The sequence below is a fragment of the Enterobacter sp. PP-008-ECC_S150 genome, assembly GCF_045257065.1.
Lineage (GTDB): Bacteria > Pseudomonadota > Gammaproteobacteria > Enterobacterales > Enterobacteriaceae > Enterobacter > Enterobacter chengduensis.
In genome coordinates this window covers 431140-487161 of the sequence record NZ_JBJHHG010000001.1, presented here as the reverse complement: position 1 = coordinate 487161, position 56022 = coordinate 431140, and the positions used below count along the sequence as shown (strand labels likewise).

The following is a 56022-nucleotide window of genomic DNA, read 5'->3' as shown; positions in this document are numbered from 1 at the left end:
TGTACCAGCACGACGTCGTCGATTTCGGTCACATCCAGAACCAGGTCGGGACACACGGGGCAGGCCAGCAGCGGACGCAACGCGGTGAGCAATCCTTCGGTCAGGCTATCGTGCCAGAGCGCATCGGGTAGCAGCGTGATCCGGGCAAACGGGGCGCAGCCAAAGCGGGCGTCAGCGATGCTGTCGGATTCGCGCATTTCCGCGATAAGCGCAGTTTGCGGCAAATGCGCACAGCGGGGGCGGGCGATGAAATGGCCTTGCGGCTTCGCGTCGGAAAGCGCGGTAATGAGTTGGTAGGTAATCATCATGACTCCTCAATCGGCGCGCGGATCCGCGCGGCATAGGCCTGCATCCACTCATCGTCTACCGCGTGATAATGCGTTTTCTCGCGCAGACGCTCGGTACGATAAACGGTGAGGGGCTGGCGAGCCGTCGCCACCACAAACGAGAAGGTTTTGATGTTGGTGGCGGCGCCAAATTCGCCCCTGTTATTCATGCACACCACGGAGAGATCCCCCGCGCGGCCGAAGCGCGACATCAGCTTGTCTTCCAGTTCGAATACCACCGAATCCGCGGCCTGCTGCGGCGTCATGCCTTGCGCCATCCGGCGGACGATTTCATAGCTGGTGCAGCCTTTCATCAAATCTTCACCGACGCCCGTGGCGGTGGCGGCACCGGTTTCGCTGTCGCAGTAAAAGCCGGAGCCGATAATGGGGGAATCCCCAATGCGGCCGCGTTTTTTCATAAACAGGCCGCTGGTGGAGGTGGCGACGCTCATTGACCCCTGCTTATCGAGCCCGATAATGCCGACGGTGTCATGCCCGTCGTAGGGGCTTAAGCCTTTATCCAGCGTCTCGCGGCAGCGCTTGCGGTAGTGCTGCACCGCGCGCTCCGTGAGCATGGTTTTGTCGGCAAAGCCCTGGCTTAGCGCCCATTCCCGCGCGCCCTGGCCGACCAGCAGGCTGTTGTAGCGCTGGCGGCTGAGGGCGTGCGCCACGCGCACCGGGTTGGCGATGTCCACCAGATTTCCTACCGCGCCAAACGCCAGCGTGTCGCCGTCCATGTACGCCGCGTCCAGCTCGACATCGCCGTTTTCGGTGGGCAGCCCGCCGTAGCCGACGGATTTATAAAACGGAAAGTCTTCCACGGCGGCGACGGCATCCACCACCGCTGCTGCGGCCGGTTCTCCCGCTGCCAGCGCAGAGGCCGACTCCGTGACGCCCTCAAGCGCCATTCGCCAGGTGGCGATAATTCCCCACATGCTTTACTCCTGTTTTGCAAGGGTGGTATCGGTTTGCGTAACGCTGGTCATTTCCGCCGCGCGGTACTGTTTGTCCACGATACGCATAAAAGGCAAATACAGCATGGCGCCAATCAGCAGATTGATAAGCTGCATCACGCTGCCGCTCAGGTGTCCGGTGACGATAAAGCCGCTGATGACCGGCGGCAGCGTCCAGGGGATAAATACCCCGGTGGTGACGGCGACCGCGCCAATTTTCATCGCCGCATACTGCACGGTAACCAGCACCAGCGGCACCAGGTTGAACGGGATAAGCATGATGGGGTTCATGATCACCGGCAGGCCAAACAGAATCGGTTCGTTGATGTTAAAGACCGATGCCCCCGCGCCGAGGCGCGCCACTTCGCGCATGTTTTTGCTGCGGGCGAAAATGAGCATCGCAATCACCAGCGACAGCGTGGCGCCCGCGCCGCCCATCCAGATCATGTCAAAAAACTGCTCGGTGATAATGTGCGGCGGCGTCGTGCCTGCCTGAATGGCGGCGATGTTGTCGGTCTGGTTCTCCATCCACAGCGGGCGAATGATGCCGTTGATCATCGAGCCGGAGTTAATGCCCACTGACCAAAGAATGGTGATGCTGAATACGGTCATCAGCGCGCCGAAATAAGAGGTGCCATAGTGGCGTACCGGCGTGGCCACGACCTCGTAAATAAACTGATGGATGGTACTGTAGTGGGTGTTTTCAAACACGATGCGAATACCCAGCACTACAATCATCACCACCAGCGCCGGGATGAGCGCGGCGAACGACTCCTGCACCGCAGGCGGCACGCCGTCCGGCATTTTAATGACCAGATTTTTGCGCTTGAGCCAGCAGAATAGCTCGGTCCACAGCAGCGAACCGATCATCGCCACGAACAGCCCCTTGCTGCCAATCCACTCCACCGGAATGACGGTGATACCGCCGTTTTCCGCCACTTTGATAAAGGGCGTCAGGATGAGAAAGGCGACCAGCGCCAGAATGCCGCAGGAGATGCGATCTTCGCCATAGTGTTCCGCCAGGCGGAAGGCGACCAGGAAGCTGATGAACAGCGACATGGTGGAGAACACCGCGTTGAACGGAATTTCAATAATGGCGCTCCAGCTCTCACCAAAGGCCTGAGACATAAACTGCTGATAGGCCTGGTTAGGGAACGACGAAATCACCAGCAGAATCGAGCCGACGATAATAAACGGCATGAAGGATACGTAGGCGCCGCGAATGGCCCCGAGATGGCGCTGCTGGGCCGTTTTGGCCGCCAGCGGCATCAGTTTTGCTTCAAGAAATCCCAGAACATTGTTCATTGTGAACTCCGTACAAGATTGAGGGGTGTTGTTTGTGTTATGTCTGGGGATTATCAGTGAAGCGTGGCGAGCGAAAGGTGAAATCGGTCACAAAGCAATCGCTGTTGTAGTATAAATCTCATAAGATTAGTTCTGAGGATCATGCGATGGAAATTAAACTGCACGCTAATGCCACCACGACGCCGCGCATCCGTCGCTATCTTCAGCAGTCAGATAAAAGCGACAGAGAGCTGGCCGTCGAGCTGGGTATTTCAGTCACTACCGTCAGGCGCTGGCGCAACCGCGAGCAGGTTTCTGATAACCATACGACGCCAAAAGTGATACACAAAGCTATGAGACAGGAGCAGGTTGCGCTGGTCAATGCTCTGCGGGATGTCACAGGCGCACCGCTGGACGACCTGCTGCAGATGGTCAATGACGGACTCGGGATCGCCGTCTCCCGCGCGACCCTGAACCGCTATCTCAGGCCGGCTTCGGTAAAGCACAAGGGCGCGAGGTTGCAGGGTAAAAAGGCGCTCAAGGCAGGTATCGTGCCGCAAACACTTCTGCTGCATCATCAGCCTCTGTCGCTGCATATGGACGACGGTGGGGAGCAGCATCTGCTCTGGGCGCGTGAACCCGTGAGCGGCTGGTGCTACGCCCGGCTGTATGCGGGCATTTTACCGCAGCTGCTCGCCCGCTGGGTACGCGAGGCGATTGAAGCCTGTCCTGCTGATATTCAATCTGTTGAGACTTTTGGCTTAGAAGTAAAGGCTGAGGGGCGTCCTGTCACCGTGAAGGCGCATCCGCAGCCATACCGCACCGTGCAGGTTGCTCTGCCGCTGGGTGAAATCATCCCACGTCTGAACAGTAAACCGGCAGGCGAGCTGTTGATCCAGCTGTGTGAATTTTACAATCAGGGAAAAGCGCAGAAAAAGTTGGGAGAGAGCACGCCGCAGGCCTTTCTGGAAGCGCTGCGGCACAGGCGTTAGAGGATTTCGAGCACGTCTTCCGGCGGGCGTCCAATGCGCGCCTGGCCGTTCGCCACCACAATCGGGCGCTCAATCAGCTTCGGATTTTCAACCATCGCCTGGAGCAGCTCCGCCTCGGTGAGACGGCTGTCATCCAGATTAAGCGACTTATACAGCTCTTCTTTCTGGCGCATCAGATCTCGAGCGCTGCCCATTCCCAGCATATGCAGCAGCTGGCGAAGGGTCTGTGCGTCCGGTGGCGTATCGAGATACAGCACCACCTCCGGCTCAACGCCGTTAGACTTCAGCAGGCTGAGGGTGTCGCGGCTCTTGGAGCAGCGAGGGTTATGGTAAATTTTAACCGCGTCTGTCATGACTTCTCCTTGATTACATCTTCTCGTACGGCTTAAAGCGCAGCTGCAGGCCGCGCAGCTGATCGATACGCGCGTCGTAGCGGGCCTGCTGGAGGCTGCCGAGCTTGACCAGCGAGCTGGCGCTGCTGAGCGCGGAAATCGCCTGGTCGAGGCGGCCCACGAGGGCATAACCTTCGGCACGCGCCGCCAGCTCCTGATCGCGGTTGCCGAGCTGGGCTTCCGCCTGAGCGAGCAAATCCCAGCCGTTTTGATCGTCTTTATTGTTAAAGGTGTAGCGGTTCAGAATGGTCGCCGCTTCGCCAGGCTGGCCGCCCTGTAAGTAAGCGTTCGCCAGGTTAAGCTGCAGTACCGGGTTGGTTCGGACCTCTTTTGCCCCTTTCAGGCGGTTGATCGCGTCTGCGGTTTTCTTCTGCCCCAGATCGATATCCGTCGACAGATCGAGGTACCACGGGTTGTTCGGGTCGGCTGCCAGCAGCGGCTGCAGCGCTTTCCGCGCCTCATCGTATTTGCTGGCTTCCATCGCCTGGAGCGCCTGACCATACTGCGCGGCGTTTTTTTCGCGCACGTTGCCTTTCGCCAGGGTATCCAGCAGGTCGCTGGTGAGCTGGTTACGCCCGGAATTGTACATGCCGAGCGTTCTCACTTTCGCCATGTAGAAATCCTGCGACGACTGGACCACGACCGGACGCATCTGGTTGGCGCGGTTGCGCGCGTCCGACAGGCGGCTTTCCGGCAGCGGGTGGGTCAACAGAATTTCCGGCGGACGGGAAGAGTAACGCGCCTGATCGAGCAGTTTTTCCAGGAAGGTCGGCATAGCCTGCGGGTCAAAGCCCGAGCGCTGCAGCACCTGGATCCCGATGCGGTCCGCTTCCTGTTCGTTTTGCTGGGTGAAGCTGATCATCCCCTGGCGCGTTCCCGCCAGCGTACCGGTCAGGGCTGCCATCCCGGCCTGCGGGCTGGCCATAGCGAGCAGAATAGAGCCCAGCGCGCCCACCCAGGTGAGCGGGGCGTTACGTTTCTGGTCTTCCATGGCGCGCGCCAGGTGGCGCTGGGTGACGTGCGAAATTTCGTGCGCCATCACCGAGGCCAGCTGGCTTTCGTTGTCGGAATAACGGAATAACGCCGAATGCAGCACCACGTTACCGCCAAAGAAGGCGAAGGCGTTGATTTCGTCATTATTGATTAAATAGAAGTGGAAGGGGGTTTTAACCGAATCGGCGTGCGCCACCAGGCGCATCCCCAGCCCGTTTATGTACTGTACCAGCAAGGGGTCGTTAATCAGCGGGGCGCTGCCGCGCAGCTGGCGAACATAGTAATCCCCCATTTGCATCTCTTGTCCAATAGAGAGCGTGCTTCCTGCCGTGGTGCCCATGTCCGGCAATGTATCGGACGAGTCAGCAAAAGCGGGCAACACCTGACCGACCGTCACCGCGGCAATCAGCGTTGCAACCAGGGTTTTTCTCAATTGCCTGAACATAACCACTGTCCTGTATGTTGGATGTGCTAATTTGACCGATGAAGCGTCATATCGTTCATCACTGCTGCCCTGCGAGTGTAGCCGTGTTGCAGCATGAAGAAAATCCCATTCATCATGCTTTTGCGGATTGTGACAGCGATACAAAAAGCGAAAGTCTTTTTTGTGACAGTTAGATACAATTCACCGTCTCACTCCCGCCATTCGATTCAGGGAAGGGTTGTATGCTCGAAATGTTAATGCAGTGGTATCGGCGTCGGTTCAGCGACCCGGAGGCCATTGCGCTGCTGGTCATTCTGGTTGCCGGGTTCGGCATTCTGTTCTTCTTCAGCGGCCTGCTCGCTCCCCTGCTGGTGGCGATTGTGCTGGCGTACCTGCTGGAGTGGCCAACGGCGCGCCTGGAACACATCGGCTGTTCCCGCCGCTGGGCGACCAGCATCGTGCTGGTGCTGTTTGTCGGCATCCTCCTGTTAATGGCCTTTGTGGTGATGCCGGTGGCCTGGCAGCAGGGCATTTACCTGATCCGCGATATGCCCGGCATGCTGAACAAGCTGTCTGATTTCGCCGCCACGCTGCCGCGTCGCTATCCTGCGCTGATGGATGCCGGAATTATTGACGCGATGGCCGAAAATATGCGCGCCCGCATCATGACGATGGGCGATTCGGTGGTGAAGTACTCTCTTGCCTCCCTGGTCGGGCTGCTGACGCTGGCGGTTTACCTTGTGCTCGTGCCGCTGATGGTCTTCTTCCTGGTGAAAGATAAAGACCAGATGCTCAACGCCGTGCGGCGTGTTCTGCCGCGCAACCGCGGGCTGGCGGGGCAGGTGTGGGAAGAGATGAACCAGCAGATCACCAACTACATTCGCGGCAAGGTGCTGGAGATGATTGTGGTCGGCGTGGCGACCTGGATTGGCTTCCTGATCTTTGGCCTGAACTACTCGCTGCTGCTGGCAGTGCTGGTGGGGTTCTCGGTCCTGATTCCGTACATCGGCGCTTTTGTGGTGACCATTCCGGTGGTTGGCGTCGCGCTGTTCCAGTTCGGGCTGGGGACGGAGTTCTGGAGCTGCTTCGCGGTGTACCTGATTATTCAGGGGCTGGACGGTAACCTGCTGGTACCGGTGCTGTTCTCCGAGGCGGTCAACCTGCATCCGCTGGTGATTATCTTATCCGTAGTGATTTTCGGCGGGCTGTGGGGATTCTGGGGCGTGTTCTTTGCCATTCCGCTGGCAACGCTGATTAAAGCGGTGGTGCACGCGTGGCCGGATGTGCCGGCGGTGGAAGAGAAGTAGGTTTTGCCGGGTGGCGCTGCGCTTACCCGGCCTACTTTTCCTTGTAGGTCGGGTAAGGCGGAGCCGCCACCCGACACTCACTTTCAGGCGCTTTGTTTCAGCCAGTTCAACACCACGTCGTGGTGGTTGCTGGTTTTGAAGTCGTCAAACACATGTTCAACTTTACCGTCAGCGTCAATCAGGAAGCTGATGCGGTGAATGCCGTCGTAGGTTTTCCCCATAAACGTCTTCTCGCCCCAGACCCCGAACTGTTCGCACACCTGATGGTCTTCATCAGAAAGCAGCGTGAAGTTCAGCAGCTCTTTTTCAGCAAATCGTGACAGCTTTTCTGGTTTATCCGTGCTGATACCCAGCACTTCCACGCCGACTTTCTTCAACTCGTCCATGTTGTCGCGTAAGCCGCAGGCCTGTACGGTGCAGCCGGGGGTCATGGCTTTCGGGTAGAAATAGACCAGAACACGCTGTCCCTGGAAGTCGGTCAAATTTACTTGCTCGCCGTCTTGATCCGGCAGGCTAAATTTCGGTGCGATGTCACCGGCTTTCAGTGGGTTCATTACTCAACTCCATCCTGTTCGTGCTGCGAATAATTGACGACGCTTATACTGCCCTGCGCGTTTAATTCTGTACAGAGGGCTTTGAACGCTTGCTCGATATTTGACGCATCCTGTGAGGCAGGGCTGTGGGCGGTAATTTGAATAAACAGCACCGGAAGACCCTGGTCATCGCCTGTCTGCGTGCGGGAAACCAGTTCGGCAATATTCATCTGATGGCTGTCAAAAAGCGCCGTGAACCGCTCAATCAAATGTGGAGAATCAGGCACTTCAACCTGCACCCAGACAGTAGAGGGCAGCGCCGGACGCGGACGCGCAGTGGTGCGCTTCATGACGATCAGCAAATCCAGTTCGGCTCCCTTCAGCGGCAGGGTCGATTCAATCAACGTAATGGCGTTCCATGTCCCGGAAAGTAACATAATAAATGTGAACTCTTCGCCAAGCATCGCCAGACGGCTGTCTTCGATATTACAGCCGCAGCTGCTTACGTGGCGGGTGATGGTGTTCACGATACCCGGCCTGTCGGCACCCAGCGCAGTGATAACCAGGTAATGTTGTGATGAGGTTGTCAAACCTGTTCTTCCTTTGCATGGTTAAGTCTTCCTAAGGAAAGCATAAAAAAAACATGCATACAACCGCCTGAGGGCCTCAGGTCGCTTGCTTTTATTACAGTTCCAAACGTACCATTGAGGCTCTTGTTCGCACAGAGGATGGCTCATGTTCACGGGAAGTATTGTCGCGCTTGTAACACCGATGGATGAAAAAGGTAACGTCTGCCGGTCTAGCATGAAGAAGCTGATTGATTACCATGTCGCCAATGGAACCTCGGCGATCGTTTCGGTAGGGACTACCGGTGAATCTGCAACGCTGAGCCACGACGAGCACGGCGATGTAGTGATGCTGACCCTCGAACTGGCTGACGGACGTATTCCGGTTATCGCGGGCACAGGCGCGAATGCCACCGCAGAAGCGATCAGCCTGACCAAACGTTTTAACGACAGCGGCATTGTTGGCTGTCTGACGGTGACCCCTTATTACAACCGTCCTACTCAGGAAGGTTTGTTCCAGCACTTCAAAGCCATCGCTGAACATACTGACTTGCCACAAATTCTGTATAATGTGCCGTCCCGTACCGGTTGCGATATGCTGCCGGAAACCGTTGGTCGTCTCTCGAAAGTAAAAAATATTATCGGTATTAAAGAGGCGACAGGGAACTTAAGCCGCGTTCATCAGATCAAAGAGCTGGTTTCAGACGACTTTATCCTGTTGAGTGGTGATGATGCGACCGCGCTGGACTTTATGCAGCTCGGTGGCCACGGCGTGATCTCCGTAACGGCAAACGTTGCGGCGCGCGACATGGCGGAAATGTGCAAACTGGCCGCAGCCGGTCACTTTGATGAAGCGCGCGTGATTAATCAGCGTCTGATGCCGCTGCACAATAAATTATTTGTCGAACCCAATCCGATCCCAGTGAAATGGGCATGTAAGGAGTTGGGGCTTGTAGCAACCGATACGCTGCGTCTGCCAATGACGCCGATTACCGACCACGGTCGTGATATCGTCAGGGCAGCGCTGAAGCATGCCGGTTTGCTGTAGAGTTTAGGGAGATTTGATGGCTTATTCAGTACAGAAGTCGCGCCTGGCGAAGGTTGCGAGTGTTTCGCTTGTTATGCTGCTCGCTGCCTGTAGTTCAGACTCGCGCTACAAGCGCCAGGTGAGCGGTGATGAATCCTATCTGGATGCGACCCCGCTTGCTGAACTTCACGCTCCGGCGGGGATGATCCTGCCGATTCAGAACGGCGATTATAATATTCCCGTGACCAACGGCAGCGGCCTGGTCGGTAAAGCGCTTGATATTCGTCCACCAGCACAGCCTCTGGCGCTGGTCAACGGGGCGCGTACCCAGTTCACCGGTGATACGGCGTCTCTGATGGTTGAGAGCGCGCGCGGTAGCAATCTGTGGCCGCAGGTTGTCAGCGTCATTCAGTCGAAGAACTACACCATCGATAAACGCGATGACGCCAGCCAGACGTTAACCACCGACTGGATCGAATGGAACCGTCTGGATGAAGATCAGCAGTACCGCGGTCGCTATCAAGTCTCCGTTAAGCCACAGGGTTATCAGCAGGCGGTTAACGTTAAGCTGTTGAACCTTGAGCAGGCGGGTAAACCGGTTGCGGATGCCGCGTCCCTGCAGCGTTACAGCACCGAAATGCTGAACGTCATTGCTGCGGGTCTGGATAAGACCGCGACAGAAGCCGCCAACGCAGCGCAAAGCCGCAACGGTGTGACCTTCGATGTCCAGAGCGGTGCGGATGATACCGGCCTGCCAATGCTGGTGGTGCGTGCGCCGTTTAACCAGACCTGGCAGCGTCTGCCAGCGACGCTGGAAAAAGTGGGCATGAAGGTGACAGACAGCACGCGTTCAACCGGCAGCATGACGGCAACCTATAAGCCGCTCTCCGACAGCGCGTGGCAGGAACTGGGCGCGAAAGATCCTCAGCTTGCCTCCGGTGACTACAAAATTCAGGTTGGCGACCTTGATAACCGCAGTAGCCTGCAGTTTATCGATCCAAAAGGTCACACGCTGACCCAGTCGCAGAACGATGCGCTGGTCGCTGTCTTCCAGGCAGCATTCAGCAAATAAATACGAGGGCTGGTGAATCCAGCCCTTTTTATTTTCGTGCTACGCAAACGTGTGCGTGGCATAATATGCCCAGTTTTGAACACCAATCATCACACCAGGAGTAATGAAGATGCAGAAGCAAGCTGAGTTGTATCGTGGCAAAGCGAAGACCGTATACAGCACGGAAAACCCGGATCTGTTGGTGCTCGAGTTCCGCAATGATACGTCAGCAGGGGATGGCGCACGCATTGAGCAGTTCGATCGTAAAGGCATGGTGAACAACAAGTTCAACCACTTCATTATGACCAAACTGGCCGAAGCGGGTATCCCGACTCAGATGGAAGCGTTGCTGTCCGATACGGAATGTCTGGTGAAAAAACTGGATATGGTTCCGGTTGAGTGCGTTATTCGTAACCGCGCGGCAGGCTCCCTGGTGAAGCGTCTGGGCATTGAAGAAGGCATCGAGCTGAATCCACCGCTGTTCGACCTGTTCCTGAAAAACGATGCCATGCACGATCCGATGGTGAATGACTCCTACTGCGAAACCTTCGGCTGGGTGAACAAAGAGAACCTGGCGCGCATGAAAGAGCTGACCTACAAAGCCAACGACGTGCTGAAAAAGCTGTTTGATGACGCGGGCCTGATCCTCGTCGACTTCAAGCTGGAGTTTGGTCTGTTCAAAGGCGAAGTGGTGCTGGGCGACGAGTTCTCGCCGGACGGCAGCCGCCTGTGGGATAAAGAAACCCTGAATAAAATGGACAAAGACCGCTTCCGTCAGAGCCTGGGCGGCCTGATTGAAGCGTACGAAGCGGTTGCTCACCGTTTAGGCGTTAAGCTCGACTAACTCCCTCACTTGCCAAAGGATGTTCTCATCCTTTGGCGTCTTACCCTTGTTTCCTATGGTAATCTTGCCGTTAACCGCCTACGATCATAGCTATTATAAATGGAATAGTTCGAGGTGGTTATGCGCTGGCAAGGGCGTCGTGAAAGTGACAATGTAGAAGACAGGCGCAGCGATGGCGGCGGCGGGCCTTCAATGGGTGGGCCCGGCTTCCGGTTACCTAGCGGCAAGGGCGGGATCATCCTGCTGATTGTGGTGTTAGTCGCAGGTTACTACGGCGTCGATCTCACCGGGCTAATGACCGGCCAGCCGCTGCAACAGCAGCAGCATTCCCAGCGCTCCATCAGCCCGAATGAAGATGAAGCCGCCAAATTTACCTCTGTTATTCTCGCGACGACTGAAGATACCTGGAGTCAGCTTTTCGAGAAGATGGGGCGTACCTACCAGCAGCCGAAGCTGGTGATGTACCGGGGCGCAACCCGCACCGGATGCGGCACCGGGCAGTCCGTGATGGGGCCGTTCTACTGCCCGGCAGATAGTACCGTCTATATCGATCTCTCTTTTTACGATGACATGAAACGCAAGCTTGGCGCTGACGGTGATTTTGCCCAGGGCTACGTGATTGCGCATGAAGTCGGCCACCACGTGCAGAAGCTGCTGGGCATTGAGCCAAAAGTGCGCCAGCTGCAGCAGAATGCTTCTCAGACTGAAGTGAACCGCCTGTCCGTCAAGATGGAGCTGCAGGCGGACTGCTTCGCGGGCGTCTGGGGTCACAGCATGCAGCAGCAGGGCGTGCTGGAATCCGGCGATCTTGAGGAGGCGCTGAATGCCGCTCAGGCTATCGGTGACGATCGTCTTCAGCAGCAGAGCCAGGGGCGCGTCGTGCCGGACAGCTTCACTCACGGTACCTCGCAGCAGCGCTACAGCTGGTTTAAGCGCGGCTTCGACAGCGGCGACCCGGCCCAGTGTAATACCTTCGGCAAAGCCATGTGATGGTGCCGTTTGAACATCTGATACGCGAGCTTGAGCGTACCGGGCACCGCCGTCTGGTGGTGCTTACGGGCGATGAGTGGTGGACGCTCAGCCAGGCGACAGCCCTGCGGGATGCCTTACCGGGAGACTGGCCGTGGCTGGCGGAAAACCCGTCTAAGGCCCTCAGTGGACTGCTGGGACGCGAATACCTGCACGCCGTTTTTGACGCGCGCGCGGGGTTTGACGTCTCAGCGTTCGCCGCGCTCAGCGGCACGCTGCGTGCCGGAAGCCTTCTGGTGCTGCTGGTTCCGCCTCTCGCCGTCTGGGCCGACAGGCCCGATAGCGATTCGGTGCGCTGGAGCGACAGCGCGGAGCCGATTGCCACCCCGCACTTTGTTCACCACTTCTGCCGGACGCTTGCCGCCGATTCGGATGCGATCCTCTGGCATCAGCATCGCCCTCTGACGCTTCCCGCCGTACCCGATTTACCCGCCTGGCAGCCTGCCAGCGGCGCGCCGGAGCGCGAGCAGGCGGAGATCCTCGACGCGCTTCTGACCATGCCTGCGGGCATCGCAGCCGTAACGGCTGCCCGCGGGCGCGGAAAGTCAGCGCTGGCGGGAATGCTGCTCAGCCGCATTGCGGGCAGTGCAGTGGTGACGGCGCCGGCGAAAGGCGCCACGGACGTCATCGCCCGCTTTGCGGGCGAGCGTTTTCATTTTATGGCACCTGACGCGCTGCTGGCTTCTTCGCTGCAGGCCGACTGGCTAATTGTCGATGAAGCGGCAGCCATCCCCGGCCCGCTGCTGGAGAAGCTGGTAATACGTTTTCCGCGCGTGCTGTTGACCACCACGGTTCAGGGCTATGAGGGCACGGGCAGGGGGTTCCTGCTGAAGTTCTGCGCCCGTTTCAGCGGGTTGCAGCATTATGCCCTGTCGACCCCCATTCGCTGGGCTGCCGGGTGTCCGCTTGAGCGGTTCGTGGCGAATGCTCTGTTATTTGATGATGCGCTTATCGACCGCAAACCGGAAGGCGAGGTGCGTATAAGGCCGCTGGATCCGCGGATCTGGGAGAGTGACCCGGCACGCGTGGCAGGCGTATATGAACTGCTGTGCGCCGCGCACTACCGTACTTCACCGCTCGATTTACGCCGGATGATGGACGCTCCTGGCCAGCACTTTGCCGTTGCGGACGCGGGGGCTGATATCGCGGGCGCGCTTTGGCTGGTGGACGAGGGCGGGTTGTCACCTGAGCTTAGCCGCGCCGTGTGGGCGGGATACCGCCGTCCGCGCGGGAATCTCGTGGCGCAGTCGCTGGCGGCGCACGGCGGCTCGCCTCTCGCAGCAACGCTGAAAGGGCGACGGGTGAGCCGCATTGCGGTCCATCCCCTGCGCCAGCGGGAAGGCATCGGGCAACGGCTTATCCGTAGCGCCAGCGGAGAAGATTATCTCTCGGTGAGCTTTGGTTATACCGACGCGCTGTGGCGCTTCTGGCAGCAGTGCGGGTTTGTGCTGGTGCGGATGGGCAGCCATCGGGAAGCCAGCAGCGGCTGCTACACCGCGATGGCGCTGCTCCCGCTGAGCGAGGCCGGACACCGGCTGTGCGCCCAGGAGCACCAGCGTTTGTGCCGGGATATGCGCGTCCTGTCGGCCTGGAACAATGAAAAGATCCCCGTGACAGACGGCTGGGAAGCTACCCTTAATAATGACGACTGGCTGGAGCTGGCGGGATTTGCTTTTGCGCATCGCGCGTTTTCAACCTCGGTTGCCGCGCTGACGCGGCTGTTGCTCGCCGTGGATCTGCCGCTTCCGGTCCTGCGGGGGAAAATGGCAGGCAAAACGGAAGAGGGCGGGCGAAAAGCGCTGCTGGCGAAGCTGCGCAGTGAAGCCGCGCAAGCGCTTGAAAGCCTTGACTATCCGCGCTGCCAGCAGGTGAAGGACGACATTTTGCAATGGCAATTTTTTCAATGACTTCTTCAGTAAAGTGGCATGGTCATTCCCGCCGGGAGGCGTAGAATCCAGGTCATCTATTAAGGAGACCACCATGAAACACGACCATTTTGTTGTTCAAAGCCCTGACAAACCGGCTAAACAGTTGCTGCTTCTGTTTCATGGCGTTGGCGATAATGCCGTCAATATGGGGCAGATCGGCAGCTGGTTTGCGCCCGTTTTCCCGGAGGCACTGATTGTCAGCATCGGTGGCGTAGAGCCATGCGGCCCGAACGGGCGGCAGTGGTTCTCGGTTCAGGGCGTAACGGAAGAGAACCGTCAGGCGCGCATCGACGCCATCATGCCGACCTTTATCGACGTTGTGCGCTACTGGCAGCAGCAGAGCGGCGTAGGAGCCGACGCGACCGCACTGATTGGCTTCTCGCAGGGCTCTATCATGTCCCTGGAAAGCGTAAAAGCGCAGCCGGGTCTGGCTTCGCGGGTGATCGCGTTTAACGGCCGCTTTGCGACGCTGCCGACGAGCGCGACCACGCAGACTACGATCCACCTGATTCACGGCGGTGAAGACCGGGTGATTGAGCTCTCGCATGCGGTTGACGCGCAGGAAGCGCTGATTCGCGAAGGCGGGGATGTGACGCTGGATATCGTTGACGACCTGGGCCATGCGATCGACGACCGCAGCATGCAGTTCGCGCTCGATCGTTTGCGCTATACCGTGCCGAAACACTACTTTGATGAAGCGCTCAGCGGCGGCAAGCCGGATAACGATGATATTGTAGAGTTTATGTGATTCTTCCCCCTCTCCCAGGGAGAGGGGAAATCGGATCGATTACTTCTTCTGGTCCTTCTTCGGCCAGTCGTCGTCATCGTCCCACTTGTCGTTAAAATCACGGTGCGGGGGAAGATCCGGTTTGTTGGCGAGAAATTTTTTATGGTCAACGCGCTTAAGGTCTTTAATCACGTTCAGCAGTACGCCAACCAGAAAAACCAACACCAGAACCCACCAGTACTTTGAAAGCCAATCCATTCGCTATTCCTCTCAGAGCGTTCGTCAGGCGACGAGTTGCTCCATAATACGTTGATACATGCGGGCCAGCAGTTGCAAATCTGCCGCATTGACACACTCATTTATTTTATGAATGGTTGCGTTCACTGGACCCAGTTCGACAACCTGAGCGCCCATACGGGCGATAAAGCGTCCGTCTGAGGTGCCACCCGTTGTCAGCAGCTGTGGCTTAATTTCATTATAGTGCTCGATGGCGTTCACCACCGCATCCACCAGTTTGCCGCGCTGCGTCAGGAACGGCTGGCCGGAAAGCCACCAGTCCAGGCTATAGCGCAGCTCATATTTTTCCAGCAGGGCGATCACGCGGGCTTTAATCATTTCATCGGTCAGCTCGGTGCTGAAGCGGAAGTTGAACTGGACGAAGAAGTCCCCCGGGATCACGTTGTTGCTGCCGGTTCCGGCCTTGACGTTTGCAATCTGCATGCTGGTCGGCGGGAAGAACTCGTTGCCCTTATCCCACTCAATCGCCACCAGCTCGCTCAGCATCGGCGCGGCGCGATGGACCGGGTTATCGGCCAGATGCGGATAAGCAACGTGCCCCTGCACGCCGTGAATGGTGAGGTTACAGGTCAGCGAACCACGGCGTCCGTTTTTAACCACATCGCCCACCACCTCGGTACTGGACGGCTCGCCGACCAGGCAGTAGTCCAGACGCTCGTTGCGCGCCATCAGCGCTTCAACGACCTTCACGGTACCGTTGTGCGCGCTGGCTTCTTCGTCGGAGGTGATTAAAAACGCGAGACGGTTTGTGTGGTTCGGATGCTGCGCCACGAAGCGCTCTGCCGCCACGACCATTGCCGCCAGAGAGCCTTTCATGTCTGCCGCGCCGCGACCAAACAGCATGCCATCGCGAATGGTCGGCTCAAACGGCGGGTTAATCCAGCGATCCGCGTCGCCGGCGGGAACGACGTCGGTATGCCCGGCAAAGGCCAGCGTTTCGCCCTGACCGCGCCACGCCCAGAAGTTCTGGGTATCGCCAAAATCCATGCGTTCAACGGTAAAACCGATGGCACGCAGGCGTTCAATCATAAGCGCCTGACAACCTGCGTCGTCCGGGCTAAGGGAAGGACGGCGAATAAGCTGCTGAGTCAGCTCAATGACCGGGCATGACATAAACTACACCTCAACGAAAAAAGTCGGAATAAAGGGTTTCACTGAAACCCAGCAGCATAGGCTGCCCAGGCGCGCAGAGCAATGGGCGTTTGATAATTGCCGGCATGTCGAGCATCAGTTTGGCCGCGCTGTCGGCATCTTTGATGCTGGCGCGCAGGGATTCGTCCAGTTTACGCCAGGTGGTGCCGCGGGTGTTCAGCAGCGCTTCCCAGCCCAGCTCGCGAATAGCGCTATGCAGAAATTCTGCATCAAGCCCATCGGCACGGTAATCGTGGAAGCGGTACTCCACGCTGTTGGCTTCCAGCCAGCGGCGGGCTTTTTTGATGGTGTCGCAATTTTTAATGCCGTACATCACAACCATGATGGATCCTTTTGATGTTCTGATAATTAAATGTTCAGTAAATTCGACGATATATCCTTAAATGGAATATAACACATTCAGGAATTGTCTGGATTAACGAGTCTTCTTAATTCGACTCACAACTGTACGCTGAATATTCTTTCATCATTTAAGCATAGAAGTCCATAAACTTTAAAAACCTAATAAACTCAGCAAATAAAATAAAACTCACCCGTCCGCAGGGTTATTTCAAAATATTGCTGGCCGTCACAAAAAATTGAGGTCACTCCGTTCATATTTATCATAAATCCCCGCAGGACGTGGGGTACAATCACAGCAATTGGTTAAATAGTCTTCACAACGATGGTCCGTTTTTGTAGAATGCCCATAATAATAAGAGAGGTTGTTATGATTGAACGTGAACTGGGGAACTGGAAAGATTTTATCGAAGGCATGCTTCGTAAATGACATTCAGTAAGAATTGCAAGAGCACTAAAATAAGTAAAATAACCATAGTGTGACTTAATCACACAATAAAAAGGCGGCCCATAAAGCCGCCTTTTTTTATTTCAACCACTTACTCAGGTCGCTCCTTTAGCGGGAAGCGGCGACGTACCAGCACAAAGAACAGCGGCACGAAGTAAAGGGCGAGGATGGTGGCTGATATCATGCCTCCCATCACGCCCGTGCCGACGGCATGCTGGCTGCTGGAGCCTGCGCCGGTGCTGGTTGCCATCGGCAGTACGCCAAACACAAACGCCAGCGACGTCATCAGGATCGGGCGTAAGCGCTGACGGCAGGCGTGCAGCGTGGCGGCCATCAGCTCGTGTCCTTTAGCATTCATTTCGTTGGCAAACTCAACGATCAGGATGGCGTTCTTCGCCGACAGGCCAATCACGGTGAGCAGGCCCACCTGGAAGTACACATCGTTCTCCAGGCCGCGCATCCAGGTCGCCAGCAGGGCGCCGATAACCCCAAGCGGCACCACCAGCATGACCGAGAACGGGACCGACCAGCTTTCATACAGGGCGGCAAGGCAGAGGAAGACCACCAGCAGAGAGAGTGCGTAAAGCGCGGGGGCCTGCGCCCCGGAGAGACGCTCCTGGTAAGACATGGCCGTCCACTCCAGACCAAAACCGGCGGGCAGCTGCTGCACCAGCTTTTCCATGGTGTCCATGGCGGTACCGGTACTGACGCCCGGCGCGGCCTCCCCGACGATTTCAACCGCCGAGTAGCCGTTATAGCGCTCGAGGCGCGGCGAACCGCTCTCCCAGCGCGAGGTGGCAAACGCGGAGAATGGCACCATGCCGCCAGCGTTATTCCTGACAAACCAGCGGTTAATATCATCCGGCAGCATGCGGAACGGCGCGGCGGACTGGACATACACTTTTTTCACGCGGCCGCGATCCATAAAGTCATTCACATAGCTTGAGCCCCACGCCGTTTGCAGGGTGTCGTTGATATCGTTAATCGAGACGCCCAGCGCCTGCGCCTTGCGCTGATCGATATCCACCTGGAGCTGCGGGCTGTCGTCGAGGCCGTTATGGCGGACGCGGGTCAGGCCTGAATCTTTTCCGGCCAGCTCCAGCAGCTTATCGCGCGCCGCCATCAGCGCCGTGTGGCCCGCGCCGGCGTGATCCTGCAGCTCCATATCGAACCCGGCGGAGCTGCCCAGCCCGCTTATCGCGGGCGGGCTGCTGGCAAAGACGCGCGCTTCTTTAATGTGCGCAAAGGCTTTCGTCGCGCGTTCAATGATGGCAAACGAGGTGCCCGTGCGGGTATCGCGCTCGTCCCAGTCCTTCAGGCGGACGAACATGCGGGCGACGTTCTGCCCGTTTCCGCCCGGGCCGGAGCCGACGGTGGAGAAGACCGACACAACGTTATCTTTCTCTTGAGTGAAGAAGTACTGCTCCACTTTCTGAACCACTTTCAGCGTCTGCTGCTGCGTTGCGCCGCTCGGGAGCTGCACCGAGGTGGTGAACATGCCCCGGTCTTCCATCGGCAGGAACGAGGTGGGCAGGTGCATAAACAGCCAGACCATGCCGCCCAGCAGCACAACGTAAATCATCATCCAGCGCAGGCTGCGGTGCAGCACGCGGCCAACGGCAGATTCATAGCGCGCGGCGTTGCGGTTAAACATCCGGTTAAACCAGCCGAAGAAGCCTTTTTGCCCGTGCTGCTCCCCTTTGTGCAGCGGTTTCAGAATAGTGGCGCACAGCGCGGGGGTGAGGATCAGCGCCACCAGCACGGAAAGCACCATAGCCGAAACGATGGTGATCGAGAACTGGCGGTAAATTGCCCCGGTGGTGCCGCCAAAGAAGGCCATCGGGATAAAGACGGCCGACAGCACCATCGCAATCCCGACCAGCGCTCCCTGAATTTGCCCCATCGATTTGCGCGTCGCCTGGCGCGGAGAGAGCCCTTCCTCGCTCATGATGCGCTCGACGTTTTCGACCACCACGATGGCATCATCCACCAGCAGGCCAATCGCCAGCACCATGGCAAACATTGTCAGGGTATTAATGCTGTACCCGAACGCGTAAAGCACCGCAAAGGTCCCCAGCAGCACGACAGGTACGGCAATGGTCGGGATCAGCGTCGCGCGGAAGTTTTGCAGGAACAGGTACATGACCAGGAAGACCAGGGCGATCGCTTCCAGCAGAGTCTTCACCACGTCCTCAATCGATGCTTTAACGAAGGAGGTGGTTTCATAGGCGACTTTGTACTCCAGCCCGTGCGGGAAATACTGCGACAGCTCATCCAGACGGTCTAACACCAGCTTCGCCGTCGCCATTTCGTTTGCGCCGGAGGCCAGTTTAATCCCCAGACCGGAGGCCTGATTGCCGTTAAAGCGGCTCAGGTAGTCATATTTCTCCGCACCCATTTCCACGGTAGCGACATCGCCCAGACGCACTTCCGAACCGTCCTGATTCACGCGCAGGGTGATGTTGCGGAACTGGTCCGGCGTCTGGAGCAGGGATTGTGAATTAATGGTGGCGTTCAGGGCTTGCTTATCAACGGACGGCGTTCCCCCCAGTTGCCCTACGGCAATCTGGGCGTTCTGGGCTTTAATGGCAGTGGTCACGTCGGATGCCGTCATCTGGTAGCTGTTCAGCTTGTTCGGGTCGAGCCAGATGCGCATAGAGTATTGTGAACCGTAGGCGTCGATATCCCCGACGCCGTTAATGCGGCTGATGGGATCCTGAATGTTACTGGCGACGTAGTCCGCAATGTCCTGTTTATCCATCGAGCCATCCGTCGAGACAAACGCGATGGTCAGTATGTTGGTATCCCCGGTTTTACGCACGGTCACGCCCTGGTTCTGCACCGCCTGAGGGAGCTTGCGCATGGCCGACTGCAGCTGGTTCTGGACCTGCTGCACCGCTTCGTCCGGGTTGGTGCCTGCCGTAAAGCTCAGGGTGACCGTCGCCTGCCCCGTGGCGCTGCTTTGCGAGGACATGTACATCAGGTTATCCAGACCCGTCATGTTCTGCTCGATAACCTGCGTCACGGTATTTTCCAGCGTCTGCGCAGACGCGCCGGGATAGTTTGCGGTGACGCGCACGTTCGGCGGGGCCAGGTCGGGGTATTGCTCAACGGGAAGTGAAGTAATGGCCAGGACGCCTGTCAGACACAACAGGATGGCAAGCACCCAGGCAAAAATGGGGCGATCGATGAAGAAATTCGCCATGAAAAAGTGACCTCGTTTTGCTGCACGTCATTATTGTTAATTGCCCGCCTAACTTTAGCGTTAAGGCCCAGGTCAAACGTGGAGAAATAAAGGAGATAATGTAAATTATCATGCGCTTTTCCCTGCGCGTGCCCCTTTACCGTTATTTACCCGTTAACGGTGCAGGTACCGGGAACGTCACGCTGACCAGAGTGCCGCCGTTTTGCGGTTGGGAAAAGTGTAGCGCTCCCCCCAGCCGCTGTGCGCGTTCGCGCATAATATTGAGCCCGTAGTGCCCCGGCGGCTCGCTGGCCTCGCCAATCCCGATGCCGTTGTCGCGAATGCTGACGCTGTGCGTGCCGTCCGCCGCGGTAACGCAGCTGACGGCGATCTCGCTGGCCTGGGCGTGCTTAATGGCATTCAGCACGGCCTCACGCACGATCTGCAGTAAATGCACCTGCTTTTGCGCATCAAGCGCCAGCGAGGAGAGTCGGCAGTCGAGATGCAGCTTAGCCCGCGTCTGGCTCTGCAGCACGTCGAGGGACTCCTGCAGCGCCGCGGGTAAGTTCGCGTGGTTCAGCGTCAGGCGGAAGGTGGTAAGCAGCTCGCGCAGCTGCTGCCAGGCATTGTTCAGCTCGCGGGAGAAGTCGGCGATGATGGTCTGCGCCGGACTATTTTCCTCCGGCACGGCGCGCCTGAGCAGGGCAAGCTGAATGCGCAGATACGACAGCACCTGCGCCAGCGAATCGTGCAGCTCGCGGGCGATGGTGGCGCGCTCTTCCATTAAGAGCAGCTGCTGGTAATGCTTTTGCGCCTGGTTAAAGTACAGCCCGCGCCCGAGCATGGTCGCCACGCTTCGCATCAGCGGTAGGGGGACGCTATCCGCCTCGCTCTGCCAGCGCAGCTCGCCGTAGAGCGTGTCCTGCATCAGTACCGGCAGGTTTTGCAGCGGGATGTCGTTTGACGCAGTCCCTTCACACACTCGCCAGTCGTCGCTGGTGCGCAGTTCCAGATAACTCATCTGCGTATAGTCATGGACAATCTGCAGTATATGCCGGAAGCAGTGGCTGTCGATCTGGCCGGTATTCAGCGCCTGAGAGCATTTGAACAGCATGTCGAGCTGCTGGTGGGCTTCATGCAAATGGCGCGTCTTTTCCGCGACCGAAGCTTCAAGCGAACGGTAGAGCGTCGCCAGCTCGGCGGACATGTGGTTGAAGGCGCGTGAAAGCTGGCCCAGCTCGTTCGGCAGGGCGCTATCCGGCGCCGGGGTGGCAAAATCTCCTCGCTCAATCCGCTCGCTGGCCGCCACCAGGTTGTTCAGCGGGAGCACCACCTGGCGGCGGATGCGCCGCAGGGTAAACAGCGTCAGCAGCAGGATCCCGAGCGCGCCCGCCAGAGAGAGGAGGGTCACCGTCTGAATTTTATGTTCGGTATAGTGCTGGAGAGCGAGCACAAAGGCATCAATGCGGCCAACAAAATCCTCAATGTGGGTTTGGTACCACGCGCTGTCGCCGCGGGCGATGCGCGCATCCATCTCCAGCCAGGCGACGTGCAGCTGCTGGTAGCGCGCTTTAACATTGTCCGGGACATACCAGCGGTTCAGCTTCTGCAGGGCAGGCGCGCTCAGCGTCTGCTGCCAGCTCTCGCGATGCGCCGCAAGGGAAGGGCTGTTGCGCTGCATCTCGTAGCCCAGACGATAGCTCTGCATACGCAGCGAACCCGCGATATTAATGGCTTCGGCGTCACGCTGGCTGCTGGCAAGCGTCAGCAGCGCGACGGTGCTGGTCAGCACGGATAAGACAATAATCGAAAAGAAAGCCCAGGCAAGGCTTCCGGAAACGGGTCGTTTAACGGTCACAGAACGGCTCTCTGAATAAAATTGATCTGCCACAGGTTCACTGGAAATAATTGCGCGTTGCGGGCATTTGAACATTGCCCGATCGCACCGTGATGCGTAAATACCATACTCTTATAAAGAGAAAGGTTATTGAACCAAAAACAGGTGTGGTTATGAATCGTTTTATTATGGCTAACAGCCAGCAGTGCATAGGGTGTCGCGCCTGCGAAGTGGCCTGCGTGATGGCGCACAACGATGAGCAGCACGTCCTGAGCGAGCGCCATTTTCATCCCCGTATCACGGTCCTGAGATCCGGCGATAAGAGCAGCCCCGTCACGTGTCATCACTGCGAAAATGCCCCTTGCGCGCAAAGCTGCCCGAACGGCGCCATCAGCAAATGCGATGACAGCGTACAGGTGAATCAACAAAAATGCATCGGCTGTAAGGCCTGCGCGGTGGCCTGTCCATTCGGCACGCTGGAAATTATCGTCACCCCGCTCGACAACGGCAGCGTGAAGGCCTCGGCGAATAAATGCGATCTCTGTCTGACGCGGCCACAGGGCCCGGCCTGTATCGAAAATTGCCCGGCAGATGTCCTCTCCCTGGCGACGCCTGCCGCCCTCGATCGCTTGACGAAATCGCGCCGACAGCGCACGGCCTGCCTGGAGGCGCAGCCCTGGCATGCGCAGGCCGTCGAAGATGACGCGCCCCGCAGCAAACGGCAGCAAATGCAGGCGACGGCGCCACGCGGCGAGCCTGACAAACGCGCTGCCGCCGAGCGCGTGGGCCATTTTAACGAAATTTACCTGCCGTTCCGCGACGAGCAGGCCGCCCGCGAGGCATCGCGCTGCCTGAAATGCGGAGAGCACAGCATCTGCGAATGGACCTGCCCGCTGCACAACCACATCCCGCAGTGGATTGATCGCCTCAAGGCGGGGGATATCACCGGCGCGGTCGAGCTTTCGCACCAGACCAACTGTTTACCTGAAATTACCGGCCGCGTCTGTCCGCAGGACCGATTATGCGAGGGCGCCTGCACATTACGTGATGTGGCGGGATCCGTGACCATCGGCAACATCGAGCGCTATATTGCCGATCGGGCGCTGGCGATGGGCTGGCGGCCGGACATGTCCGCCGTTACGCCGACAGAAAAACGCGTCGCGATCGTCGGCGCGGGGCCGGCCGGGCTGGCGTGCGCCGACGTGCTGGCGCGCAGCGGCGTGAGCGTCACGGTCTACGACCGGCATCCGGAGATTGGCGGACTGCTGACCTTTGGCATCCCGGCATTCAAGCTGGATAAATCGCTGCTCGCGCGGCGCAGGGAGATATTTACCGGGATGGGGATCCGCTTCGAGCTGAACTGCGTGGTGGGCAAGGACGTGTCGATGTTGCAGTTAACGCGCGATTACGATGCCCTGTTCATCGGCGTGGGAACCTACCGCTCGATGAAGGCGGGTATCCCGCATGAAGACGCGCCCGGGGTCTATGACGCGCTGCCTTTCCTGGTCGGCAATACGCGGCATGTGATGGGGCTGGCGGCGACCGCCAGCGAACCGTTCATCGACACCCGCGGCTTAAACGTGTTGGTGCTCGGCGGGGGCGATACCGCGATGGACTGCGTCCGCACCGCGTTACGCCACGGCGCGGCGAAGGTGACCTGCGCCTATCGTCGGGACGAGGCCAACATGCCGGGCTCGAAGAAAGAGGTGAAGAATGCCAGAGAGGAGGGCGCGGCGTTTGAATTTAACGTCCAGCCGGTTGAGGTGACGCGGGATCCGAACGGAAAGGCCAACGGTATCCGGATGCTGCGCACCGAGCTCGGCGAGCCGGATGCGCAGGGGCGGCGTAGGCCCGTTCCCGTCGCGGGCAGCGAGTTTGTGATGGCGGCGGATGCGGTCATCATGGCGTTTGGTTTTAACCCGCACGCGATGCCGTGGCTGCAGGCCCAGGGCGTCGAAACGGATGACCGGGGGCGGATCGTTGCCTCGGTCGAGAGCCGCTACCGATACCAGACGACTAACCCTAAAATCTTCGCCGGAGGCGATGCGGTACGCGGGGCGGATCTGGTGGTGACCGCAATGGCGGAAGGGCGTCATGCGGCGCAAGGCATACTCGACTGGCTGGGCGTTAACGCAGCAAAACCCCATTAAACCGGCGGGCGACAAAGCGGGATTCACGGCGTAGTATAGAGCGACTCATTGTGTCGTGGAGCCCGTATGACCCTGAAAATTGACGTTATCAAAGACAAAATTCTTTCTGAAAACTACTTTGTCCTGCGTAACATCACCTACGATCTTACGCGTAATAACGGTGAAGTGATCCGCCACAGGCGCGAGGTCTATGACCGCGGCAACGGGGCAACGATTCTGCTCTATAACCGTGAAAAGCAGAGCGTGGTGCTGATCCGCCAGTTCAGGGTGGCGACATGGGTTAACGGCAACCCTGACGGACGTCTGATTGAAACCTGCGCGGGCCTGCTCGATGACGATGAGCCGGAAGTCTGCATCCGCAAAGAGGCCGTCGAAGAGACGGGCTTCGAAGTGGGCGAGGTCAAAAAGGTTTTCGAGCTGTTTATGTCTCCGGGCGGCGTGACGGAAATTGTGCATTTCTTCATTGCGGAATACAGCGACGCGCAGCGCACTCACCGGGGCGGTGGCGTAGAGGATGAAGATATCGAAGTGCTGGAGCTGCCCTTTACCCGCGCGCTGGAGATGGTGCGTTCAGGTGAAATCAGGGATGGTAAAGCGGTGATATTACTGCAGTATTTACAGACGACCGGGTTAATGAATGCCACTTTCGAACGGAAATAGCCTGTTTTTCGGGGATATCTGATAAATCCGATTGAGCAACCCCGGCGGTAACACGAAGATACTGCCCAGTTACGCGTTTTCGTTCCGGGATTGTGTTATTCATGCGCTACAGCGTCTTTTTGTTTTCCCTGTTTTGGGTGTTCCTCGCGCCGCAGGTGCGGGCTGCACCCGCGCAGCAAGCCTTTTCTGACTGGCAGGTGACCTGCAATAACCAGAACTTTTGCCTTGCCCGCAACACGGGCGAGCACCGTGGTCTGGTCATGACGCTCACCCGCAGCGCCGGGGCGAAAACGGATGCCACGCTGCGAATCGATCTCGGCGGTCTTGATACGCCCTCGGTCAAAGAGCCGGAGATTGCCCCCCGGCTGCTGCTGGATAATGTTCCCCTTAAGCTCGACAAGCAGCGCTGGCAGCTTACGTCCTGGCATCTGAAAACGGACGATGCGGCCACCATCACCGCCTTTCTGAAAAATATCCAGGAAGGGAAGGCTCTGACCCTGAGCGGCGGTAAGCAGGTGATTTCACTGAGCGGGCTTAAGGCCGCGCTGCTGTTTATTGATGCGCAGCAGAAGCGCGTCGGCAGCGAAACCGCGTGGATCAGGAAAGGTGACGATCCGCCGTTAAGCGTACCGCCTGCACCCGCCCTGAAAAAGGTGGCGGTCGTTAACCCTACCCCGACACCGCTTTACCACGCCGAACTGAACGACCTGCTGGACTACGGTACCGGACGGATGAACAGCAGCCAGTGCTCGCTGGATCCTAACCGCCGGGAAGTACGCGTCACCGCGTTAACCGATGAGAAGGCGCTGCTGATTGTGAGCTGCGAGGCGGGGGCCTACAACACGGTCGATCTGGCGTGGCTGGTGTCACGTAAGAAACCGTTCACCGCGCGCAGCGTCAGGCTGCGGCTGCCGTTTACGCCGTCAAGCGGCGACAGCGAAATGGAATTGATGAATGCCAGCTTCGATGAGAAGACGCGCGAGCTGACAACGCTCGCGCTGGGGCGTGGTATCGGCGATTGCGGGATCCAGACGCGCTGGCGTTTTGATGGCCAGCGGTTCCGCCTGGTGCGCTACGCCGAGGAGCCGAGCTGCGACAGCTGGAACGGGCCAGATGCCTGGCCTACGCTGTGGATCACGCGGTAGTTTTTGCCGGGTGGCGGCTTTGCCTTACCCGGCCTACGATTCATAGGTTTTGTAGGCCGGGTAAGCGACAGCGCCACCCGGCAAGCAGAGCGCACTAGATCACGCTCAACGCCTTCTCAACCACGTTCTCAACGGTAAAGCCGAAATACGGGAACAGCTTATCGGCCGGGGCGGACTCGCCGTAGCCCCGCATGCCGACAATCGCCCCTTTCAGCCCGACGTACTTGTACCAGTAGTCGGCAATACCGGCTTCAACCGCCACGCGCGCCGCGACGTTGGACGGCAGGACCGATTCCCGGTACGCCTCGTCCTGGGCGTCAAAAATATCCGTTGAAGGCAGGGACACCACGCGCACCGCGTGGCCTTCGGCGGTCAGTTTTTCCGCCGCTTTTACCGTGATTTCCACCTCGGACCCGGTCGCAATCAGGATCACGTCCGGCTTGCCGCCGCTGTCTTTCAGAATGTAGCCGCCGCGGGCGATGTTTTTCACCTGCTCCGGGGTACGCTCAATCTGCGCCAGGTTCTGGCGCGACAGAATCAGCGCCGTCGGGCCGTTGTGGCGTTCCACCGCCAGCTTCCAGCCGACCGCCGCTTCCACCTGATCGCACGGCCGCCAGGTGCTGAAGTTGGGCGTTAAGCGCAGGCTTGCCAGCTGTTCCACCGCCTGGTGCGTCGGGCCATCTTCACCCAGCCCGATGGAGTCATGGGTATAGACCATGATCTGCCGGGCCTTCATCAGCGCCGCCATGCGCGCCGCGTTGCGGGCATACTCGACGAACATCAGGAAGGTGGCGGTGTAGGGCACGAAGCCGCCGTGGTGGGCGATGCCGTTAGCAATCGCGGTCATCCCAAACTCGCGCACGCCGTAGTGGATGTAGTTCCCGGCAATGTCCTCTTTCAGCGATTTTGAGCCGGACCAGATGGTCAGGTTGCTGGGCGCCAGGTCCGCCGAGCCGCCGAGCAGTTCGGGCAGGAGAGGGCCGATGGCGTTCAGGGTGTTTTGCGATGCCTTTCGGGTGGCGATTTTCGCCGGGTTGGACTGCAGGTTCTCAATCAGCGCCTGGGTTTTATCGTCCCAGTCTTCCGGCAGGCCGCCGCTCATGCGGCGGGAAAACTCGGCTGCGAGATCCGGGTGCGCTTTTTTGTAGGCGGCAAATTTTTCGTTCCAGGCGTGCTGGGCTTTCTCACCGTCTTCACGGGCATCCCAGGCTCTGTAGATCTCTTTCGGGATCTCAAACGGCGGGTATTTCCAGCCCAGCTTCTGCCGGGTCAGCGCCACTTCTTCGTCACCCAGCGCCGCGCCGTGCGCCTCCTCTTTGCCCGCCTTGTTCGGCGAGCCGAAGCCGATCACCGTGCGGCAGATAATCAGGGACGGTTTGTCCTTCACGCTCTGCGCTTCCTGAATCGCTTTTTTCACCGCCTCCGGATCGTGGCCGTCAATCTCGTGCACCACGTGCCAGTGGTAGGCCTCGAAGCGTTTTGCCGTGTCGTCGGTAAACCAGCCTTCGGTCTCGCCGTCGATGGAGATGCCGTTGCGATCGTAGAAGCCAATCAGCTTGCCCAGCCCCAGGGTGCCTGCCAGGGAGCAGACCTCGTGGGAGATCCCCTCCATCAGGCAGCCGTCACCCATAAACACGTAGGTATAGTGATCGACAATCTCGTGGTCCGGCTGGTTAAACTGCGCCGCCAGCGTGCGTTCGGCTATCGCCAGCCCGACCGCATTCGCCAGCCCCTGACCCAGCGGCCCGGTGGTAGTTTCTACGCCCGGCGTATAGCCGATTTCCGGGTGGCCCGGCGTTTTGGAGTGCAGCTGGCGGAAGTTTTTCAGCTCCTCAAGCGGCAGGTCGTAGCCGGACAGGTGCAGCAGGCTGTAGAGCAGCATGGAGGCGTGGCCGTTAGAGAGAATAAAGCGGTCACGGTCGTACCACGTCGGGTCATTGGGGTTGTGCTTCAGAAAGTCGTTCCACAGCACTTCGGCAATATCCGCCATGCCCATCGGCGCGCCGGGGTGGCCGGAATTGGCTTTCTGCACGGCATCCATGCTGAGGGCGCGAATGGCATTGGCTAGCTCTTTACGGGACATAGTTCACTCCGTGGCAAGGTTAAAGTTTGGCGGCGAGAAGGTCTTCAAGTTTGCGCTGGTCGACGGCGAACAGGCGAATGCCTTCCGCCAGTTTATCCACGGCCATCGCGTCCTGATTGTGCTCCCAGCGGAACTCCGCTTCGGTCATGGCTTTCGGTTTTGGCAGCACGGTGGAGGTCGGCACCAGCTTGCGGATCACCGTCTCTTCTTTGTCCTGTAGCTCCTGGAGCAGGTTAGGGGAGATGGTCAGGCGGTCGCAGCCTGCCAGGGCGAGGATCTGTTCTGTACGGCGAAAGCTAGCCCCCATCACGATGGTTTCGTAGCGGTGCTGTTTGTAGTAGTCGTAGATATTACGGACCGACTTCACGCCCGGATCTTCATCCACCACGTACGGATCCATCGGCTGTTTTGCCTGATACCAGTCGTAGATGCGCCCGACAAACGGCGAGACGAGGAACACGCCCGCTTCGGCGCAGGCGCGCGCCTGGGCAAACGAAAACAGCAGCGTCAGGTTGCAGTGGATCCCCTCTTTCTCCAGCACCTCAGCCGCGCGGATGCCTTCCCACGTCGATGCGAGCTTAATCAGAATGCGTGATTTATCGATCCCCTGCTCCTGGTAGAGTTCTACCAGACGACGCGCCTTGTTAATGCTCTTTTCTTTGTCGAACGAGAGGCGGGCATCGACTTCGGTCGAGACGCGTCCCGGAATGCTTTTAAGAATTTCCGCACCAAAATTAACCGCCAGCTTGTCGCTGGCTTCGGCCACCTGCTGCTCCTGCGTTTTCCCGCGCTGTTTACCGTAGGCAATCGCGTCATCAATCAGATGGCTAAAATGGGCAAGCCCTGCCGCCTTGAGCAGGAGCGAAGGGTTAGTGGTCGCATCCTCCGGCTGATAGTGGCGAATCGACTCGATATCGCCGCTGTCTGCCACCACGGTGGTGAATTGTTTGATGCCGTCTAGCTGGTTCATAAAAGATTACTCCTTGGAAATAAAAGAGTTAGATGAGTGCGTTAGTTCACACTTCTGGAAAAATCATGATGGACTTAACAAAAAAGCATAGCAGACGGGGGAGGCATTGCTTTTGAGACGGGTAACATGGCTGTTATAAATTGATAACAATTTTTAATGTGTGATGGTGAGAGTTTGGCAGCCTTCAAAGTTTAGGAGGCGGCCTGAGGCGATACTAGGCGGCACACCAGGGTGTGCATCAGGATCGCTTACGTCACCCTTTTGACCGATACGTGAAAGGAAAAATAAGATGGATGAGCAGTTGAAACAGAGTGCCCTCGATTTTCACGAGTTCCCCGTTCCGGGCAAAATTCAGGTCTCCCCAACCAAGCCGCTGGCAACCCAGCGCGATCTGGCGCTGGCCTATTCGCCGGGCGTGGCGGCCCCGTGTCTGGAAATCGAAAAAGATCCGCTGGCGGCCTACAAATACACCGCGCGCGGCAACCTGGTCGCGGTGATCTCTAACGGCACGGCGGTGCTGGGGCTGGGCAACATCGGCGCGCTGGCCGGTAAGCCGGTGATGGAAGGGAAGGGGGTGCTGTTCAAGAAATTCGCCGGAATCGACGTGTTTGATATCGAGGTGGACGAACTCGATCCTGACAAATTCATCAACGTGGTGGCCGCGCTGGAGCCGACCTTCGGGGGGATTAACCTGGAAGACATCAAAGCGCCGGAATGTTTCTATATCGAGCAGAAGCTGCGCGAGCGTATGAACATTCCCGTGTTCCATGACGACCAGCACGGGACCGCGATTATCAGCACCGCCGCGATTCTGAACGGCCTGCGCGTGGTAGAGAAAAATCTCTCCGACGTGCGCATGGTGGTTTCTGGCGCAGGCGCCGCGGCCATCGCCTGTATGAACCTGCTGGTGGCGCTGGGGATGCAGAAACACAACATCGTGGTTTGCGATTCCAAGGGCGTTATCTACAAAGACCGCGAGCCGAACATGGCGGAAACCAAAGCGGCGTATGCGGTGGAGGACGACGGCAAGCGCACGCTTGAGGACGTGATCGAGGGTGCGGATATCTTCCTCGGCTGCTCGGGTCCGAAAGTGCTGACCCAGGAGATGGTGAAGAAGATGGCGCGCGCGCCGATGATCCTGGCCCTGGCGAACCCGGAACCGGAAATCCTGCCGCCGCTGGCGAAAGCGGTGCGTGAAGACGCCATTATCTGTACCGGCCGTTCCGACTACCCGAACCAGGTCAACAACGTGCTCTGCTTCCCGTTCATCTTCCGCGGCGCGCTGGACGTCGGCGCCACGGCAATCAACGAAGAGATGAAGCTTGCCGCCGTACACGCCATCGCGGAGCTGGCGCACGCGGAGCAGAGCGAAGTGGTTGCCTCCGCCTACGGCGATCAGGATCTGAGCTTTGGCCCGGACTACATCATTCCAAAACCGTTCGACCCGCGTCTGATCGTGAAGATCGCGCCAGCGGTAGCCAAAGCGGCGATGGACTCCGGCGTCGCGACGCGTCCGATTGAGGATTTCGACGCCTACGTCGATAAGCTCACCGAGTTCGTCTACAAGACCAACCTGTTTATGAAGCCGATCTTCTCCCAGGCGCGCGCCGACGCGAAGCGCGTGGTGCTGGCGGAAGGGGAAGAGGCGCGCGTGCTGCACGCTACCCAGGAGCTGGTGAGCCTGGGCCTGGCGAAGCCGATCCTGATTGGTCGTCCGAGCGTCATCGAGATGCGCATTCAGAAACTGGGCCTGCAGATTAAGCCGGGCGTCGACTTCGAGATCGTCAACAACGAATCGGATCCGCGCTTCAAGGAGTACTGGAGCGAATACTACGCGATCATGAAGCGTCGCGGGATCACCCAGGAGCAGGCGCAGAAAGCGGTCATCAGCAACACCACGGTGATCGGCGCGATCATGGTGCATCGCGGCGAGGCGGATGCGCTGATCTGCGGCACCATCGGCGATTACCACGAGCACTTCAGCGTGGTGCAGGAGATCTTCGGCTATCGTGACGGGGTCCATACCGCCGGGGCGATGAATGCCCTGCTGCTGCCAAGCGGCAACACCTTTATCGCCGATACCTACGTTAACGACGATCCCTCCCCGGACGAGCTGGCGGAGATCACCGTGATGGCGGCAGAAACCGTGCGTCGCTTTGGTATTGAGCCGAAGGTGGCGCTGCTGTCGCACTCCAACTTTGGTTCGTCTAAATCCGCGGCGGCGTGCAAAATGCGCCAGACGCTTGAGCTGGTGCGCGAGCGTGCGCCGGAGCTGATGATTGACGGGGAAATGCACGGCGATGCCGCGCTGGTCGAGAGCATCCGTAACGAACGTATGCCGGACAGCCCGCTGAAGGGATCGGCGAACATTCTGATTATGCCGAACGTGGAAGCGGCGCGTATCAGCTATAACCTGCTGCGCGTCTCCAGTTCAGAAGGGGTGACCGTGGGGCCGGTGCTGATGGGCGTGGCAAAACCGGTGCATGTGTTAACGCCGATTGCCTCCGTGCGCCGCATCGTGAATATGGTGGCGCTGGCGGTGGTAGAGGCGCAGACGCAGCCGCTGTAATCGCCGCGTGTCGGGTGGCGCCTTCGCTTACCCGACCTACGGGTTTTGTAGGCCGGATAAGCGCAGCGCCATCCGGCAGTTACACCCAGTCGCGAACTTTCAGAAACTCACTCAAGGCAGCCTCCGGGCTGCCTTCTTTTGGCTCGTAGCAGTACTCCCAGCGCACCAGCGGCGGCATCGACATTAGAATCGACTCCGTGCGCCCGCCGGTCTGCAGGCCGAACAGCGTCCCGCGATCCCACACCAGGTTGAACTCCACGTAGCGCCCCCGGCGGTAAAGCTGGAACTCGCGCTCGCGCACGCCGTAGTCTGTGTTTTTCCGGCGCTCGACGATGGGCAGATAGGCGTCGGTATAGCCTTCGCCCACCGCGCGCATAAAGCTGAACGCGGTATCAAAATCAGGTGCGTTGAGATCGTCGAAGAACAGCCCGCCGATGCCGCGCTGCTCGTCGCGGTGCTTCAGATAAAAGTAGTCGTCGCACCACTTTTTAAATTTCGGGTAGACGTCTTCGCCAAACGGCTGGCAAATCTCCCGCGCGGTGGTATGCCAGTGTACGGCATCCTCTTCGAAACCGTAGTAGGGCGTTAAGTCGAAACCGCCGCCGAACCACCAGACCGGATCGGCTCCCGGCTTTTCCGCAATAAAAAAGCGCACGTTGGCGTGGCTGGTCGGCACAAACGGGTTGTGCGGATGCACCACCAGCGAAACGCCCATCGCTTCGAAGCTGCGGCCCGCGAGTTCAGGACGATGTGCCGTCGCAGACGCGGGCATCGCATCACCGTGAACGTGGGAAAAATTCACGCCCGCCTGTTCAAAGATGCCGCCGTTTCGCAGCACGCGGCTGCGTCCGCCGCCGCCGGCTTCGCGCTGCCAGGTATCTTCCTGAAATTCGCCGCCGTCTGTGGTGGCAAGTTTCTGGCAAATCTCATCCTGCAGCTGCAGCAGGAAGGTTTTGACCAGTTGAGCATCGGGTTTCATCAACGTTTCCTGGAGTGCGCTTTTTGGTTATCGAACCAGTTAAAGTAACTGATAATGCCGGAGGCGATGGCGTTGGCGATTTTCTGACGAAACGCCGCGGTGCCGAGGAGCCGCTCCTCTTCCGGGTTGGTAATGAACGAGGTTTCCACCAGCACCGACGGGATGGACGGTGACTTCAGCACCACAAACGCCGCCTGCTCGGTGCCTTTACTGTGCAGACGATGCACCGGCTTAATCTTCTTCAGAATGTGCGAGCCGAGCGTCAGGCTGTTTTTGATCGTATCCGTCTGCACGAGGTCGAACAGCACCTGCTGGAGCAGGTGGTCTTTGTCCGTGGCTTTCTTCCCGGCGACCTCATCCGCCCGGTTTTCGCGGTCGGAGAGGTATTTAGCCATGGCGCTACTGGCGCCGCGGTTCGAGAGCGCAAACACCGAGGCTCCTGCCGCAGACGGGTTGGTAAAGCCGTCGGCGTGAATCGACATAAACAGATCTGCCCCGTGCTGGTGGGCGATCTCGACGCGGTCATATAGCGGAATAAAGGTGTCGCCAGAGCGCGTCAGGCGGGCGTCAATGCCGTTGCTGCGTAAAATCGCCCGCACATTTTTTGCAATCGCCAGTACGACGTGTTTTTCTTTTGACCCGTTTTTGCCGATGGCGCCGGTATCAATGCCGCCGTGGCCCGGGTCGAGCATCACCAGACGCTTCGCGCCCGGCTTTTTGGTTTTCGGTTTGCTGTGTCCGTTACTGGTTTTAAGCGTGCTCTCGTCTTTCGCCTGAGCCTGCTTTGCGATACCCGTTAACGTTAAGGCCGCCAGCCCCGCTTTGAGAACCTGACGACGCGATGTGAGTGCTTTTAATGGTTTGAATGTGCTCATGCGGCCTGAATACTAAAAAAAGGGGTCCTGGTGTTATATCGTATCGTGTTTCCCGTTACGACAGTCCATATTGAGAATTGTTTTACTTTTCATTTCAATACGTGACAAAGTGACATTATGCCAAATTTTGGCGAGATTTTCCCCGGTTATTGGCTAAAGGCGTGGTTCACGCCATAATCACTGTTTTTAAACCCGAAAAGGCGGTTAATACCATGGAGATACGCGTTTTTCGCCAGGAAGATTTCGAAGAGGTGATCACCCTTTGGGAGCGCTGCGATCTGCTGCGTCCGTGGAACGATCCGGAAATGGATATCGAACGTAAGGTGAATCACGACGTCAGTCTGTTTCTGGTCGCGGAAGTGAATGGAGAAGTGGTGGGGACGGTCATGGGCGGTTACGACGGCCACCGCGGCTCGGCCTATTATCTGGGCGTCCACCCGGAATACCGTGGCCGCGGCATCGCCAATGCGCTGCTCAACCGGCTCGAGAAGAAGCTGATCGCCCGCGGCTGCCCGAAAATCCAGATCATGGTGCGGGAAGATAATGACGTGGTGCTGGGCATGTATGAGCGTCTGGGCTACGAGCACGCTGACGTGCTGAGTTTAGGAAAGCGTCTAATCGAAGATGAAGAGTACTGAGATCCATCCGGCCGACTATGACGCGCAGGGCCGCGTCAGGTTGCCTTTTTTATTCTGGTGCGTTCTGCTGCTGCAGGCGCGGACCTGGGTGCTGTTTGTGATGGCCGGCGCGTCGCGCGGGCAGGGCGACACGCTGCTGAATCTCTTCTATCCCGACCACGATGCTTTCTGGATCGGTTTGCTGCCGGGCATTCCCGCCGTACTGGCTTTTTTGGTCAGCGGACGGCGGCATCTGATTCCACGCTTTTGGGGGGCACTTCGCTGGCTGCTCATCCTTGCCCAGATTGCGCTACTGTTCTGGCAGCCTGTGCTTTGGTGGTACGGTGAACCGCTAACGGGCATCGGTATCGCGCTGGTGGTGGCGGATATCGTGGCGCTGCTCTGGCTGCTCACGAATCCCCGTCTTCGCGCCTGTTTTAGGCATCAGGATGATTAATCCGGCACTTTTTGCCGATGTCGCACTCCAACAAGCGTTGATTTAACAAGAAAGGACGTTTCAATGAAATCGCTGCGTTTACTTTTATGCGCGCTCCCGCTGGCGTTGACCGGCTGTTCGACGCTCTCCTCCATTAACTGGTCCGCTGCGTATCCGTGGAACTGGTTTGGCTCATCCACGGAGGTGACCGAGCAGGGCGTAGGAAAAATTACCGCCGCGACGGCGCTGGATCAGAATGCTATCCAGGATGCGCTCGGCAGCGACTATCGCCTGCGCAGCGGCATGAAAACCGAGAATGGCAACATTGTGCGCTATTACGAAGCGCTGAAGGGGGGCAAAGTGGCGCTGGTGATTAATGGCGATAAAGGCACGGTGAACCGTATTGCGGTGCTGGACGATACCATCCCGACCGCCAGCGGCGTGAAGGTGGGAACGCCGTTTAGCGATCTGTATAAACAAGCCTTTGGCAACTGCACCAGCGCGCCTTCGGATGAGGGCGTCGCGGTGGCATGTAAAGCGGAAGGCAGCCAGCACATCAGCTATGTCTTCACCGGTACCTGGAGCGGCCCGGAGGGATTAATGCCGTCTGACGATACGCTCAAGAACTGGAAAGTGAGCAAAATACTCTGGCAGCAGTAATTTGCGCCTGAACAAACCGCCTCGCTGAAATCCGGGTATAATAGCCGCCATCAATGCCACGCTGACGTGGCATCTTTATTTCAGGAGGAGCGATGTCTCAGGTTCAGAGTGGCATTTTGCCAGAACATTGCCGCGCGGCGATTTGGATTGAAGCCAATCTTAAAGGGGACGTGGATGCCCTGCGTGCGGCCAGTAAAGCGTTTGTTGATAAGCTGGCGACCTTCCAGGCCAAATTTCCGGAAGCGCACCTCGGCGCCGTTGTCGCCTTTGGCAATACCGTCTGGCGTCAGCTGAGCGGTGGTGAAGGGGCGGAAGAGCTGAAGGACTTTATCCCTTACGGTAAAGGTCTGGCTCCGGCCACCCAGTACGATCTGCTCATTCATATTCTCTCTCTGCGTCACGACGTGAACTTTTCCGTTGCCCAGGCGGCGGTGGAAGCGTTCGGCGACAGCATTGAGGTGCAGGAAGAAGTGCACGGCTTCCGCTGGGTGGAAGAGCGCGATCTGAGCGGCTTCGTCGACGGAACGGAAAACCCGGCGGGTGAAGAAGTGCGTCGCGACGTGGCGGTGATTAAAGACGGCGTGGACGCGGGCGGCAGCTACGTGTTCGTGCAGCGCTGGGAGCACAACCTCAAGCAGCTTAACCGCATGAGCGTGCATGACCAGGAGATGATGATTGGTCGTACTAAAGAGGCGAACGAAGAGATCGATGGCGACGACCGTCCGGTAACCTCGCACCTGACCCGCGTTGACCTCAAAGAAGACGGCAAAGGGCTGAAGATTGTCCGCCAGAGCCTGCCCTACGGCACCGCAAGCGGTACCCACGGTCTTTACTTCTGCGCCTACTGCGCGCGCCTGCACAACATCGAGCAGCAGCTGCTGAGCATGTTCGGCGATACCGACGGCAAGCGCGACGCGATGCTGCGCTTCACCAAGCCGGTGACCGGCGGCTACTACTTCGCGCCGTCCGTTGAGCGCCTGCTGGCGCTGTAAAACCGCTCTCTATACGTAGGCCGGGTAAGCGCTAGCGCCACCCGGCAATGTTCCACGCCCCCTTATTCCCTTTTCTGCTTCTAAATCACCAAACGGTATATAAAACCGTTACTCCTTTCATCTCCGTTATAAATATTATGACTATAAGATAGTCATCACATTTATAAGGGTGCGCAATGGCCGTTACTGTACTGAAAAAAGGAACTCTGGTGCTGGCAGGTTTACTGCTGGCGGCACAGGCGCAGGCGACTGAACTGTTGAATAGTTCGTATGACGTCTCCCGCGAGCTGTTTGCCGCCCTTAATCCCCCGTTTGAACAGCAGTGGGCGAAAGACAACAACGGCGACAAGCTGACCATCAAGCAGTCCCACGCCGGGTCGTCCAAGCAGGCGCTGGCGATTTTGCAGGGCCTGAAAGCGGACGTGGTGACCTACAATCAGGTGACCGACGTGCAGATCCTGCACGACAAAGGCAAGCTGATCCCGGCGGACTGGCAGAGCCGTCTGCCTAACAACAGCTCGCCGTTCTACTCCACCATGGGCTTCCTGGTGCGTAAGGGCAACCCGAAGAATATCCACGACTGGAGCGACCTGGTGCGTTCCGACGTGAAGCTGATTTTCCCGAACCCAAAAACGTCCGGTAACGCGCGTTATACTTATTTAGCCGCATGGGGCGCAGCGGACAAGGCTGACGGTAACGACAAGGCCAAAACCGAGCAGTTCATGACCCAGTTCCTGAAAAACGTCGAGGTGTTTGATACCGGCGGACGCGGAGCCACCACCACCTTCGCAGAGCGCGGGCTGGGCGATGTGCTGATCAGCTTCGAGTCGGAAGTGAATAACATCCGCAAGCAGTATGAAGCCCAGGGCTTCGAGGTGGTTATCCCGAAAACCAACATTCTGGCCGAGTTCCCGGTGGCGTGGGTGGATAAAAACGTGCAGGCAAACGGTACCGAGAAAGCGGCAAAAGCCTATCTCAACTACCTTTACAGCCCGCAGGCGCAGACCATCATTACCGATTACTACTACCGCGTGAACAACCCGGACGTGATGAACAAGCTGAAAGACAAATTCCCGCAGACCGCGCTGTTCCGCGTGGAAGAACGTTTCGGCTCCTGGCCTGAGGTGATGAAAACGCACTTTGCCAGCGGCGGTGAGTTAGACAAACTGCTGGCGGCGGGGCGTAAGTGATGTTTGCAGTCTCGACTAAACGCGTGCTGCCGGGTTTTACCTTAAGCCTCGGCACCAGCCTGCTGTTCGTCTGCCTGATCCTGCTGCTGCCGCTCAGCGCGCTGGTGATGCAGCTTGCGCAGATGAGCTGGGCGCAGTACTGGGACGTGATCACCAACCCGCAGGTAGTCGCGGCCTATAAGGTGACGCTGCTGTCAGCGTTTGTCGCCTCTATTTTTAACGGCGTGTTTGGCCTGCTGATGGCGTGGATCTTAACTCGCTATCGCTTTCCGGGCCGCACGCTGCTTGATGCCTTGATGGATCTGCCGTTTGCGCTGCCGACGGCGGTGGCGGGCTTAACCCTCGCGTCGCTCTTTTCCGTTAATGGGCTCTACGGCGAGTGGCTGGCGAAGTTTGACATCAAAGTGACCTATACCTGGCTTGGTATCGCGGTGGCGATGGCTTTTACCAGCATCCCGTTTGTGGTGCGTACCGTGCAGCCGGTGCTGGAAGAGTTGGGGCCAGAGTACGAAGAAGCGGCGGAAACGCTGGGCGCCACGCGCTGGCAGAGCTTTCGCAAGGTGGTTCTGCCGGAGCTTTCTCCGGCGCTGATGGCGGGCGTTGCGCTGTCGTTTACCCGCAGCCTCGGCGAGTTCGGCGCGGTAATTTTTATCGCCGGGAACATCGCCTGGAAAACGGAAGTCACCTCGCTGATGATTTTCATTCGCCTGCAGGAGTTTGATTATCCGGCGGCGAGCGCGATCGCCTCGGTGATCCTGGCGGCCTCGCTGCTGCTGCTGTACTCAATTAACACTCTGCAAAGTCGCTTTGGTCGACGTGTGGTAGGTCACTGATGGCGGAAGTTACGCAATTGAAGCGATACGATGCACCCCGCATTAACTGGGGTAAATGGTTTCTGATTGGGGCGGGCGTTCTGGTGTCTGCCCTCATTCTCGTCGTGCCGACGATTTATATCTTCGTTCAGGCGTTCAGCAAGGGGCTGATGCCCGCGCTGGAGAACCTGGCGAACCCGGATATGCTGCACGCCATCTGGCTGACCGTACTGATTGCGTTAATCACCGTGCCGGTAAACCTCGTGTTCGGTACCCTGCTGGCGTGGCTGGTGACGCGCTTTAACTTCCCGGGACGTCAGCTGCTGCTGACCCTGCTGGACATTCCTTTTGCGGTGTCGCCGGTGGTGGCGGGTCTGGTGTACCTGCTCTTTTACGGCTCCAACGGTCCGCTGGGCGGCTGGCTGGATGCGCATAACCTGCAGATCATGTTTGCCTGGCCGGGCATGGTGCTGGTCACCATCTTCGTGACCTGTCCGTTTGTGGTGCGCGAGCTGGTGCCGGTGATGTTAAGCCAGGGCAGCAACGAAGACGAAGCGGCGGTGCTGCTGGGCGCGTCGGGGTGGCAAATGTTCCGCCGCGTGACGCTGCCGAACATCCGCTGGGCGCTGCTTTACGGCGTGGTGCTGACCAACGCCCGCGCGATTGGCGAGTTCGGCGCGGTGTCGGTGGTCTCCGGCTCGATTCGCGGTGAAACCCTGTCGCTGCCGTTGCAGATTGAACTGCTGCAGCAGGATTACAACACCATCGGCTCGTTTACTGCCGCAGCGTTGCTGACGCTGATGGCCATTTTGACCCTGTTTTTAAAGAGTGTGGTGCAGTGGCGTTTAGAAAATCAGGAAAAACGTCAGCATCAGGAGGGAAATCATGAGCATTGAGATTGCCAATATTAAGAAGTCTTTTGGTCGCACCCAGGTGCTGAATGATATCTCGCTGGATATCCCTTCCGGACAAATGGTGGCGCTGCTGGGGCCTTCTGGCTCGGGTAAAACCACGCTGCTGCGTATTATCGCCGGGCTTGAGCACCAGACCAGCGGGCATATCCGCTTCCACGGCACCGACGTGAGCCGCCTGCATGCCCGCGATCGTAAAGTGGGCTTTGTATTCCAGCACTACGCGCTGTTCCGCCACATGACCGTGTTCGATAACATCGCGTTTGGCCTGACCGTGCTGCCGCGTCGCGAGCGTCCGAATGCCGCCGCCATCAAGGCGAAAGTGACCAAGCTGCTGGAGATGGTGCAGCTGGCGCATCTGGCCGATCGTTTCCCGGCGCAGCTTTCCGGCGGCCAGAAACAGCGCGTGGCGCTGGCGCGAGCCCTGGCCGTTGAGCCGCAAATTCTGCTGCTGGATGAACCGTTCGGCGCGCTGGATGCGCAGGTGCGTAAAGAGCTGCGTCGCTGGCTGCGTCAGCTGCATGAAGAGCTGAAGTTTACCAGCGTCTTCGTGACCCACGACCAGGAAGAGGCGATGGAAGTTGCGGATCGCGTGGTGGTCATGAGCCAGGGCAACATTGAGCAGGTAGACGAGCCGGAGCAGCTCTGGCGTGAACCGGCGACCCGCTTCGTGCTGGAGTTTATGGGCGAGGTAAACCGTCTGCAGGGCACCATTCGCGGTGGACAGTTCCACGTCGGCGCGCACCGCTGGCCGCTGGGCTATACCTCTGCGCATCAGGGGCCGGTCGATCTGTTCCTGCGCCCGTGGGAAGTGGACGTCAGCCGCCGAACCAGCCTGGACTCACCGCTGCCGGTGCAGGTGCTGGAAGCAAGCCCTAAAGGGCACTACACCCAACTGGTGGTACAGCCGCTGGGCTGGTATACCGAGCCGCTGACCGTGGTCATGCGCGACGACGTCCCGCCGCACCGGGGCGAGCGCCTGTTTGTCGGGCTTCAGCATGCCCGTATTTACCACGGCAAGGAGCGCATCGAGACGCGCGAGGATATTGCTCTGGCGGAGTCAGCCTGATAGGTTATTAGGATGTTTATCGCCCGGTGGCGCTGCGCTGACCGGGCCTACAGCTAAAACTGTGTCTTGTAGGCCGGGATCGCTGCGCGCAACCCGGCTTTTTTATTGAGTAAAAATCGTGAATACACTCGAACACACCATCGGCAACACGCCTCTGGTCAAGCTTCAGCGCATGGGGCCAGACAACAGCAGCGAAATCTGGGTCAAACTCGAAGGCAATAATCCGGCGGGGTCGGTGAAAGACCGCGCCGCGCTGTCGATGATTGTCCAAGCCGAAAAGCGTGGTGAAATCAAGCCGGGCGACGTGCTGATTGAGGCTACCAGCGGCAACACCGGTATCGCCCTGGCGATGATTGCGGCGCTGAAAGGCTACCGCATGAAGCTGCTGATGCCGGATAACATGAGCCAGGAGCGCCGCGCCGCGATGCGTGCCTACGGGGCCGAGCTGATTCTGGTGACCAAAGAGCAGGGGATGGAAGGCGCGCGCGACCTGGCGTTAGAAATGGCCGAGCGCGGCGAAGGTAAGCTGCTCGATCAGTTCAACAACCCGGACAACCCGTACGCGCACTACACCACCACCGGCCCGGAAATCTGGCAGCAAACCGACGGGCGCATCACCCACTTTGTCTCCAGCATGGGCACCACCGGCACCATTACCGGCGTGTCGCGTTTTCTGCGCGAGCAGGACAAAGCCGTCACCATTGTGGGCCTGCAGCCGGAAGAGGGGAGCAGCATTCCGGGCATTCGCCGCTGGCCGGCGGAGTATATGCCCGGCATCTTTAATGCGCAGCTTGTGGACCAGGTGCTGGATCTTCACCAGCGCGAGGCGGAAAATACCATGCGTGAGCTGGCCGTGCGCGAAGGCATCTTCTGCGGGGTCAGCTCGGGCGGCGCGGTAGCGGGTGCGATTCGGGTGGCAAAGTCCAACCCGGGGGCAGTGGTGGTGGCGATTATTTGCGATCGCGGCGATCGCTATCTGTCTACCGGCGTCTTTGGTGAAGAGAGTTATTCGCAGGGGGCGGGAATTTAAGCGTCATGGAAATGATTCTATTCCGGGACAATACCCGGGCGCAGCAAACCGACATTGTCGCGGTGCAGTCGCAGGTGGTGTACGGCAGCGTGGGAAACAGCATTGCGGTACCGAATATTCGTACTCATCGGCTTAACGTAACGGCGGTGCCGACGGTGCTGTTCAGCAACACGCCGCACTACGACACGTTCTACGGCGGCGTGATCCCCGATGAGTGGTTCAGCGGCTACCTGAAGGCGCTGGAAGAGCGCGAGATCCTGCGCGAGCTTAAGGCGGTCACTACCGGCTATATGGGCAGCGCCAGTCAGATTGCTCTACTGGCGCAGTGGCTGAAGGCGGTGAAAGCGCAGCATCCTGACCTGCTGGTGCTGGTTGACCCGGTTATCGGCGATATCGACAGCGGAACGTACGTGAAGCCCGAGATCCCGCAAGCGTACCGGGAGCACCTGCTGCCGCTGGCGCAGGGGATTACGCCAAACGTCTACGAGCTGGAAGTGTTAAGCGGCAAACCGTGCCGTACGCCAGAAAGCGCCATCGCGGCGGCTCAGGGATTGCTCTCTGACAGCCTGAGATGGGTGGCGATAACCAGCGCGCCGGTTGCTGACGACCCGCAAAACATCCACGTTGTGCTGGTGACGCATGAAGGCGTGACCGTCAGCGCGCATCCGCGCGTAGAAACCGACCTGAAAGGGACGGGCGATCTGTTCTGTTCAGAGCTGGTGAGCGGCATTGTAGAGGGGAAAACCGTTGCCGATGCCATTCGTATGGCGGGCGATCGGGTGACGGACGTCATGCTCTATACCCAGTCGAAAGGCTACGACGAGCTTATCCTCCCTGCATAAACAAAAATGGCGCCCGAAGGCGCCATTTTTCTGTGCGGCAAGAATTACTTCTTGATGCGGATAACCGGGGTTTCACCCACGGTGACGCTGCCAGACAGTTTGATCAGTTCTTTGATTTCGTCCATGTTGGAGATAACAACCGGCGTCAGGGTAGACTTGGCTTTTTCTTCCAGCAGTGGCAGATCGAATTCAATTACCGGGTCGCCAACTTTTACACGTTGGCCTTCTTCCGCGATACGTTTGAAGCCTTCGCCTTTCAGTTCAACGGTGTCGATACCGAAGTGAACGAACAGTTCGATACCGCTATCAGATTCGATAGAGAACGCATGGTTGGTTTCAAAAATTTTACCGATGGTGCCGTCAACTGGAGCAACCATTTTGTTGCCAGTTGGTTTGATAGCAATGCCATCACCAACGATTTTCTCAGCAAACACTACATCCGGCACGTCTTCGATGTTGACGATCTCGCCGGAGAGCGGAGCAACAATCTCAATAGTTCCGGAGTCTTTCTTATCATCAGAAACCAGAGATTTCAGTTTATCGAACAAACCCATGATCTTCTCCTAAGCAGTAATTTGGGCCGCATCTCGTGGATTAGCAGATTGTTTTTTCTTCAATGAACTTGTTAACCAGCGTCATTAACTCGTCCGTTGTCGGTTGAGCAAGAGCCTGCTCTGCTAACACCTTCGCATCTTCAAAGTTCGTGTTACGGATAATCTTCTTAATGCGCGGGATGGAAATGGCGCTCATAGAGAATTCGTCCAGACCCATACCCAGCAACAGAAGTGTAGCACGTTCGTCGCCTGCAAGCTCACCACACATGCCAGTCCATTTACCTTCTGCATGAGAAGCATCAATAACTTGCTTAATCAAGTTCAGCACGGACGGTGACATTGGCTGGTAGAGATGTGAAATCATATCATTACCACGGTCAACTGCCAGGGTGTACTGCGTTAAATCATTGGTACCGATACTAAAGAAATCAACTTCTTTGGCTAAATGACGCGCAATGGTCGCCGCCGCAGGTGTTTCCACCATCACGCCGATCTCGATTGACTCGTCAAACGCTTTACCTTCGTCGCGCAGTTCCTGCTTGTAGATTTCGATCTCTTTCTTCAGTGCACGCACTTCTTCAACAGAGATGATCATCGGGAACATGATGCGCAGTTTACCGAAAGCAGAGGCACGCAGGATTGCGCGAACCTGGTCACGGAGGATCTCTTTACGATCCATCGCGATACGGATTGCACGCCAGCCCAGGAACGGGTTCTCTTCTTTCGGGAAGTTCATGTACGGCAGCTCTTTGTCGCCACCGATGTCCATGGTACGGACGATAACCGCCTGAGAGCCACACGCTTCAGCCACGGCTTTGTAAGCAGCAAACTGCTCTTCTTCCGTTGGCAGCGCGTCGCGGTCCATGAACAGGAATTCTGTACGATAGAGACCGACGCCTTCCGCACCGTTGCGCTCAGCGCCATCAACGTCGCGGACGGTACCGATGTTTGCGCACACTTCTACCTGATGGCCGTCCAGGGTGATGGCTGGCAGGTCTTTCAGCTTAGCGAGTTCCGCTTTTTCAGTCGCAACCTGCTCCTGAACCGCGCGCAGTTTATCGATCTCTTCATTGGTTGGGTTGACGTAAACCAGATTGTTTACGGCATCCAGAATCAGATAGTCGCCGTTTTTCACCTGAGCGGTGACGCTGCCGGTACCCACGATGGCAGGCAGTTCCAGAGAACGCGCCATGATAGAGGTGTGGGAGGTACGGCCGCCCGCGTCGGTGATGAAACCGAGGACCTTTTTCAGGTTCAGCTGTGCGGTTTCAGACGGGGTGAGGTCAGCGGCAACCAGGATCACTTCATCCTGAATCGCGCTCAGGTCAATGATGGCCAGACCCAGGATGTTGCGCAGCAGGCGCTTACCGATGTCACGTACGTCAGCCGCACGCTCTTTCAGGTATTCATCATCCAGTTCTTCCAGGGCAGTTGCCTGACCTTCGATAACTTCATGCGCAGCCGCGTCGGCCGTCATGCCTTTATCTTTAATCAGGGCTATGATTTCCTGCTCCAGCTCCTCATCTTCAAGCAGCATGATGTGCCCTTCGAAGATGGCTTCTTTTTCTTCACCGAAAGTTTCGCCAGCTTTAGTTTTGATTGCTTCCAGTTGCGCAGATGCCTTGGCACGACCGCTCAGAAAACGTTCAACTTCCTGATCAACCTTGTCGGCAGAAATTTTTTTCCGGTCGATGACGATCTCGTCTTCTTTCAGCAGCAGTGCTTTGCCGAAAGCGATACCCGGGGATGCTAAAATGCCTGAAATCATAACCCTACCTTACTTGTGACTGATATTTAAAAGAACCCGGAAACTTACTCGAGCTCAGCCATCAGTTTTACCAGATGCTCAACTGCTTTCTGCTCGTCTTCACCTTCTGCAGAGATGGTGACAACGGTGCCCTGAGTCAGGCCCAGAGTCTGCAGTTTGAACAGGCTTTTTGCGCTCGCGCTTTTGCCGTTGGAAGTCACAGTGATTTCAGAAGTGAAGCCTTTTGCTTCTTTAACAAACTGAGCAGCAGGGCGGGTGTGCAGACCGTTCGGAGCGGTAATGGTAACTTCTTGCTGGAACATTGTATTTCCCCAACTTATAGGTTTAGTGTTGTGGAACTAAAGTCTAGCCTGGCGACTGAACTTTAGCCTGTATTGTTAGCGCTGACGTTTCGATCGTCATTAAACATTATGCAGCGAAAGCAAGACTTGAACCAAATCATAAAATCGATTCAGCAAGGCTATTTCGTTCGCTGATTAATTTCACGCATCAAAATAATTGCTGGTTTAAATACCAGACACAACGGGGTGAAGCAATGCCAGGAGGGGCAAAAGTTTGATGCAGGCCACAAAAAAGCACCTGAAAAGGTGCTTTTTTACGCGTTATTAACATGCTGGCACTACTGTTGCAGCTCTTTTTCAGTGAAGAGATCGGCAAACAGCGCGGTGCTCAAGTAACGCTCACCCGAGGATGGAAGGATAACCACAATATTCTTATTGGTAAAGGCTTCATCTTCCTGAAGCTTGAGCGCGGCCGCAACGGCTGCACCGGAAGAGATACCCGCCAGAATGCCCTCTTCATCCATCAGGCGACGCGCGGTAGCGATGGCGTCTTCGTTCGTAATGGTGATGACTTTATCGATCAGCTTCAGATCCAGGTTGCCCGGAATGAAGCCTGCGCCAATACCCTGAATTTTATGCGGGCCTGGCTTGAGCTCTTCACCCGCCAGCGCCTGGGTGATAACCGGCGAGTCAGTCGGCTCAACGGCAACGGTGATGAGGTCTTTTTTGCCCTTCGTGCCCTTAATGTAGCGTGACACGCCGGTCAGCGTACCGCCGGTGCCCACGCCGGAGATAAAGACGTCAACCTGGCCGTCGGTATCTTCCCAGATTTCCGGGCCGGTGGTCTTCTCGTGAATTTCCGGGTTAGCCGGGTTGCTAAACTGCTGCAGCAGCAGATATTTCGCCGGATCGCTGGCGACAATTTCTTCGGCTTTCTGGATGGCGCCTTTCATGCCCTTCGCGCCTTCGGTCAGCACCAGGTTCGCGCCCAGCGCTTTGAGCAGTTTGCGGCGCTCAATGCTCATGGTTTCCGGCATGGTCAGCGTCAGCTTGTAGCCACGCGCGGCAGCCACATAGGCCAGTGCGATACCGGTATTGCCGCTGGTCGGTTCTACCAGCTCTACGCCCGGCTTCAGCACGCCACGTTTTTCAGCATCCCAAATCATGTTTGCACCGATACGGCATTTTACGCTGAAGCTCGGGTTGCGTGATTCGACCTTCGCCAGAATGCGTCCATTACCGATACGGTTCAGTCGAACCAGGGGCGTATGACCGATAGTCAGCGAGTTGTCTTCATAAATCTTACTCATGGCCTGTCCTTAACTGTATGAAATTGGGATACCAGCCCAGCATACCTGCTAAGCAGGTAGGGGGAAGTAAGGAATTCGCATATCTATATGCTGCAAGGAAATAATGGGGATCAGTATGGAATAAGGGGCGGCATAAGCCACCCCTGTTTTACACATTTTTGCATTACTTCCATAACGCGTGCTTAGCACGATAGCAGTCGACCCACATGGCCGTCGCGCCGCAAACGGCGACGGGCATAATGAACAGGTTCAAGAAGGGAATCATGGTGAACAGGCTGGTCAGCGCGCCAAACTGCATGTTGGCGATCTTCTGGCTGCGCAGGGCGGTGCGCATCTCTTTAAACGGCACCTTGTGGTTATCAAACGGATAGTCGCAGTACTGAATGGCGAGCATCCAGGCGCTGAACAGGAACCACAGCACCGGGGCGACCGTCTGGCCAATGCCAGGCACAAAATAGAGGATAAGCAGCACAATTGCGCGTGGCAGGTACCAGGCAAACTTCTGCCACTCGCGCTTCATGATGCGCGGCAGATCTTTCATGATCCCCAGCACGCCCGTGTCCGGCGGCGTGGCACCGGTAAGCCGTGCTTCCAGCTGTTCCGCCAGCAGGCCGTTAAACGGGGCGGCTATCCAGTTCGCAATGGTTGAGAAGAAGTAGCCAAACACCAGCAGCACGGAGATGACAGCAACCGGCCAGAGCAGATAGTTCAGCCACTGCAGCCAGTCCGGCACATGGCTCATCAGCGACGGGATCCAGCTTTCGAGCTTTGTAAAAAGCCACCAGAACGCGCCGCCCATCAGAATAATGTTGATCAACAGCGGCAGAATGACGAAGCGTCGAATACCCGGCAGAGAGACCAGTTTCCAGCCCTGAGAAAAATACCAGACGCCGCTGCGTGGGGGAGAAGAAGATGTTGAAACCATAGCCAGGCTGTACTCCTTTTTACACAACCAGTGGAATTGCCCGCCTATATTATCCACTTACAGAGCAATGACCAGTTCGGAAATGTTCGAAAAACCAGCAAAAAGCACGATTTCCTTCATCTTTATGCTGTGAATGCTCTGCACACACTTGCACTTGACGTAAACGGCAAATACTCTTAGTGAGTAAATGTTTGCCGTGGTGGCAAGGTGTTAGAACAACAGAGAATATAATGATGCAGGATTTGCGTCTGATATTAATCATTGTTGGCGCGATCGCCATAATCGCTTTACTGGTACATGGTTTCTGGACCAGCCGTAAAGAGCGCTCTTCGATGTTCCGCGATCGCCCACTGAAGCGCATGAAGTCCAGTCGTGACGACGATGACGGTGAAGATGACATCGACGGCAGCGACGACGACGGCGTGGGTGAAGTTCGTGTTCATCGTGTCAATACTGCGCCCGGCGCTGGCCATGGGGAGCATGAAGCGCCTCGTCCTGCGCAGCACCAGTATCAACCGCCGTATGCTTCTGCACAGCCGCGCCAGCCAGCGCCGCAGCCTGCGGAAGAGCCGGTACGCCAGCCGCCGCAACAGCCTGTCTATCAGCAGCCTGCTGCGCCACAGCCGGTTCAACAGCAGCCCGTTCATCAACCTGCGCAACAGCAGCCTGCTCAGCCGGTACAACAACAAACGCAGCAGCCTGTTCACGTTCAGCCTGCGCCGCAGCCCGCTCCGGCCCCGCACGTAGAGCCAGAACCCGTTGCAGAGCCAGAGCCGGTTGTTGAAAAACCGCAGCGTAAAGAAGCGGTGATCATCATGAACGTGGCGGCGCATCACGGTAGCCATCTCAACGGTGACGTGCTGCTTAACAGTATTCAACAGGCAGGCTTCAAGTTTGGTGATATGAACATCTTCCATCGCCACCTGAGCCCTGACGGTAGCGGTCCGGCGCTGTTCAGCCTGGCCAACATGGTTAACCCTGGCACCTTCGATCCGGAAATGACCGGTGATTTCGTGACCCCGGGCGTCACTATCTTTATGCAGGTGCCGTCCTACGGCGACGAACTGCAAAACTTCAAGCTGATGCTGCAGTCCGCTCAGCACATCGCTGACGAAGTCGGCGGCGTGGTGCTCGACGATCAGCGTCGTATGATGACCCCGCAGAAGCTGCGGGAGTATCAGGACCGCATCCGCGAAGTTAAGGAAGCTAACGCGTAATTGCCGCGCTGACTTCAACTCCTCCTCAACCCCCGCATGTCGGGGGTTTTTTCTCATTGATGGTGCGATATGGACTCTATCGAACAACAACTCACTGAACTGCGAACCACGCTTCGCCATCATGAATATCTCTATCATGTTATGGACGCGCCGGAAGTCCCGGACGCGGAATATGACCGCCTGATGCGCGAGCTGCGCGAACTCGAGGCGCAGCATCCGGAACTCATCACGCCGGATTCTCCCACCCAGCGCGTTGGCGCTGAGCCGCTGGGAGCATTCAGCCAGGTGCGTCATGAAGTGCCGATGCTGTCGCTGGATAACGTCTTCGATGAAGAGAGCTTTCTTGCGTTTAACAAGCGCGTGCAGGATCGCCTGAAAAGCAGCGATGCCCTCACCTGGTGCTGCGAGCTGAAGCTGGATGGCCTGGCGGTCAGTCTTCTCTACGAAAACGGCGTGCTGGTCCGTGCCGCGACGCGTGGCGACGGCACGACGGGGGAAGACATCACCACCAACGTGCGTACCATCCGCGCGATCCCGCTCAAGCTGCAGGGGGACAACATTCCTGCGCGTCTGGAAGTGCGCGGCGAGGTATTCCTGCCGCAGGCGGGCTTCGAGAAAATCAACGAGGAAGCGCGCCGCACCGGCGGGAAAGTGTTTGCTAACCCGCGTAACGCGGCGGCAGGCTCGCTGCGCCAGCTCGATCCGCGTATCACCGCGAAGCGACCTCTCACTTTCTTCTGCTACGGCGTTGGCATTCTGGAGGGCGGCGAGCTGCCGGATACGCACCTCGGGCGTCTGATGCAGTTCAAGGCGTGGGGGCTGCCGGTGAGCAACCGCGTTCAGCTCTGCGACTCGCCTGAGGCGGTGCTTGCGTTCTACCGCAAGGTGGAGGCGGATCGTCCAACGCTCGGTTTCGATATTGATGGCGTCGTTATTAAGGTGAACTCGCTGGCGCTGCAGGAGCAGCTGGGCTTTGTGGCGCGCGCGCCGCGCTGGGCGGTGGCGTTCAAGTTCCCCGCTCAGGAGCAGATGACCTTCGTCCGCGACGTGGAGTTCCAGGTCGGTCGTACGGGCGCCATTACTCCGGTCGCCCGTCTGGAGCCGGTGCAGGTGGCGGGCGTGCTGGTGAGTAACGCCACGCTGCATAACGCCGACGAAATCGAGCGCCTTGGCCTGCGCATTGGTGACAAAGTGGTGATTCGCCGCGCGGGCGATGTTATCCCGCAGGTGGTTAACGTCGTAGAGTCAGAACGTCCTGATGACACGCGTGAAGTGATCTTCCCGACCCATTGCCCGGTGTGCGGCTCCGACGTTGAGCGCGTTGAGGGTGAGGCCGTAGCCCGCTGTACGGGCGGCTTAATCTGTGGCGCGCAGCGTAAAGAGTCCCTGAAGCACTTTGTCTCCCGCCGCGCGATGGACGTCGACGGCATGGGCGACAAGATTATCGATCAGCTGGTTGAAAAAGAGTATGTCCACACCCCGGCGGATCTCTTCCGGCTGACGGCAGGTAAACTGACCGGCCTCGATCGCATGGGGCCAAAGTCAGCCCAGAATGTGGTTAACGCGCTCGAAGCCGCAAAAGAGACCACCTTCGCCCGTTTCCTTTACGCGCTGGGCATTCGTGAAGTGGGTGAAGCAACCGCAGCAGGTCTGGCGGCCTACTTTGGCACGCTGGAGGCGCTGGAAAAGGCGAGCATCGAGGAGCTGCAGAAAGTCCCGGATGTCGGCATCGTTGTCGCCACGCACGTCTTTAACTTCTTTGCGGAAGAGAGCAACCGTGAAGTTATCGGCCAACTGCTTGATGAGGGCATCAGGTGGCCCGCACCCGTAGTGGTCAACGCCGACGAGATCGACAGCCCGTTCGCCGGTAAAACGGTGGTCCTGACCGGCAGCCTGAGCCAGCTTTCGCGCGACGATGCGAAAGCGCGCCTGGTGGCGCTGGGGGCAAAAGTGGCGGGCAGCGTCTCGAAGAAAACCGACCTGGTGATCGCCGGGGAAGCGGCGGGCTCGAAGCTGGCGAAAGCGCAGGAGCTCGGCATTGCGGTGATTGACGAAGCGGAAATGATGCGCCTGTTAGGAGAGTAGCGTGGAGAAAGAACAGCTCGTTGAGATTGCCAATACGGAGATGCCGTTCGGTAAATACAAGGGCCGCAGGCTGATTGATTTGCCGGAGGAGTATCTGCTGTGGTTTGCCCGCAAGGATGAATTCCCGGCAGGCCGGCTGGGCGAGCTGATGGCCATCACGTTACTGATCAAAACCGAGGGGCTGAGCCAGCTGGTTCAGCCCCTGAAGCGTCCTTAAGCCTTCGCGGCGCGGGTCTCTTCCTGCGCCAGCTTTTCGGTCTGACGCTTGTAGCGACGCGCCAGCACCGCGCAGACCATCAGCTGGATCTGGTGGAATATCATCAGCGGCAGCACCATCATTCCAATCACCGAGGTCGGGAACAGAATGTTGGCCATCGGGATACCGTTCGCCAGGCTCTTTTTCGAACCGCAGAACACAATCGTAATCTCATCCGCCTTGTTGAAGCCGCACCTGCGCGCCACAAAAACGTTTACCGCAATCACAATCGCCAGCAGGACAATGCTGACCACCACGATAAACAGCAGCGAGCCTGCGCCTACCTTGTGCCAGATCCCGTTCACGACCGCTTCGCTAAAGGCGGAGTAAACCACCAGCAGGATCGAGGTCTGGTCGGTTTTTGAGATCCACTTTTTATGCTTCGCCACAAACGCGCCCGTCCACGGACGGGAGAGATGGCCCAGCACAAACGGCAGCAGCAGCTGCAGGCAAATTTTGCCCACCTGCTCGAGGTTACCCTCCGCGCCGTGCATGTTCATCAGCAGGCCCACCAGCAGCGGGGAGACGAAAATCCCTAGCAGGCTGGATGCGGACGCCGAGCAGACCGCGGCCGCGACGTTGCCACCGGCGAGAGAGGTAAAGGCAATGGCGGACTGCACGGTAGCGGGCAGAATGCACAGATACAGGAAGCCGGTGTAAAGCGCCGGGTCAACGTTAACCGGCGCCCACCAGGCAAACAGCACCCCGAGGATCGGGAACAGAATGAACGTGCTGCACATCACCCAGAGGTGCAGTCGCCAGTGGCTACCGCCCGCGATAATCGCTTCTCGGGAGAGCTTTGCGCCGTGCATAAAAAACAGCAGCGCGATGGCGGCCGTCGTCAGCCCTTCAAAGAACGGGACGAAGCCGCCGCGGGCGGGAAAGAACGAGGCCAGTAAAACGGTGACGACGAGGGTTAGCGTAAACGGATCAACAATACGAAATAGTTTCATAATGACTCCTGAAAACAGATGTCGCTATTGTGCTTTTTTCCATTTGAGAAATAAAATTGATTTATTGCATCCATTCATGAATTAAACAGATGAATTAAACAGATGAATTAAACAGATGAATTATTCCCTACGCCAGCTTCGCATTTTTGTCACCGTCGCCCATGCCCGCAGCTTCAGCCGGGCAGGGGAGATGATTGGCCTGAGCCAGTCGGCGGTCAGCCACAGCGTAAAAGAGCTGGAGAATCAAACGGGGGTCAGATTGCTTGACCGCACCACGCGTGAGGTGGTGTTGACCGAAGCGGGACAGCAGCTGGCTCTGCGCCTCGAACGCCTGCTGGATGAGCTGAACAGCACGCTCAGAGACGTGGGGAGACTCGGGCAGCAGCTTTCGGGTACCGTGCGGGTCGCGGCCAGCCAGACGATATCCGCGCACCTGATTCCGCAGTGCATTGCCGAGGGAAGCAACCGCTATCCGGATATTGATTTTGTCCTGCATGACCGGCCGCAGCAGTGGGTGCTGGAGAGCATCCGCCAGGGGGATGTCGATTTTGGTATTGTTATCGATCCCGGTCAGGTAAGCGATCTGGCCTGCGAAAGCGTGCTTTCTGAGCCCTTTTTGCTGCTCTGTCGGGATGACGATCCGCTGGCATCGCTGCCGGAAGTCAGCTGGCAGCGCCTGCAGGGTGCGAACCTGGTTTTGCAGGATTATGCCTCGGGCAGCCGCCCGCTGATCGATTCCGCGCTGGCGAATCAGGGCGTAAGGGCAACGATCGTGCAGGAAATCGGTCATCCGGCGACGCTGTTTCCCATGGTGGAAGCCGGCATTGGCATCAGCGTGTTGCCCGCCCTGGCGCTTCCCCTGCCGCAGGGAAGCCGGCTGGCCGTCAGGCGCTTAACGCCCGTTGTCGAGCGAAGGCTGATGCTGGTGCGGCGGAAAAATCGTTCACTCTCGGGGGCGGCGCAGGCTATCTGGGAAGTGGTGCGTATTCAGGCACAACGCTTAACCGAAGCCCGCATACGCGACCCACTGTTTAATCCGTCAGACGATCAGATATAGATATCGATCTGACGATCGTCTGACGGGCTGTTAACCCCTTCTAATTTGCCGAGCGCTTGAGCCTGTTTCTTCTGCGCCTCCTCGGCCTGCTGGCGCTGCAGCGCGGCGAGCTGCGCCTGCAGCATTTTGATCTGGTTCTGAATAAGCTCCTGCTGCTTCTTCTTCTCATCCACGCTGATGGGGCTGTTCGCCAGGTCGTTCAACTGCTGAGTCAGCTTCTGGATCTTGTTGAGAATGCGGCTGATTTGCGCAGCGATATCGTTACCGCCTGAAGCCCCGCTCCCGGCACTGCTGGTTTGAATGGGTTGGGTTGAAGCCTGAATGGTGGTCATACTTTTTCCTCGCGTGATAAAACAGAGATATCGGCACCGTTGGGATTAGCTTGAGAGAAACTGTCATATCTGGCAGGGAGTTACATCAATACACGATCGGTATGGATGGTACGGTGAAAGTGTATTGGAGGTCACCTGCAGGCTGCGGATATAAGACGTAAGTCATGCGATGGCGACATCGCGAACTTCATCCTCAAGGAGCCTCTATGACCCTCTCGAATAACCCGTGGTACTGCGCCGACATCATTCGCGCCGCTAAGCCGAACTTCACGCCTCGCGTGGCGTTTATTCTCGGCTCTGGCCTGGGCGCACTTGCCGACCAGATTGATGACGCCGTTTCCCTGAGCTATGAAAGGCTGCCGGGCTTCCCGGTGAGTACCGTCCACGGTCACGCAGGCGAGCTGGTGCTCGGGCATCTGGCCGGCGTGCCGGTGGCCTGCATGAAGGGGCGCGGCCATTTCTATGAAGGGCGGGGAATGATCATCATGACCGATGCGATCCGCACCTTTAAGCTGCTGGGGGGCGAGCTGCTGTTTAGTACCAATGCGGCGGGTTCACTGCGCCCGGAGGTTCAGCCAGGCTGCCTGGTTGCCCTGAGCGACCATATCAACACCATGCCGGGCACGCCGATGGTGGGGCTGAACGATGATCGCTTTGGCGAGCGCTTCTTCTCGCTGGCCAATGCTTACGACGCGGATTACCGTGCCGTTCTGCACGCCGTGGCAACGAAAGAAGGCTTCCCGCTGCATGAAGGGGTGTTTGTCTCTTATCCTGGCCCGAACTTCGAGACGGCGGCCGAGATCCGCATGATGAAAATAATCGGCGGCGATGTGGTGGGGATGTCCGTGGTGCCGGAAGTGATTTCCGCGCGCCACTGCGGCCTGAAGGTCGTGGCCGTTTCTGCAATTACCAATCTCGCCGAAGGTCTGGGGGAAGTAAAACTCTCGCATGAACAAACCCTCGCTGCCGCTGAGCTCTCCCGACAGAACTTTATCAATCTTATCTGCGGTTTTCTCCGCCATATTGCCTGAGTAAAACAATAAAGTGGCCCGCCAGGGCCACACTGCGATAAGGAATGGGCTATGAACATCACGACTCGCTTAAAGATGATGTCCTTTATGCAATATTTTATCTGGGGGAGTTGGCTGGTTACCCTCGGTGCTTACATGATTAACACCCTACACTTCACCGGCTCCGACGTGGGCATGGTCTATAGCTCCAAAGGCCTTGCCGCGATCGTTATGCCTTCGCTGGTGGGGATTATTGCCGACAAGTGGCTGCGGGCCGACCGCGCCTACGTCATTTGCCACCTCGTCTGCGCTATCGCGCTCTGTTATGCAGCCCAGGTGAATGAGCCCAGTCTGATGTTCTGGGTCATGCTGGTGAATGCGATGGCCTTCATGCCCACGATTGCGCTGTCGAACACCATTTCCTACTCCTGTCTTGAGCAGGCAGGGCTGGATACGGTGAGCCATTTTCCGCGAGTGCGGGTGTATGGCACCGTGGGCTTTATTGCCGCGATGTGGGCAATAAGCCTGATGGGGGCAGAGTTAAGCAGCGTGCAGCTCTATATTGCAGCTGCCGCGTCCCTGCTGCTGGCGCTTTATTCTCTGACGTTGCCGGCTATTCCGGTGGCGAAGCAGAAAACGGCTACGTCTCTGGCAAGCAAGCTGGGCCTTAATGCGTTTATCCTGTTTAAACAGCCCCGCATGGCGGTATTCTTTTTATTCGCGATGCTGCTGGGCGCCGTGCTGCAGATAACCAATACCTTTGGCAGCCCCTTTTTGCATGATTTTGCCCGTAATCCGGCATATGCCGAGAGCTTTATCGTCAAATACCCGTCCATTTTGCTCTCCGTTTCGCAAATGTCTGAAGTGTTCTTCATTCTGACCATTCCTTACTTCCTCGGACGGTTTGGTATTAAGGCCGTCATGCTGATGAGCATGGTGGCCTGGATGCTGCGGTTTGGTCTGTTTGCCTTTGGCGATCCGTCCGCGACAGGCTTTGTGCTGCTCATGTTTTCCATGATTGTGTACGGCTGCGCGTTCGACTTCTTTAATATTTCAGGATCGGTATTTGTTGAACAGGAGGTAAGCGCCGATATCCGCGCCAGCGCGCAAGGGCTGTTTATGACGACCGTTAACGGCATCGGGGCATATTTCGGATCGGTATTGAGCGGTATGGCGGTCGATTATTTTTCGGTAGACGGGGTCAAGGACTGGCAGACAATCTGGCTGGTGTTTGCGGCCTATGCCCTGGCGCTCGCGGTGGTCTTTTACTTCAGCTTTAACTACCGTCATTCCTGTAAAAACAGCGAGATGCGCACAGTTGCGCACTAAATTTTCCCCCTTGAAGCATAAAGGCTTTATGGTAGGCACATAAGTGTTTTCGCCGGGATATGTTTTGATGGAACGCGTCTATAGGACCGATCTTAAGCTGCTGCGCTATTTTCTGGCGGTGGCTGAAGAGCTGCATTTTGGACGGGCTGCGGCCCGCCTCAATATGTCTCAGCCGCCGTTAAGCCTGCATATTAAAGAGCTGGAAAGTCAGCTGGGCACGTTACTGTTCATTCGCCACTCGCGAAGCGTCGCCCTGACGCATGCCGGTAAGGTGCTGATGGAAGAGTCTCGTCGGCTGCTTGCCAGCGCAAACCAGGCGCTGGCTCGCGTCGAGCAGATTGGCCGGGGGGAAGCAGGGCGCATTGAGCTGGGAATTGTCGGTACCGCCATGTGGAGTGAGGTGCGCACGGTCATGCGCGCTTTTTTGAAAGAGCATCCGAACGTTGATGTCGTATTTCGCGAAAAATCGCCGGTTATGCAGATGGCGCTGCTTGAGCGCCGGGAGCTGGATGTCGGTATCTGGCGAATGGCAACGGAACCTACCGCAGGGTTTACCAGCCTGCGGTTGCGGGAGGCGGCTTTTCTTGTGGCGATGCCGGAGGATCACCGGCTGGTGAGCGAATCATCGATTGCGCTCGCGGAGTTACAGGACGAGTATTTTGTCACGATGCCTGCCGCACATTCAGACTGGGCATTTTTACATCGCGTTTGCCAGCAGGCCGGATTTTCACCGTTGATTGTACGCGAAGCCGTTGAGCCGCAAACGGTGCTGGCGATGATCAGCATGGGGATGGGGATTACGCTCGCCGCAGACAGCTACGCGCAAATGCAGTGGCCGGGCGTGGTGTTCCGCCCGCTGAAAGAGCGTATTCCGGCAGATTTATATGTGGTGTATGACGAGAAGCAGGCGACGCCAGCGGTGAAGACGTTGATAAAGACGTTAACAGGGGCGTAAGGGTTGTGTAGGCTCTGTATTGCAGATAGCAAAAAAGCGCCTTTAGGGCGCTTTTTTACATTGGTGGGTCGTGCAGGATTCGAACCTGCGACCAATTGATTAAAAGTCAACTGCTCTACCAACTGAGCTAACGACCCGAAATGGTGGGCGATGACGGGCTCGAACCGCCGACCCCCTCCGTGTAAAGGAGATGCTCTACCAACTGAGCTAATCGCCCATTTCGGAACTGCTGCGATAAGGTGAGATTGGTGGGCGATGACGGGCTCGAACCGCCGACCCCCTCCGTGTAAAGGAGATGCTCTACCAACTGAGCTAATCGCCCAATCTCAATACTTATCTACACTGCGAGTCTACCGAAGTAGATGGT

Annotated in this window: 53 protein-coding genes and 3 tRNA genes (1 of these 56 only partly in view); 30 read left to right on the top strand and 26 right to left on the bottom strand. The window is 57.7% G+C overall.

What is annotated here, in order from left to right:
- The 3 genes in view from ACJBF3_RS02195 to celB are tightly spaced (at most 3 nt apart) and all read right to left on the bottom strand, a layout consistent with a single transcriptional unit that may run on beyond the window.
- Window positions 1–305, bottom strand: partial view of a leucyl aminopeptidase family protein gene (locus ACJBF3_RS02195; RefSeq protein WP_406544686.1) — the start only. It extends 1114 nt beyond the left edge of the window; the window shows 305 of its 1419 coding nt (coding positions 1–305); its start codon is at window positions 303–305; the stop codon falls past the left edge of the window.
- Window positions 305–1261: a N(4)-(beta-N-acetylglucosaminyl)-L-asparaginase gene (locus ACJBF3_RS02190; RefSeq protein WP_045325945.1), complete on the bottom strand. Its 957-nt coding sequence runs from the start codon at window positions 1259–1261 to the stop codon at window positions 305–307. Before ACJBF3_RS02190 ends, ACJBF3_RS02195 begins: the two co-directional genes overlap by 1 nt.
- A gap of 3 nt (window positions 1262–1264) precedes the next feature.
- On the bottom strand, window positions 1265–2584 hold the full coding sequence (gene celB / locus ACJBF3_RS02185; protein WP_045325944.1) for a PTS cellobiose transporter subunit IIC: 1320 nt from the start codon (window positions 2582–2584) through the stop codon (window positions 1265–1267).
- Window positions 2585–2730: 146 nt separating this feature from the next.
- Here celB and ACJBF3_RS02180 point away from each other — a divergent pair, with 146 nt between their 5' ends.
- Window positions 2731–3555 carry an XRE family transcriptional regulator gene (locus ACJBF3_RS02180; RefSeq protein WP_406544663.1) on the top strand — a complete coding sequence of 275 codons (825 nt, stop codon included), beginning with the start codon at window positions 2731–2733 and terminating at the stop codon, window positions 3553–3555.
- On the opposite strand, the gene arsC is transcribed toward ACJBF3_RS02180, so the two are convergent.
- Together arsC and bepA are read right to left on the bottom strand one after the other, a co-directional pair.
- Window positions 3552–3908, bottom strand: coding sequence for an arsenate reductase (glutaredoxin) (gene arsC, locus ACJBF3_RS02175; protein WP_045325940.1), 357 nt, complete (start codon window positions 3906–3908; stop codon window positions 3552–3554). The two genes, ACJBF3_RS02180 and arsC, sit on opposite strands and share 4 nt — an antisense overlap.
- Window positions 3909–3921: 13 nt before the next feature.
- Window positions 3922–5385, bottom strand: a complete 1464-nt coding sequence (bepA, locus tag ACJBF3_RS02170; RefSeq protein WP_045325938.1) for a beta-barrel assembly-enhancing protease — start codon at window positions 5383–5385, stop codon at window positions 3922–3924.
- A 221-nt stretch (window positions 5386–5606) separates the two neighbouring features.
- On the opposite strand from bepA, the gene ACJBF3_RS02165 reads away from it, so the two are divergent.
- Window positions 5607–6671, top strand: a complete 1065-nt coding sequence (locus ACJBF3_RS02165) for an AI-2E family transporter (protein WP_045325936.1) — start codon at window positions 5607–5609, stop codon at window positions 6669–6671.
- Window positions 6672–6754: 83 nt separating this feature from the next.
- Here the strand turns inward: ACJBF3_RS02165 and bcp are convergent, their stop codons facing one another.
- Complete coding sequence (gene bcp / locus ACJBF3_RS02160; RefSeq protein WP_014171119.1) at window positions 6755–7225, bottom strand: thioredoxin-dependent thiol peroxidase; 471 nt, start codon at window positions 7223–7225, stop codon at window positions 6755–6757.
- On the bottom strand, window positions 7225–7794 hold the full coding sequence (locus ACJBF3_RS02155) for a glycine cleavage system transcriptional repressor (protein ID WP_045325933.1): 570 nt from the start codon (window positions 7792–7794) through the stop codon (window positions 7225–7227). Before ACJBF3_RS02155 ends, bcp begins: the two co-directional genes overlap by 1 nt.
- 145 nt (window positions 7795–7939) lie before the next feature.
- Here ACJBF3_RS02155 and dapA point away from each other — a divergent pair, with 145 nt between their 5' ends.
- From dapA to ypfH, 6 genes are all read left to right on the top strand, one after another.
- Complete coding sequence (dapA, locus tag ACJBF3_RS02150; protein ID WP_045325931.1) at window positions 7940–8818, top strand: 4-hydroxy-tetrahydrodipicolinate synthase; 879 nt, start codon at window positions 7940–7942, stop codon at window positions 8816–8818.
- Window positions 8819–8834: 16 nt separating this feature from the next.
- Window positions 8835–9869 (top strand): outer membrane protein assembly factor BamC, encoded by a 1035-nt coding sequence (gene bamC / locus ACJBF3_RS02145; protein WP_045325930.1) that lies wholly within the window; start codon window positions 8835–8837, stop codon window positions 9867–9869.
- Window positions 9870–9978: 109 nt separating this feature from the next.
- Entirely contained in the window at window positions 9979–10692 is a 714-nt protein-coding gene (purC, locus tag ACJBF3_RS02140) for a phosphoribosylaminoimidazolesuccinocarboxamide synthase (protein ID WP_045325929.1), read from the top strand.
- 120 nt (window positions 10693–10812) lie between these two features.
- On the top strand, window positions 10813–11682 hold the full coding sequence (locus ACJBF3_RS02135) for a neutral zinc metallopeptidase (RefSeq protein WP_045325928.1): 870 nt from the start codon (window positions 10813–10815) through the stop codon (window positions 11680–11682).
- Window positions 11682–13628, top strand: a complete 1947-nt coding sequence (locus tag ACJBF3_RS02130) for a tRNA(Met) cytidine acetyltransferase TmcA (RefSeq protein ID WP_045325926.1) — start codon at window positions 11682–11684, stop codon at window positions 13626–13628. Before ACJBF3_RS02135 ends, ACJBF3_RS02130 begins: the two co-directional genes overlap by 1 nt.
- Before the next feature lie 73 nt (window positions 13629–13701).
- Window positions 13702–14397 (top strand): esterase, encoded by a 696-nt coding sequence (gene ypfH / locus ACJBF3_RS02125; RefSeq protein WP_045325923.1) that lies wholly within the window; start codon window positions 13702–13704, stop codon window positions 14395–14397.
- 39 nt (window positions 14398–14436) lie between these two features.
- Here the strand turns inward: ypfH and ACJBF3_RS02120 are convergent, their stop codons facing one another.
- From ACJBF3_RS02120 to ACJBF3_RS02110, 3 genes are read right to left on the bottom strand one after another with little or no spacing between them, the layout of a single operon-like run.
- Entirely contained in the window at window positions 14437–14634 is a 198-nt protein-coding gene (locus ACJBF3_RS02120) for a YpfN family protein (protein WP_008501627.1), read from the bottom strand.
- A gap of 24 nt (window positions 14635–14658) precedes the next feature.
- Window positions 14659–15786 (bottom strand): succinyl-diaminopimelate desuccinylase, encoded by a 1128-nt coding sequence (gene dapE, locus ACJBF3_RS02115; RefSeq protein ID WP_045325921.1) that lies wholly within the window; start codon window positions 15784–15786, stop codon window positions 14659–14661.
- A gap of 10 nt (window positions 15787–15796) precedes the next feature.
- A complete protein-coding gene (locus tag ACJBF3_RS02110) occupies window positions 15797–16147 on the bottom strand; it encodes an ArsC family reductase (RefSeq protein WP_045325919.1) in 351 nt (116 codons plus the stop codon).
- Window positions 16148–16534: 387 nt separating this feature from the next.
- Between ACJBF3_RS02110 and ypfM the strand changes: the two genes are divergently transcribed.
- The gene (gene ypfM, locus ACJBF3_RS02105; RefSeq protein ID WP_015572204.1) at window positions 16535–16594 is read left to right on the top strand and encodes a protein YpfM; all 60 of its coding nucleotides are present in this window, start codon (window positions 16535–16537) and stop codon (window positions 16592–16594) included.
- Between the two features lie 109 nt (window positions 16595–16703).
- On the opposite strand, the gene acrD is transcribed toward ypfM, so the two are convergent.
- Window positions 16704–19817 (bottom strand): multidrug efflux RND transporter permease AcrD, encoded by a 3114-nt coding sequence (gene acrD, locus ACJBF3_RS02100; protein WP_045325918.1) that lies wholly within the window; start codon window positions 19815–19817, stop codon window positions 16704–16706.
- A 142-nt stretch (window positions 19818–19959) separates the two neighbouring features.
- On the bottom strand, window positions 19960–21654 hold the full coding sequence (gene narQ, locus ACJBF3_RS02095; RefSeq protein WP_047716482.1) for a nitrate/nitrite two-component system sensor histidine kinase NarQ: 1695 nt from the start codon (window positions 21652–21654) through the stop codon (window positions 19960–19962).
- 152 nt (window positions 21655–21806) lie between these two features.
- Between narQ and aegA the strand changes: the two genes are divergently transcribed.
- The 3 genes from aegA to ACJBF3_RS02080 all read left to right on the top strand — a co-directional run bounded on the left by aegA (window position 21807) and on the right by ACJBF3_RS02080 (window position 25588).
- Window positions 21807–23783, top strand: coding sequence for a formate-dependent uric acid utilization protein AegA (aegA, locus tag ACJBF3_RS02090; protein WP_045355380.1), 1977 nt, complete (start codon window positions 21807–21809; stop codon window positions 23781–23783).
- A gap of 66 nt (window positions 23784–23849) precedes the next feature.
- Complete coding sequence (nudK, locus tag ACJBF3_RS02085) at window positions 23850–24443, top strand: GDP-mannose pyrophosphatase NudK (protein WP_045325915.1); 594 nt, start codon at window positions 23850–23852, stop codon at window positions 24441–24443.
- Between the two features lie 101 nt (window positions 24444–24544).
- Window positions 24545–25588 (top strand): DUF1176 domain-containing protein, encoded by a 1044-nt coding sequence (locus ACJBF3_RS02080; protein ID WP_045325914.1) that lies wholly within the window; start codon window positions 24545–24547, stop codon window positions 25586–25588.
- 94 nt (window positions 25589–25682) lie between these two features.
- Here the strand turns inward: ACJBF3_RS02080 and tkt are convergent, their stop codons facing one another.
- Both tkt and tal read right to left on the bottom strand, forming a co-directional pair.
- Window positions 25683–27671, bottom strand: a complete 1989-nt coding sequence (gene tkt / locus ACJBF3_RS02075; RefSeq protein WP_045325912.1) for a transketolase — start codon at window positions 27669–27671, stop codon at window positions 25683–25685.
- Window positions 27672–27690: 19 nt separating this feature from the next.
- Window positions 27691–28641, bottom strand: coding sequence for a transaldolase (gene tal, locus ACJBF3_RS02070; RefSeq protein ID WP_045325910.1), 951 nt, complete (start codon window positions 28639–28641; stop codon window positions 27691–27693).
- Window positions 28642–28930: 289 nt separating this feature from the next.
- Between tal and maeB the strand changes: the two genes are divergently transcribed.
- Window positions 28931–31210 carry an NADP-dependent oxaloacetate-decarboxylating malate dehydrogenase gene (maeB, locus tag ACJBF3_RS02065; protein ID WP_045325907.1) on the top strand — a complete coding sequence of 760 codons (2280 nt, stop codon included), beginning with the start codon at window positions 28931–28933 and terminating at the stop codon, window positions 31208–31210.
- A gap of 79 nt (window positions 31211–31289) precedes the next feature.
- Here the strand turns inward: maeB and hemF are convergent, their stop codons facing one another.
- Window positions 31290–32189 carry an oxygen-dependent coproporphyrinogen oxidase gene (gene hemF / locus ACJBF3_RS02060; protein ID WP_045325905.1) on the bottom strand — a complete coding sequence of 300 codons (900 nt, stop codon included), beginning with the start codon at window positions 32187–32189 and terminating at the stop codon, window positions 31290–31292.
- On the bottom strand, window positions 32189–33064 hold the full coding sequence (amiA, locus tag ACJBF3_RS02055; protein WP_045325904.1) for an N-acetylmuramoyl-L-alanine amidase AmiA: 876 nt from the start codon (window positions 33062–33064) through the stop codon (window positions 32189–32191). The genes hemF and amiA overlap by 1 nt, the downstream gene beginning before the upstream one ends.
- Before the next feature lie 212 nt (window positions 33065–33276).
- On the opposite strand from amiA, the gene ACJBF3_RS02050 reads away from it, so the two are divergent.
- The 10 genes from ACJBF3_RS02050 to pdxK all read left to right on the top strand — a co-directional run bounded on the left by ACJBF3_RS02050 (window position 33277) and on the right by pdxK (window position 41623).
- Window positions 33277–33702: a GNAT family acetyltransferase gene (locus ACJBF3_RS02050; protein WP_032643505.1), complete on the top strand. Its 426-nt coding sequence runs from the start codon at window positions 33277–33279 to the stop codon at window positions 33700–33702.
- Entirely contained in the window at window positions 33689–34138 is a 450-nt protein-coding gene (locus ACJBF3_RS02045; RefSeq protein ID WP_045325900.1) for a DUF2919 domain-containing protein, read from the top strand. The genes ACJBF3_RS02050 and ACJBF3_RS02045 overlap by 14 nt, the downstream gene beginning before the upstream one ends.
- 63 nt (window positions 34139–34201) lie before the next feature.
- Complete coding sequence (locus tag ACJBF3_RS02040; RefSeq protein WP_047716477.1) at window positions 34202–34777, top strand: RpoE-regulated lipoprotein; 576 nt, start codon at window positions 34202–34204, stop codon at window positions 34775–34777.
- A 92-nt stretch (window positions 34778–34869) separates the two neighbouring features.
- On the top strand, window positions 34870–35769 hold the full coding sequence (locus ACJBF3_RS02035) for a Dyp-type peroxidase (RefSeq protein ID WP_045325895.1): 900 nt from the start codon (window positions 34870–34872) through the stop codon (window positions 35767–35769).
- A gap of 176 nt (window positions 35770–35945) precedes the next feature.
- Entirely contained in the window at window positions 35946–36959 is a 1014-nt protein-coding gene (locus tag ACJBF3_RS02030) for a sulfate ABC transporter substrate-binding protein (RefSeq protein ID WP_045325893.1), read from the top strand.
- Window positions 36959–37792 (top strand): sulfate/thiosulfate ABC transporter permease CysT, encoded by an 834-nt coding sequence (gene cysT, locus ACJBF3_RS02025; RefSeq protein WP_008501609.1) that lies wholly within the window; start codon window positions 36959–36961, stop codon window positions 37790–37792. The genes ACJBF3_RS02030 and cysT overlap by 1 nt, the downstream gene beginning before the upstream one ends.
- Entirely contained in the window at window positions 37792–38667 is an 876-nt protein-coding gene (gene cysW / locus ACJBF3_RS02020) for a sulfate/thiosulfate ABC transporter permease CysW (protein WP_045325891.1), read from the top strand. The genes cysT and cysW overlap by 1 nt, the downstream gene beginning before the upstream one ends.
- Entirely contained in the window at window positions 38657–39751 is a 1095-nt protein-coding gene (gene cysA, locus ACJBF3_RS02015; protein ID WP_004853015.1) for a sulfate/thiosulfate ABC transporter ATP-binding protein CysA, read from the top strand. Before cysW ends, cysA begins: the two co-directional genes overlap by 11 nt.
- Window positions 39752–39869: 118 nt before the next feature.
- On the top strand, window positions 39870–40781 hold the full coding sequence (gene cysM, locus ACJBF3_RS02010; RefSeq protein WP_045325887.1) for a cysteine synthase CysM: 912 nt from the start codon (window positions 39870–39872) through the stop codon (window positions 40779–40781).
- 5 nt (window positions 40782–40786) lie between these two features.
- A complete protein-coding gene (gene pdxK / locus ACJBF3_RS02005) occupies window positions 40787–41623 on the top strand; it encodes a pyridoxine/pyridoxal/pyridoxamine kinase (protein WP_045325884.1) in 837 nt (278 codons plus the stop codon).
- 44 nt (window positions 41624–41667) lie between these two features.
- Here the strand turns inward: pdxK and crr are convergent, their stop codons facing one another.
- The 5 genes from crr to cysZ form a co-directional block, all read right to left on the bottom strand.
- Entirely contained in the window at window positions 41668–42177 is a 510-nt protein-coding gene (crr, locus tag ACJBF3_RS02000) for a PTS glucose transporter subunit IIA (RefSeq protein ID WP_003861316.1), read from the bottom strand.
- Window positions 42178–42217: 40 nt separating this feature from the next.
- Window positions 42218–43945, bottom strand: a complete 1728-nt coding sequence (gene ptsI / locus ACJBF3_RS01995) for a phosphoenolpyruvate-protein phosphotransferase PtsI (RefSeq protein ID WP_045325882.1) — start codon at window positions 43943–43945, stop codon at window positions 42218–42220.
- Between the two features lie 44 nt (window positions 43946–43989).
- Entirely contained in the window at window positions 43990–44247 is a 258-nt protein-coding gene (ptsH, locus tag ACJBF3_RS01990; protein WP_000487600.1) for a phosphocarrier protein Hpr, read from the bottom strand.
- Between the two features lie 317 nt (window positions 44248–44564).
- On the bottom strand, window positions 44565–45536 hold the full coding sequence (cysK, locus tag ACJBF3_RS01985) for a cysteine synthase A (RefSeq protein ID WP_045325879.1): 972 nt from the start codon (window positions 45534–45536) through the stop codon (window positions 44565–44567).
- A 163-nt stretch (window positions 45537–45699) separates the two neighbouring features.
- Window positions 45700–46461, bottom strand: coding sequence for a sulfate transporter CysZ (gene cysZ, locus ACJBF3_RS01980; RefSeq protein ID WP_045325877.1), 762 nt, complete (start codon window positions 46459–46461; stop codon window positions 45700–45702).
- A 230-nt stretch (window positions 46462–46691) separates the two neighbouring features.
- Between cysZ and zipA the strand changes: the two genes are divergently transcribed.
- The 3 genes from zipA (at window position 46692) to ACJBF3_RS01965 (ending at window position 49980) form a co-directional block, all read left to right on the top strand.
- Entirely contained in the window at window positions 46692–47678 is a 987-nt protein-coding gene (zipA, locus tag ACJBF3_RS01975) for a cell division protein ZipA (RefSeq protein ID WP_045325875.1), read from the top strand.
- Window positions 47679–47747: 69 nt separating this feature from the next.
- Window positions 47748–49763, top strand: a complete 2016-nt coding sequence (gene ligA / locus ACJBF3_RS01970) for an NAD-dependent DNA ligase LigA (RefSeq protein ID WP_045325873.1) — start codon at window positions 47748–47750, stop codon at window positions 49761–49763.
- A 1-nt stretch (window position 49764) separates the two neighbouring features.
- Window positions 49765–49980: a DUF3820 family protein gene (locus ACJBF3_RS01965; RefSeq protein ID WP_045325871.1), complete on the top strand. Its 216-nt coding sequence runs from the start codon at window positions 49765–49767 to the stop codon at window positions 49978–49980.
- Here the strand turns inward: ACJBF3_RS01965 and ACJBF3_RS01960 are convergent.
- Window positions 49977–50972 carry a bile acid:sodium symporter family protein gene (locus tag ACJBF3_RS01960; RefSeq protein WP_032659301.1) on the bottom strand — a complete coding sequence of 332 codons (996 nt, stop codon included), beginning with the start codon at window positions 50970–50972 and terminating at the stop codon, window positions 49977–49979. The genes ACJBF3_RS01965 and ACJBF3_RS01960 overlap by 4 nt on opposite strands.
- A 115-nt stretch (window positions 50973–51087) precedes the next feature.
- Between ACJBF3_RS01960 and ACJBF3_RS01955 the strand changes: the two genes are divergently transcribed.
- Window positions 51088–52029, top strand: coding sequence for a LysR family transcriptional regulator (locus tag ACJBF3_RS01955; protein ID WP_045325869.1), 942 nt, complete (start codon window positions 51088–51090; stop codon window positions 52027–52029).
- Here the strand turns inward: ACJBF3_RS01955 and ACJBF3_RS01950 are convergent.
- Window positions 52020–52361: a FlxA-like family protein gene (locus ACJBF3_RS01950; RefSeq protein ID WP_045325866.1), complete on the bottom strand. Its 342-nt coding sequence runs from the start codon at window positions 52359–52361 to the stop codon at window positions 52020–52022. The two genes, ACJBF3_RS01955 and ACJBF3_RS01950, sit on opposite strands and share 10 nt — an antisense overlap.
- A gap of 206 nt (window positions 52362–52567) precedes the next feature.
- On the opposite strand from ACJBF3_RS01950, the gene xapA reads away from it, so the two are divergent.
- The 3 genes from xapA (at window position 52568) to ACJBF3_RS01935 (ending at window position 55655) form a co-directional block, all read left to right on the top strand.
- Window positions 52568–53392, top strand: coding sequence for a xanthosine phosphorylase (xapA, locus tag ACJBF3_RS01945; protein WP_045325865.1), 825 nt, complete (start codon window positions 52568–52570; stop codon window positions 53390–53392).
- A 51-nt stretch (window positions 53393–53443) separates the two neighbouring features.
- Window positions 53444–54700, top strand: a complete 1257-nt coding sequence (locus ACJBF3_RS01940; RefSeq protein WP_045325863.1) for a nucleoside permease — start codon at window positions 53444–53446, stop codon at window positions 54698–54700.
- A gap of 67 nt (window positions 54701–54767) precedes the next feature.
- Window positions 54768–55655, top strand: coding sequence for a LysR family transcriptional regulator (locus ACJBF3_RS01935; protein WP_045325861.1), 888 nt, complete (start codon window positions 54768–54770; stop codon window positions 55653–55655).
- Between the two features lie 61 nt (window positions 55656–55716).
- On the opposite strand, the gene ACJBF3_RS01930 is transcribed toward ACJBF3_RS01935, so the two are convergent.
- The 3 genes from ACJBF3_RS01930 to ACJBF3_RS01920 all read right to left on the bottom strand — a co-directional run bounded on the left by ACJBF3_RS01930 (window position 55717) and on the right by ACJBF3_RS01920 (window position 55977).
- Window positions 55717–55792: transfer RNA gene (locus tag ACJBF3_RS01930), tRNA-Lys, on the bottom strand.
- A gap of 4 nt (window positions 55793–55796) precedes the next feature.
- Window positions 55797–55872, bottom strand: a tRNA-Val gene (locus tag ACJBF3_RS01925).
- 29 nt (window positions 55873–55901) lie between these two features.
- Window positions 55902–55977 (bottom strand) — tRNA-Val (locus tag ACJBF3_RS01920).
- Window positions 55978–56022 lie beyond the last annotated feature (45 nt).

Excerpts from the sequence above, each read along its gene's own strand:
- ACJBF3_RS02190 (WP_045325945.1), bottom strand. The coding sequence starts at position 1,261 with ATGTGGGGAATTATCGCCACCTGGCGAATGGCGCTTGAGGGCGTCACG.
- celB (WP_045325944.1), bottom strand. The coding sequence starts at position 2,584 with ATGAACAATGTTCTGGGATTTCTTGAAGCAAAACTGATGCCGCTGGCG.
- ACJBF3_RS02180 (WP_406544663.1), top strand. The coding sequence starts at position 2,731 with ATGGAAATTAAACTGCACGCTAATGCCACCACGACGCCGCGCATCCGT.
- arsC (WP_045325940.1), bottom strand. The coding sequence starts at position 3,908 with ATGACAGACGCGGTTAAAATTTACCATAACCCTCGCTGCTCCAAGAGC.
- bepA (WP_045325938.1), bottom strand. The coding sequence starts at position 5,385 with ATGTTCAGGCAATTGAGAAAAACCCTGGTTGCAACGCTGATTGCCGCG.
- ACJBF3_RS02165 (WP_045325936.1), top strand. The coding sequence starts at position 5,607 with ATGCTCGAAATGTTAATGCAGTGGTATCGGCGTCGGTTCAGCGACCCG.
- bcp (WP_014171119.1), bottom strand. The coding sequence starts at position 7,225 with ATGAACCCACTGAAAGCCGGTGACATCGCACCGAAATTTAGCCTGCCG.
- dapA (WP_045325931.1), top strand. The coding sequence starts at position 7,940 with ATGTTCACGGGAAGTATTGTCGCGCTTGTAACACCGATGGATGAAAAA.
- bamC (WP_045325930.1), top strand. The coding sequence starts at position 8,835 with ATGGCTTATTCAGTACAGAAGTCGCGCCTGGCGAAGGTTGCGAGTGTT.
- purC (WP_045325929.1), top strand. The coding sequence starts at position 9,979 with ATGCAGAAGCAAGCTGAGTTGTATCGTGGCAAAGCGAAGACCGTATAC.
- ACJBF3_RS02135 (WP_045325928.1), top strand. The coding sequence starts at position 10,813 with ATGCGCTGGCAAGGGCGTCGTGAAAGTGACAATGTAGAAGACAGGCGC.
- ACJBF3_RS02130 (WP_045325926.1), top strand. The coding sequence starts at position 11,682 with ATGGTGCCGTTTGAACATCTGATACGCGAGCTTGAGCGTACCGGGCAC.
- ypfH (WP_045325923.1), top strand. The coding sequence starts at position 13,702 with ATGAAACACGACCATTTTGTTGTTCAAAGCCCTGACAAACCGGCTAAA.
- ACJBF3_RS02120 (WP_008501627.1), bottom strand. The coding sequence starts at position 14,634 with ATGGATTGGCTTTCAAAGTACTGGTGGGTTCTGGTGTTGGTTTTTCTG.
- dapE (WP_045325921.1), bottom strand. The coding sequence starts at position 15,786 with ATGTCATGCCCGGTCATTGAGCTGACTCAGCAGCTTATTCGCCGTCCT.
- ACJBF3_RS02110 (WP_045325919.1), bottom strand. The coding sequence starts at position 16,147 with ATGGTTGTGATGTACGGCATTAAAAATTGCGACACCATCAAAAAAGCC.
- acrD (WP_045325918.1), bottom strand. The coding sequence starts at position 19,817 with ATGGCGAATTTCTTCATCGATCGCCCCATTTTTGCCTGGGTGCTTGCC.
- aegA (WP_045355380.1), top strand. The coding sequence starts at position 21,807 with ATGAATCGTTTTATTATGGCTAACAGCCAGCAGTGCATAGGGTGTCGC.
- nudK (WP_045325915.1), top strand. The coding sequence starts at position 23,850 with ATGACCCTGAAAATTGACGTTATCAAAGACAAAATTCTTTCTGAAAAC.
- ACJBF3_RS02080 (WP_045325914.1), top strand. The coding sequence starts at position 24,545 with ATGCGCTACAGCGTCTTTTTGTTTTCCCTGTTTTGGGTGTTCCTCGCG.
- tkt (WP_045325912.1), bottom strand. The coding sequence starts at position 27,671 with ATGTCCCGTAAAGAGCTAGCCAATGCCATTCGCGCCCTCAGCATGGAT.
- tal (WP_045325910.1), bottom strand. The coding sequence starts at position 28,641 with ATGAACCAGCTAGACGGCATCAAACAATTCACCACCGTGGTGGCAGAC.
- maeB (WP_045325907.1), top strand. The coding sequence starts at position 28,931 with ATGGATGAGCAGTTGAAACAGAGTGCCCTCGATTTTCACGAGTTCCCC.
- hemF (WP_045325905.1), bottom strand. The coding sequence starts at position 32,189 with ATGAAACCCGATGCTCAACTGGTCAAAACCTTCCTGCTGCAGCTGCAG.
- amiA (WP_045325904.1), bottom strand. The coding sequence starts at position 33,064 with ATGAGCACATTCAAACCATTAAAAGCACTCACATCGCGTCGTCAGGTT.
- ACJBF3_RS02050 (WP_032643505.1), top strand. The coding sequence starts at position 33,277 with ATGGAGATACGCGTTTTTCGCCAGGAAGATTTCGAAGAGGTGATCACC.
- ACJBF3_RS02045 (WP_045325900.1), top strand. The coding sequence starts at position 33,689 with ATGAAGAGTACTGAGATCCATCCGGCCGACTATGACGCGCAGGGCCGC.
- ACJBF3_RS02040 (WP_047716477.1), top strand. The coding sequence starts at position 34,202 with ATGAAATCGCTGCGTTTACTTTTATGCGCGCTCCCGCTGGCGTTGACC.
- ACJBF3_RS02035 (WP_045325895.1), top strand. The coding sequence starts at position 34,870 with ATGTCTCAGGTTCAGAGTGGCATTTTGCCAGAACATTGCCGCGCGGCG.
- ACJBF3_RS02030 (WP_045325893.1), top strand. The coding sequence starts at position 35,946 with ATGGCCGTTACTGTACTGAAAAAAGGAACTCTGGTGCTGGCAGGTTTA.
- cysT (WP_008501609.1), top strand. The coding sequence starts at position 36,959 with ATGTTTGCAGTCTCGACTAAACGCGTGCTGCCGGGTTTTACCTTAAGC.
- cysW (WP_045325891.1), top strand. The coding sequence starts at position 37,792 with ATGGCGGAAGTTACGCAATTGAAGCGATACGATGCACCCCGCATTAAC.
- cysA (WP_004853015.1), top strand. The coding sequence starts at position 38,657 with ATGAGCATTGAGATTGCCAATATTAAGAAGTCTTTTGGTCGCACCCAG.
- pdxK (WP_045325884.1), top strand. The coding sequence starts at position 40,787 with ATGGAAATGATTCTATTCCGGGACAATACCCGGGCGCAGCAAACCGAC.
- crr (WP_003861316.1), bottom strand. The coding sequence starts at position 42,177 with ATGGGTTTGTTCGATAAACTGAAATCTCTGGTTTCTGATGATAAGAAA.
- ptsI (WP_045325882.1), bottom strand. The coding sequence starts at position 43,945 with ATGATTTCAGGCATTTTAGCATCCCCGGGTATCGCTTTCGGCAAAGCA.
- ptsH (WP_000487600.1), bottom strand. The coding sequence starts at position 44,247 with ATGTTCCAGCAAGAAGTTACCATTACCGCTCCGAACGGTCTGCACACC.
- cysK (WP_045325879.1), bottom strand. The coding sequence starts at position 45,536 with ATGAGTAAGATTTATGAAGACAACTCGCTGACTATCGGTCATACGCCC.
- cysZ (WP_045325877.1), bottom strand. The coding sequence starts at position 46,461 with ATGGTTTCAACATCTTCTTCTCCCCCACGCAGCGGCGTCTGGTATTTT.
- zipA (WP_045325875.1), top strand. The coding sequence starts at position 46,692 with ATGATGCAGGATTTGCGTCTGATATTAATCATTGTTGGCGCGATCGCC.
- ligA (WP_045325873.1), top strand. The coding sequence starts at position 47,748 with ATGGACTCTATCGAACAACAACTCACTGAACTGCGAACCACGCTTCGC.
- ACJBF3_RS01960 (WP_032659301.1), bottom strand. The coding sequence starts at position 50,972 with ATGAAACTATTTCGTATTGTTGATCCGTTTACGCTAACCCTCGTCGTC.
- ACJBF3_RS01955 (WP_045325869.1), top strand. The coding sequence starts at position 51,088 with ATGAATTATTCCCTACGCCAGCTTCGCATTTTTGTCACCGTCGCCCAT.
- ACJBF3_RS01950 (WP_045325866.1), bottom strand. The coding sequence starts at position 52,361 with ATGACCACCATTCAGGCTTCAACCCAACCCATTCAAACCAGCAGTGCC.
- xapA (WP_045325865.1), top strand. The coding sequence starts at position 52,568 with ATGACCCTCTCGAATAACCCGTGGTACTGCGCCGACATCATTCGCGCC.
- ACJBF3_RS01940 (WP_045325863.1), top strand. The coding sequence starts at position 53,444 with ATGAACATCACGACTCGCTTAAAGATGATGTCCTTTATGCAATATTTT.
- ACJBF3_RS01935 (WP_045325861.1), top strand. The coding sequence starts at position 54,768 with ATGGAACGCGTCTATAGGACCGATCTTAAGCTGCTGCGCTATTTTCTG.